This is a genomic window from Dactylosporangium sp. NPDC051484 (assembly GCF_040689395.1).
Classification (GTDB): Bacteria; Actinomycetota; Actinomycetes; order Mycobacteriales; family Micromonosporaceae; genus Dactylosporangium.
In genome coordinates, this window is sequence record NZ_JBFAZX010000006.1 from 112,230 (window position 1) to 168,252 (window position 56,023).

A 56,023-nucleotide genomic window follows, 5' to 3' on the forward strand; every position below is an offset into this window, starting at 1 on the left:
TCGACCGTCTCGCCGTCCGCGCCGGCGTGCAGCGAGTGCATGTGGTACGCCGCGGCCAGCTCGGCGTCGGGGACCGGCTCGCCGGTGGCGCTGATCCGCTCGTACAGGCGGAAGAGCCACATCCGGCCCTCCCGCATCAGGCCGCGCTCGCGCCACCACTGATCCAGGGAGCCGGCCAGCTCCAGGCCCTGGCGAGCGCTGCCCCTGGTCACCGTCCAGTGCAGGGCGGCGCGCAGCTCGTCGGCGAGCGGGTCGAGGGTGTAGAGCGACAGCGTGACCGGGCGGCCCTCGGCGTCGAGGTAGGCGTCGTGGGCGGCCTGCTGACACCAGGCCACGTGCCGCTCTCGCGCCGACTCCTCCTCACCGGCCTCGACGAGCAGGCGGGCGGCGTAGGCGCGGATCGGGTCGAGCATGCGGTAGGTGGCGCTGGTCGCGCCGGCCTCGGCCTGCAGCAGGGACTTGTCGACCAGGGTGGCCAGCGGGTCGAGGGGGTCGCCGTCGTGCAGCCACTCGATCGCCGGCAGGTCGACGGGGCTGGCGAAGACCGACAGCCAGCGCAGGAGGCGGGCGGAGCGCAGGTCGAGGGTGCGATACGACCAGCCGACCGCGGCCTGCATCGTGCGGTGCCGCGCCGAGGAGTCGGACAGGTCCGGGAGGTCCGGCGAGAGGGCCTGCGAGCCGGCGTCCAGCGTGCCGAGCACGTCGCCGATGCGGTCGGCCAGCTGCGCGGCGGACAGCAGGCGCAGGCGGGCCGCGGCCAGCTCCAGGGCCAGCGGCAGGCCCTCGAGCGCCGAGGCGACCCGGGTGAGGTGGGCGATGTCGCCGGGCTCGACGGGACGGCCGCCGCGAGCGGCGGAGGCGCGGTCGACGAGCAGGGCCACGGCGTCGCTGAAGCCGCCGCCGCTGGCCGCCTCGACCGACAGCGGCGGAATGCGCCAGACGACCTCGCCGGCGTGGCCGAGCGGCTCGCGGCTGGTGGCGAGCACGGCGACATCGGGGCCGGCGGCGAGCAAGCGGGCGACGAGCCGGCGCGCCGCCGGCAGCTGGGCGTCGGAGGTGTCGAGCAGGACGAGCAGGCGGCGGTCGCGAACGTGATCGGCGACGGTCTGCCCGACGGGGCGGCCCGGCTCGGGGCGCAGGCCCAGGGCGGCGGCGACGGTGGCGTCGACAAGGTCGCCGGTCGCGACGGTGCTGAGGTCGGCGAACCAGACGCCGTCGCGGAACCGCTCGACGATCTCGCCGGCGGCCTCGACGGCGACCCGGGTCTTCCCGGCGCCGCCCGCGCCGACGACGGTGACCAGGCGGTGCCGGCCGATCAGGTCGCGCACGGCGGCGCGCTCCGCGGCGCGGCCGATGAAGCGGGTCGTCTGCACGGGCAGGTTGTGGGCCGGCGCGTCGATCGTGCGCGGGCGCGGGAACTGCCGGTCGAGGCCGGGGGCGACGAGCTGGAAGATCCGCTCGAAGCCGTCGAACCCGCGCAGCCGGTGCAGGCCGAGGTCGAGCAGCCACGCGTCGTCGTCCAGCAGCACCCCGGCCACGCCGATGCGGGCGGCGGTGGCCGCGGAGCAGAGCACCTGCCCGCCGTGCGCGGCAGCCGCGACGCGGGCGGCGCGGTGCACCTCGGGTGAGGTGTACTCACCCCCGTAGGGCTCGGCGAAGCCTGTGTGCAGGCCCATCCGGACCTTGGGGCGCGCCTCGGGGCTGGGCCAGTCGTGGGCGGCGAGCTCGCGCTGGGCCTCGGCACACGCGTTGAGGGCGGCGGCCGCGTCGGCGAAGGCCACGAAGAGCGAATCACCCTCGGTGAAAAGTTCCACACCGTCCGCTTTGGACAGTGCGCGGCGGATCACCTCCCGGTGCTCGTGGAGCACCGGCCGGTATCCCGCACCGAGCATCTGGGCCAAGCGGGTCGAGCCCTCGATGTCAGTGAAGAGGAAAGTCACCAGCCCACTGGGCAGGTGCGTCCGCCCCGACACGTGAAACCTCCGCCTCCTTTTTCAGGCGTGCCCCATATTTCCCCACCCCGGCGGCGCGCGCATCGTAGAAACGGTCCCCACCGGCAACCCTCAAGGTCGACCCCGGACCGTCGTCCGAGGCGATCCGTGCTGGTCAACAACGATGGAGGGCGAAGCTTGAGTGGGTTTCGCGTGACCTAATGACAACGCTGCGGTAGCGGTTGTGGCACAACGGGGCACAACACCAAAGCCGCTTTGGCAATGTAATGCGAAACCGATCGGTAACAATGTTTCAACAGCCGCACGCGCCGCCGCAACAACCACCACCGGCGCCACTCGCGACATCACTCCGCGGGGCGTTGAGCGCGGAGCCGCCGACGGCGATCGTGGACAGCAGCTTGACGGTGTCGTCGTGGCCCGCCGGACAGGCGGTCTTCACGTTGGCTTCACTCATCGGGCGTTGCACCTCGAAGGTGTCCCCACAGGCGCGGCAGCGATACTCGTAGCGTGGCATTCCCACAGGTTATGCCACCGTGACACGCGTCCGGGAATTCAGGAATACTCGACCCGTGGCAAGCAACGACGAGCCGCCGGAGGCGGAGCGAGCGACCACAGTGGACACTCCACCGGCATCCGCCGTCCGGCCCCCGGTCCCCGGGCAGTCCGGCGAGCGCTGGATCCCGGTGGAGATCACTGCGCCAGAGCCGGACAAAGACCCGAAACCGCCGCACAAGCCGCGCCACGCCGCGCCGGAGCCGGGCGACGCGCCCGGGTCGCCGCGACCGCCGCTCGGGGCCGCGTCCGGGCCACCACGACCGCCCGTGGGCGACGTGCTCGAGTCGCGGCGGCGACCGCTGGACGCGCGGCGGGAGCGGTTCGCGCGCATCCGCGCCCGCCCAGGGTTCCGGTTCCTGCTTCCCGGCGCGCTCATCGCGATCGTGCTGACCGCGGCCGGAGTCGCCGGCGCCGTTGTGATCCCGGGCGCGTCCAGGACGACGGCCGATGCCTCGCGGTCGGTCCCGCCGCCCGAGGGCACCAACGGCACGCGTGGCGCGCCGGGCCTCACCGGGGCACCCGCCACCGGCGAGGCGCCGCAGCCCGAGACGCCGTCGGGCTCGTCCACCTACAGCCCGCCGCCCGGCACCCGCGAGCGCCCCGCCGACGTGTACGGGGCATGGGCCGGCACCCGCGCGGTCCGGCTGGGCATCCCGGTGGTGGCGCTGCAGGCGTACGGGTACGCCGAGGCGGTCACCGCCCGCGCCAACCCGAGGTGCCACCTGACATGGACCACGCTGGCCGGCATCGGCAAGGTCGAGTCCGACCACGGCCGCGCCAACGGCTCGGTCCTGCAGGACGACGGCCGCTCCGTGCCGCCGATCGTCGGCCCGCCGCTGGACGGGCAGAACGGCCGCCAGGCGATCGCCGACACCGACCAGGGCGCGCTCGACGGCGACCGCACCTGGGACCGCGCCGTCGGGCCGATGCAGTTCCTGCCGGCCACTTGGCGGGCGTACGGCCAGGACGCCGACAACGACGGCGTGATCGACATCAACAACATCAACGACGCCGCCCTGACCGCCGCCGCGTATCTGTGCGCCAACAACCGCGACCTGTCCACGTTGGACGGCTGGAACTCGGCCATCCACGCCTATAACGTGCCCGAGGAGTACCGCGCCGCCGTATTCAACGCCACCAACGACTACGGCCGCCGGGACCGGCAGGGCTGAGCGGCAGAGCACCCACGAGTAGATCAATGCCACGCTCTGCGCCCTGGTACTTCCGCTCAGCCACAAACAGGGGCAGGCTTAGGACGTGAAGGTGCGCGAGTGGGACCCGGGGACCGCGCCCGCGGCCGAGATCGATGCGGTGCTGCGGGCGCTCAACGACATCGTCGCCGTCGATGTGCCCGAGGACCCGCCGTGGCGCGAGAACATGTTCCGGGAGTGCCTCGCCGTCACCATGCCGGGCGAGCGGCGCACGTCGTGGCTGGCGACCTCGGAATCGGGTGAGATCCTCGGCCACGCCAGCCTGCTGGCGCTGGAGGAGATCGGCGTGCTCGAGCTGTCGGTCGTCCCGGGCGCTCGGCGCGGCCACGTCGGCACCACGCTGCTGGCCTCCGTCGCCCGCCGGGCCGCCGAGGAGGGTTTCGAGTCTGTCGGCGTCGAGGTCATCGGCGGCACCCCGAGCGTGAAGTTCTTCGAGTCGCACGGATTCGAGTGCGCGTTCATCGAGATGCGCAACCTGCTCGACCTGGCCGGCGTGGACTGGCTGCGGCTGGGCGAGATGGCGGCCGGCATCAGCGCCGGTTACCGCATCGAGTACTACCCGGGCGGCCCGCCGCCCGAGCTCTACGCGGCCTACGCGGCGGCGAAGGAGGCCGCCCGCGCCGCCGTGGTCGAGGACCTCGATCTGCGGCCGAGCTCCTACGACTCCGAGCGGCTCGCGGCGAGCCTGCGCACGCTGCACGCGCGCGGCCTGAAGCCGTACATCGTGCTCGCCGTGCACGAGCAGTCGGAGACGATCGCCGGGCTCACCGAGGTCGTCGTGCCCGCGCAGCGCCCGACCCGCGCCGACCAGTACGACACCATCGAGGTGCCCAGCCATCGCGGCTACGGCATCAGCCGCGCGATCAAGGCGCGGATGCTGTTCGAGCTGCGCGCCGCCGAGCCGAACCTGCTGGACGTGCAAACCTGGAACGCGCTGGAGAACGAGCCGCTGCTACAGGTCAACGCGGAGCTGGGATTCAAGCCCGACCGAGAGTGGCGCGAATACGAGGCCGATGTGATCGACCTCCTGCGCCGCCTGAAGGCCTGACGGTCAGCTCGGCGCCCAGGGGCCCTGCACGAACTTGCCGTCGGACGTGAACGGGTAGGCGTTGGGCCGGCAGCCGTTCAGCGCGATCGTCTGCGTCTGCATGATCGGCGCGGCCTGGCCCGAGCCGGGGCACTTCATGTGGTCGAAGCCGAGGAAGTGGCCCATCTCGTGCAGGACGGTCATCGAGTGGAAGTCGATGCCGGCAGGGAAGCCGTCGATGCCCTTGAGCCAGCGGCGCAGGTTGAGCAGGATGGTCTTGCCGTATCGGCAGGAATAGATGCCCTGGGTGTTGACCCCGACCGCCCTGCACAGCTTGTCGACGGTCCCGGGAGTGGCCAGGCGCAGCACAACGTCGTAGTCGCCGCCGCTGACGCGCTGGAACTTCCAGGTCGCGTCGCTGATCTTGTTGGGCGAGTAGGTGACCGGGTGCTCGCCGGACATCGTCCAGCCCTGCGGCGAGGCGATCGCCCGGTCGACCTCGGCGGCGAGCGCCGAGGTTGACCAGACCCGGTTGCTGCCCCACTGGATGCCGTTCTCCATCTCGACGCGATACTTCACCAGCGTCGCCGCGCCGGCCGACCCGACCACGTCGGTGCCCCCGCCGGCCACGGTGAACGTGCCGCTGCCGAGGTTGGGCACGCCATCGTTGCTGTTCACCGGCTTGGCGCCGCCGGTGTCGCCGCCCGGGTTGACCCGTTTCACCGACGCCGACGCCGAGGGCTTGAGGCTGGGCTTCTTCGACGGGGAGGGGGACCCGGACGGGGACGGGGCCCGGGTGAGCTCGCTGCCGCCCTCGAGCTTGGCGGCCGGGAACGGGTCGGTGCTCGACGCCGCGTCGAGCCCCGGCGGCGACGACGCTGCGCGCGGGTCACAGCCGACCAGGCCGGTCAGCAGCGCGCCGACCAGCATCATCTTCGCCACACGTGTCGCCAGCACCCGGCCGAGCCTAGGCGAAATTCGCAACTCCCGCTGCCCTCGATGGCATTGCTCACCGGCGGGCAACCGCATGGCAGGGCAAGAATTCTTCGCACAGGGCGACAAACCTGAACGAGCCGCCACGTCGCACCTTCGCCAAACCGACCGGCGCGACCGCACCGACGGCGTGGCGGGCGGCAGCTCGGCTACACCCTCGCCGGCCTGCGCGCGCCCGCCGACACCCCGGGCGAGCCGGCGCCGGGCCGTGCGGGCATCCTAAGAGGGGCCTAGCGCGCGCTACGCGCGTGCAAAGGCACCAATTCAGATCTTGCGCAGCCAGCGAGCCGCGTCACTCGCCCAGTACGTCAGGATCAGCTGGGCGCCGGCCCGGCGGATCGAGGTCAGCGTCTCCAGCACGACCCGCTCGCGGTCCAGCCAGCCGTTGGCCACGGCCGCCTCGACCATCGCGTATTCGCCCGAGACCTGGTAGGCGGCCACCGGCACGTCGACCATCTCGGCGACGCGGGCGAGCACGTCGAGATACGGCAGCGCGGGCTTGACCATGATCATGTCCGCGCCCTCCTCGACGTCGAGGGCGACCTCGCGCAGGGCCTCGCGCAGGTTGGCCGGGTCCTGCTGGTAGGTCTTGCGGTCGCCGGCCAGGGTGGACTCGACGGCCTCGCGGAACGGGCCGTAGAAGGCGCTGGCGTACTTAGCGGCGTAGGCCAGCAGCGATATCTCGGTGTAGCCGGCCCGGTCCAGCGCCGAGCGCACGACGCCGACCTGGCCGTCCATCATCCCGGACGGGCCGAGCACGTGGGCACCGGCCTCGGCCTGCGCCAGCGCCATCAGCTCGTACTGCCGCAGCGTGGCGTCGTTGTCGACGGCCCCGTCGGGGGTCAGCACGCCGCAGTGCCCGTGCGAGGTGAACTCGTCCAGGCACAGATCGGACATGACCACGGTCGAGTCGCCGACCTCGGAGATCACGTCGCGGATGGCGACGTTGAGGATCCCGTCGGGGTCGATGCCGCCGGAGCCGGTCTCGTCGCGCGTCTCCGGCACGCCGAAGAGCATGAGCCCCCCGACGCCCTCGGCGACCGCCTCGGCGGCGGCCTTGCGCAGCGACTCGCGGGAGTGCTGCACGACGCCGGGGAGGGAACTGATCGGCCGCGGCTCGGTCAGCCCCTCCTTCACGAACATCGGCAGGATCAGGTTGGACGGCTGCACGTGCGTCTCCGCCACGAGCCGGCGCATCGCGGGCGTGCGACGCAGCCGGCGCGGCCGGACCTCAGGGAACCCCACGGGATGACCCCCTACGAATCCTCTAGCGGAACCGCAGGGCGGTCGGTCCCTGCACCTTGGAGCCGCGGCGCTGCTTGGCAGGCATCGCGGCGAGCTTCTCGCGCAGCTCCACAGCGTAGCCCGCAAGCGCCTCGACCAGGTCGGGAACCGAGGCGTGCGGCGGCTGCACGTCGACGCGCAGGCCGAACTCCACGGCGGTGTCCGCCGTCTTCGGCCCGATCACCGCGACGACGGTGCGGGCGTGCGGCTTGCCGGCGATACCGACCAGGTTGCGCACGGTGGACGACGACGTGAAGAGCACCGCGTCGAAGCCGCCGGACTTGATCGCGTCGCGGATGTCGGCCGGCGGTGGCGCGGCGCGGACCGTGCGGTACGCCGTGACGTCGTCGACCTCCCAGCCGAGCTCGGTGAGGCCGGCGGCGAGGGTCTCGGTGGCGATGTCGGCGCGGGGCAGCAGCACTCGGCCGACCGGGTCGAGCACCTCGTCGTGCGGCGAGAACTCGGCCAGCAGGCCCTCGGAGGACTGTTCTCCGGACGGCAGCAGCTCGGGCACGATGCCGAAGCCGCGGACCGCCTCGGCGGTGGCCTCGCCGATGCAGGCGACCTTCACGCCACCGAAGTGGCGGGCGTCGAGGCCGTGCTCGCCGAACTTCTCCCAGACCGCGCGGACGGCGTTGACCGAGGTGAAGACGGTCCAGGCGTACCGGCCGTCGACCAAGCCCTTGATCGCGCGCTCCATCTGCGCCGGGGTGCGCGGCGGCTCGACGGCGATCGTCGGCACCTCGCATGGGATCGCGCCGTAGGCCCGCAGCCGCTCGCTCATCGCGCCGGCCTGCTCCTTGGTGCGCGGGACGAGCACCTTCCAGCCGTACAGCGGGCGGTTCTCCCACCAGCCGAGCTTCTCGCGGTGCGCGACGCCGGCGCCCAGGCACAGCACCACGCGGCCGGCGAAGCCGAGCGCGGCGGCGACCATGCTGTCGACGCTGGAGGCGGAGCTGTACTGCGTCTCGCCCGTGCCGTCGCCCGTGATCGAGACCGGCGTGGCCGGGTCGACCCCGGCGGCCAGCAGCCCGTCGCGGACGGCGGCGAGGTCGCCCGCGTCGACGGCGAGCGCGGAGGAGCCGCGGGCCACGGCGGTGGCGACGGCCTCGAAGTCGACGGACTGCACGTCGTCGACGTCGGCGGTCACGCGCACACCAGGCAGCGGCACGCCGGCGTAGGTGGCGACGCCGGCGGCCTGGCCGATGCCGGGCACGACCTCGAACGGCACCGCGGTGCGGGCGACGGCCTGCACCTCCTTGAGCACCGCCTCGTGCGCCAGCGGGTCGCCGCCGACGAGGTGGATCGCGCGCAGCCCGGAGCGGGCCGCGGACATCAGCACCTTGGCCACGTCGCCGGGCGCCCCCTCGGCCGGGCTGAACTGGGCCTCCGGGTCGGCCTCGGCGCGGATCGCGGCGAGCAGCGGCTCCGGTACGTTGCGGTCGTAGACGACGTGGTCGGCGGTCACCAGCGCCTCATGGGCGCGGCGCGTCAGCAGGCCGGGGTCGCCGGGGCCGGCCCCGACGAAGGCGATCCGGCCGGTGCCCTTACGGGTGCGGGTCATGCTGCACTCCCAGTGCGTTGTCGGCGCCTTCTTCGCGTAGGTCGCGGGCCAGGGCGCGGCCCACCTCCGCGGCGTCGGCGAGCGTTCCGGTGCGCGAGAGCCGGAGGGCGAAGCCGCCGTCCGGGCTGAACACCGCACCGCGCAGATAGATCTCCGGCCCCTCGTCGCCCTCGGCGACCTCGGCCAGCGCCGCGATCGGGGCGGAACAACCCGCCTCGAGCTCGGCCAACAGCGCCCGCTCGGCGGCGACCGCCGCGCGGGTGTATTCATCGTCGAGCGCGGCGAGCACCTCGCGCAGCTCGACATCGTCCTCACGGCACTCGACCGCCAGCGCGCCCTGCGCGGGTGCGGGCAGCATCAGCAGCGGATCAAGCACCTCGGTCGCCTCCCCGCCGCGGCCGAGCCTGGCCAGGCCCGCGTGCGCCAGCACGATGGCGTCGAACTCGCCCTCGGCCAGCTTCCGCAGACGGGTGTCTACGTTCCCCCGCAACGGTACCGCGGAAAGCCGCCGACCCAACGCGTTGATCTGGGCGATCCGGCGCAGCGCGCTGGTGCCGATGCGCGCGCCGTCGGGCAGCTCGTTGAGCATCAGCCCGTCGCGGGCGACCAGCGCGTCGCGCGGGTCCTGCCGCAGCGGGATGGCGGCCACCACGAGGCCCTCGGCCGGCGCGGTCGGCAGGTCCTTGTAGGAGTGGACGGCGAAGTCGATCTCCTTGTTGAGCAGCGCGTCGCGCAGGGCGGAGACGAAGACGCCCACGCCGAGCCGCTGGATCGGCTCGCTCGACCGGTCGCCGGCGGTGACGATCTCGATCAGTTCCACGTCGCGGCCGGTGCGCTCGCGCACGGCATCGGCGACGGTCTTCGACTGCGCCATCGCCAGCGCACTGCCCCGGGTCCCTAGTCTCAGCGTCACGGGTGCACCTCTCCAGCTGCGGCCGGGTTGATCTCCGAGGTCGGGATCTGCAGGTCGAACAGCTCACGTAGCGCCTGAGCATAGGCCTCGCCGCCCGGTCCGGCGGCCAGCTGGCGCACGCGAACGGTCGGCTGGTGAAGCAGGCGCTGGACGATCCGGTGAATGCTGTGCGCCACCTCGGCGCGCGCCTCGTCGCCGAGCTCCGGGCAGCGCTGCGCGAGCCGGCGCAGCTCGGCCTCGACGACCTCGTCGGCCCGGGCCCGCAGCGCGGCCACGGTCGGCGCCACGTCGGCACCGCGCAGCCAGGTCAGGAAGGCCTCGACCTCGGCGGCGACGATCTCCTCGCCGGCCCGCTCCTGCGCGTCCGCGGTGGTCGACAGCGACTCGGACAGCAGCTCGATGTCGACGAGCGTGACGCCGGCCAGCTCCCGGACCTCGGGCGCCACGTCGCGCGGCAGCGCCAGGTCGAGGACCAGCAGGTGCCGGTCGGCCCCGGCAGTCCCGACCGCTCCAGCGAGCAGCGGCGCGTCGAGCACCGGCTCCGGCGACGCGGTCGCGCTCACGACCACGTCGACGCGCTCCAGCAGCGACGGCAGCTCCGCGAACGGTACGGCCTCTGCCCCGTGCAGCTCCGCCAGGCGCTCGGCCTTGGCGTGACCGCGGTTGGTCACATACAGCGGAGCGGCCCCGGCCCGGCGCAGCGTCGCCAGCGACAGCGCGCCCATCGCGCCCGCCCCGATGACCAGCGCGGGACGCCCCTCGACCGGCGAGGTGGCGCCCTGCCCGTAGGCCAGCGCCGCACTCACCACGCTCTGCCCGGCACGGTCGATCTCGGTCTCGGCGTGCACCCGCTTGCCGACCCGCAGGGCCTGCTGCAGCAGCTCGTGCAGCAGCCGCCCGGCCGTGCCCTGCTCACCGGCGGCGCCGTAGGCGTCGCGGAGCTGGCCGAGGATCTGCGCCTCGCCCACGACCATCGAGTCGAGCCCGGCGGCCACGCGGAAGGCGTGCCGGACGGCGTCGACCTCGTAGTGGACATACAGCTGGGGAGCCAGGTCGCCCACGGCGAGCCCGGCCCGTTGGGCGAGCACGCCGCCGATGTCGGCGAGGCCGCCGTGGAACGCGGTGACGGCGGCGTAGATCTCCACGCGGTTGCAGGTCGAGAGCACCACGGCCTCGTCGACATACTGCAGCCCGACGAGCTCGGTGAGCACGTCAGGCAGCTCGCCAGGGCTCAGCGCGAGCCGCTCGAGCAGCGGAACCCCAGCCGTCCGGTGCGACATGCCCACGACCAGCAGATTCTGGTTATTGCTCACGACCCCACCGCCTCCCCGCCGAGCCGGTTGGCTCGTTGTAGGTCCTGGCCGACCCGTCCGGGCTCCTGCACCGCCGGCAGCGCCGTCAGGGCCGTCTTACGGTGCTCGTGGAAGGACAGGATCTGCAACTCGATGGCCAGATCGACCTTACGCACGTCCACGCCCTCGGGGACATTCAAGACGCACGGCGCGAAGTTCAAGACGCTGGTGACGCCGGCCGCCACGAGCCGATCCGCCACATTCTGCGCCGCGTGCGCGGGCGTGGCGATCACCGCGATGGAGATCGACTCTTCGTCCACCACCTCGGGCAGCTCGTCGATGTGCCGCACGACCAGGCCGTTGATGTGCTCCCCGACCCGGCCGAGGTCGGCGTCGAAGAGAGCCGCGATGCGGAACCCGCGATTGCCGAACCCGGCGTAGCCGGCCAGGGCGTGACCGAGATTACCCACGCCGACGAGCGCGACGGCTCGCCGATGCGTGAGGCCGAGCACCTGCTCGATCTGGTCGATCAGCAGCGTGACGTCGTAGCCGACGCCGCGGGTGCCGGTGCGGCCGAGGTGGGACAGGTCCTTGCGGAGCTTGGCGGAGTTGACGCCCGCGGCCGCGGCCAGACCCTCCGAGGAGACCGTGTCGTGCCCTTCCTCGGCGAGGTTGTGCAGGGCGCGCAGGTACTCCGGAAGCCTGGCGACGGTCGCCTCCGGAAGGTCCGGAAATTCCGGTCCATCCGTGGGGCCGGTGCGCTGCTGGCTCATGAGTCTCCGAGACGACGACGGTTTGCGAGGCCGCTCGCAACGGCGGTTACCGCCTGTGCTAACGGGGTTCGTCGTTGCAACAGAGTAGGCGCTTGTGAAGCCGTGCACAAATCGCGATCTTGAAGAGTCGACGCCCACCACGTAGAGGTCAGCGCCTGCCCGTGCGGATCGTGCGCCCGAGAATTGCCCCCGCGGCACGTGGTTCCCCCTTTCTCCGACGCGGCCGGCAGCAGACGGGCGCTGTGGCAAGTATCACCGCAATTCCGGCACGCAACACACCAACACGCCTTGCGTAGCGACGCTACATGTTTGTTCAGTAGGGTTGCCCCTACCATCAAGTGGCTGGACGGCGGGATGGGAGGCGGCGGGCGCCATGCCTAGCGTCGATGACATGACGACGAGCATCACCCCGCTGGGCCCGGGCCGGTTCTCCCGCATCTTCCGCCAGCTCGGGATCGACACGCAGTACGTGCTGCTCGGGTTCCCCCTCGCCATCATCACCCTGGTGCTGTGCGTGACCGGCTTCGCGCTCGGCGTGAGCCTGGTGGTGGCCGTCATCGGATTCCCCATCCTGTTCGCCGCGACGCTGCAAGCCCGCGGCTTCGCCACCCTCGAGCGCGCTCGCGCCGGCGTGGTGCTGCGCACACGGCTGCCGCACCCGTACTACAGGAAGGCCGAGCCCGGCGCCGGCTTCTGGCGCCGCACGTTCGTCCCCCTCACCGACGGCCAGTCCTGGCTGGACCTGCTGCACGGCATCCTCCGCTTCATCCCCAGCACGATCGCCTTCGTGTTCGTCGTGACCTGGTGGGCCGGCGCACTGGGCGGGCTCACCACGGTGCTGTGGGACTGGGCCATCCCGCGCTACCCGGAGAACAAGGACCTGCCGGAGCTGATGGGCATCGGCTCCGGCACCGAGCTGCGGGTCCTGTTCAACACCGGCATCGGCGTGGTCTTCGCCCTCACGCTGATGCCCGTCGTGCGCGGTGCCGCCCTGCTCGAGGCGTGGTTCGCCCGGGTGCTGCTCAGCGGCGTCAACGAGCTGCGCGAACGGGTCGCCGAGGCCGAGCGCGGCCGCGACCGCGCCCAGGCACAGACCACGGCCGCGGTCTCGGCCGAGGCGAGTGCCCTTCGCCGGCTGGAGCGCGACATCCACGACGGGCCGCAGCAGCGCCTGGTCCGCCTGGCCATGGACCTCGGCCGCGCCGACCTGCAGTTCGACAGCGATCCCGCGGCGGCCCGGGCGACGGTGGCCGAGGCGCTCGCCCAGACCCGCGAGACGCTGGAGGAACTGCGGGCACTGTCGCGCGGCATCGCCCCGCCGATCCTGGTCGACCGCGGCCTGCGCGCGGCGCTGACGGCGCTCGCCGCCCGCTCGATCGTCCCCGTCGACCTGGACCTGCCCGAGGTCGGCCGGCTGGCGAGCCACGTGGAGACGACCGCGTACTTCGTCGTCGCCGAGGCCCTCACCAACGTGGCCAAGCACAGCCACGCGAGCGAGTGCAAGGTGACGTTGCAGCGCTCGGCGTACGGCATGCTCGTCACGATCGAGGACGACGGCGTCGGCGGCGCGAGCCTGGCCAAGGGCCACGGCCTCACCGGCCTGGCCGACCGGGTGCGCGCGGCCGGCGGCGAGCTGACCGTGACCAGCCCCCTCGACGGAGGCACCAAGATCGTCGCCATCCTGCCTGTTTCCTGACTGTTCCTAGCTTGGCGGCGCCTTCGGCGCGGCGCTGCCGGGGGGTTCCCACCCCGGACCCCCCATGCCCGCTGCGCGGGCACCTTGTCGGGCGCTGCGCGCACTCGTCGGTCTGAGGCAGGGCGCCTCTGGTGTGGGCGCGCTGGCGGGTCGGCGGCTGGCCTACTATCGGCGACGTGCGGGTTGTCGTTGCGGATGATGCGGTACTCCTGCGCGAGGGTCTGGTGCGCCTGCTCACCGAGAGCGGCCACACGGTCCTCGCCGCCGTCGGGGACGGCCCGAGCCTCGTGGCGGCGGTCGTCGAGCACCGCCCCGACGTAGCCATCGTGGACGTACGGATGCCGCCCTCGCACACCGACGAGGGCCTGCGCGCCGCCGTCGAGGCCCGCGCCCGGGTGCCGAAGACGCCGATCCTCGTGCTGTCGCAGTACGTCGAGGTGTCCTACGCCGACGATCTCCTCGCCGATCGGGCGGGCGCCGTGGGGTACCTGTTGAAGGATCGCGTCTCGGAGGTCGCCGAGTTCCTCGACGCGATGCAGCGCGTGGCGGCCGGCGCCACCGTGCTCGACCCGGAGGTCGTCGGCCAGCTCCTGGTCCGCCGGCGCCGGGACGACCCGCTGCGCAGCCTGACCCCGCGCGAGCGCGAGGTCCTGGGCCTGATGGCGGAGGGCCGTTCCAACACGGCGATCGCCCGCAAGCTGGTCGTCACCGACGGCGCGGTGGAGAAGCACGTGAAGAACATCTTCACCAAGCTCGACCTGCCCCCGGACGACGAGCAGCACCGCCGCGTGCTGGCGGTCCTCGCGTATCTGCAGGGCTGAGCCGGCAAGGGCGCGATTCAGCGGGCCGACGCGAGGTTGACGGCCTCGACCAGGGAGTACGCCACCGGCAGACCGGTCGCCCGCAGGAGGGCGGTGTCGGTGAAGCCTCCGGCGTAGAGGACCGCGGACGCGCCCACCGATCGCGCCGCGTCGCCGTCGTCGACCGAGTCGCCGATCAGGATCACCTCGGCCGGGTCGAGGGACAGGGCCGTCAGGTGGCGCGCGAGAAACTCCGCCTTGCGATGACCGCCGACCGTGCCCGGCAGGCCGTCGACCCGGACCAGCCGGGCACCCAGGGCGCGCCGTTCCACCTCGACCAGCAGCTCGTCGTGGAAGAACATGGACAACAGCGACTGCGTGCCGGACCAGCTCCCCATCGCCTCAAGGGCGTCCGGGGCCAGCTGTACGTCGGCCATCCCCCGCCGGTAGGCGTCGTGGAACGCGTCGTCGAGCAGCTGGAACTCCGCCTGGTCGACCGGGCGTTCGAGAACGTGCGCGTAGTAGTCCAGGATCGGCCGGCGGAAGTCGCGGCGGTGCTCATCGGCGGTGATGACCGGGCCGCCGACGGTGGACAGACAGACGTTGGTGGCGTCGACGACGAGCTTCAGGTCGTCGAGGAGGGTCCCGTTCCAGTCCCAAACGAGGTGCTTCACCCGGGTGAGGATAGCCGCAGATCGTTACGCAGTCGCTCCTCCTCGACCCGCCAGTACCCGTGCTCCTTGCCGTCGAGCAGCAGCACCGGGATGCGAAACCCGTACTCCTCCTCGAGCTCGTCGTCGCCGGTGATGTCGATCTCGGTGAAGCCCTCGCCGGTCGCGGCGGCGACGCGCTCGAGCACGGCCTTGGCGTCCTCGCACAGGTGGCAGCCGGGGCGGGTGTACAGCACCAGTCTCATCGCAGGACCCCCTTGCGGACCTTGCCGGTGGCCGAGTGCGGCAGCTCCGGCACGAACTCGACGGCCGTCGGGCACTTGAACCGGGCGAGGTTGCCCTCGCAGTGCGCGATGAGCTCCTCGGCGGTCACCTGCGAGCCGGGCCGGCGCACAACGAGCGCCTTCACGGTCTGGCCGGTGTAGGGATGCGGTACCCCGAGCACCGCCGCCTCGAGCACTTCCTCGTGCGCTTCGAGCACGGACTCGACCTCGTGCGGATAGACGTTGAACCCGCTCACGAGGATCAGCTCCCCGAGCCGGTCCACCACGAACAGGTCGCCGTCCTCGTCGGCGTAGGCCACGTCGCCGGTGGCCCACCAACCGTCGACGTCCGGGGCCGAGGCGCCTTCAGGCCAGTACCCCTGGAAGAAATTGCGACCGCGCGCGACGATCTCGCCGGGATCCGTGGTGCCGTCCTCCTCGTCGGGCACCACGTCCTCGCCGTCGGCGTCGACCAGGCGCATCTGCACACCGGGGATCGGCCGGCCGATCGAGCCCGGCTTTGCCGACGGGCTCGCCAGGGTGCTGGTGAGCACCGGCGCGCCCTCCGTCAGCCCGTATCCCTGGTGTACCGGCCGGCCCGTGGTCTCGGCGAAGCGCCGCTCGGCGGCGGGGTCCAGCGGCGCCGCGCCGCACACGGCGAGCCGCACGCCCGACCAGGCCCGGGCCAGCCGCTCGCCCATGAGCGACCACGCGACGTACATCGGCGGCACCCCGATAACGCCGGTCACGCCGTACCGCTCGATCACCTCCAGCGAGTCGGCCGGGTCGAAGCGCTCGACGAGCACTCCGCACCCACCGTGGTAGGCGACCGCGCCGAGCCCGGAGTTCAGCCCGTACGCGTGGAAGAGCGGCACGGCCAGCAGCAGCACGTCGTCGCCGCTGACGGGCGGCGGATCGAGGCGCGCGAGCTGCTCGTGGTTGGCCAGCAGCGCGCGGTGAGGCAGCATGGCGCCCTTCGGCGCGCCCTCGGTCCCGGACGTGTACAGCAGCACCGCCAGGTCCTCACCCCCGCCGGTCGCGGGCGTCCGCGAGGGCACCGGACCGCCGGCGAGCAGGTCGCCGAGGTTTTCTCCGAGGGTGTACCGCACGGGCGGCGCCCCCTCACCGACCGCGCTCATCACCGGGCGGGTCCCGACCAGCACGGCGGCGCCGGAGTCGGTGAGCACGTGGCCGAGCTCGCGCGCCGTGAATGCCGGGTTGACCGGCACCGCGACCAGCCCGGCGCGCAGCACGCCGAAGAGGACGGCGGCGAACTCGGGCACGTTGGGCAGGGCGATCGCGACGCGCGGGCGGCCGTGCTCGTCGGCGGGCAGCCCGAGAGCGGCGAGGCCGGCGGCGACCGCGTCGACGCTCCGGTCGAGCTCGGCCCAGGTCAGCACGGCGTCGTGTGATCGCAGGGCGGGGCGCGTGCCGCCGGCGGTAGCGGCGCGCCGCACCAGGTCGGCGAAGTTCCAAACGTCCTGCACGGTCGCCGAGTCTTGCACAGCGCGCGGTGATCCAATTCAAGCCCCGAGGGTGAGGCGACAAAAACTGGAAATTCACCCGTCACCAATCACCCTGTCGCGTGGCATGGTGCCTCCTGCGGTCGGCGGGGGCCTGCGCAGCCCCGACACGCCGATTGAGTAATGGTCTATCCGCTCGTGTGCAATGCGCGCGCCGCGCATCGGTAATTTCGGCGTGGTTACGTCCCGCTTATCCGGTTTTCCGGCGTGTCGTGCGGCGTGTCGCGAACTGTGCGACGGACAGCATGTGCGCCGGACGGGCCCCGTTCCGTGGGATGAATGTCCCCTCACGCCAAGAGCCGCCCACACGCGGGTGACGCCGGACCCATTATCACCCAACGTTAACTCACCCCATTTACTCCGAGTTGACACCCCTCACCCCGAGGAGGCCGAAGTGCCCGTGATCGCACTGGCTACGGCATCTGTGATGGATTGCGAAGCATGAGCGGCTACCAGCACGTGTTCAACACCGAACACGCACTCGCCGGTGGGCTGTCGATGCTGCGTGACTCGATGCGCGACATGTTCACCACGGTGATTCGGGGCGAGGGAGGCGGCATCCCGCGCACCCGCGCGCGCCCACACACCAACGAGGCGCCGGCCCGCCCGGGCCCGGCCCCGAACTCGAGACCCACCGCCGGGATGAACGGCAAGCCCACCGGCAGCGCCGGCGCGAGCCTCCTCGGCGAGGAGACCGTGCAGATCCCGACCGTGATCCTCGGCGGCGGCACGGACACGCTGACCGACACCGGCTCGCGCGGGCCCGTCCCGCCGCAGCGGTCGCGCCCCGATCGGGGCGACCCGGCGTCGGAGGTGTGGGCGCTCATCGAGCGAGCCCAGGCCGGCGACGGTGCGGCATTCGGTCTGCTCTACGACCGGTACTTCGACACGGTCTTCCGTTTCGTGTACTTCCGGGTCGGCAACCGCCAGCTCGCCGAGGACCTGACCGCCGACACGTTCCTGCGCGCGCTCAAGCGCATCGGTAGCTTCACGTGGCAGGGCCGCGATCTCGGCGCCTGGCTGGTCACCATCGCCCGCAACCTCGTCGCCGACCACTTCAAATCCGGCCGGTACCGGCTGGAGGTCACCACCGGCGACGTGCTGGACGCCGACCGTCCCGACCGGGGGCCGGAGGGCAGCCCGGAGGCGGCGGTCATCGACCACATCACCAACGTGGACCTGCTCAAGGCCGTCAAGCAGCTCAACCCCGAGCAGCAGGAGTGCATCGTGCTGCGGTTCCTGCACGGCTTCTCCGTGGCGGAGACCGCACAGACCATGAACAAGAACGAGGGGGCCATCAAAGCGTTGCAGTACCGCGCCGTACGCGCGCTCGCTCGACTGCTGCCCGACGGATTCCAACCGTGACGGCTGTCACCTCTGGTTACTGGGCCCAGGCGGGCGCCGTAACCAGGTTCCGACCTGCGCCGTTGGTCCTGATGCGACCGTCGGCATGGCGCACGGCGGACGCGGTGGCCCACCATCCCGCTGCCCTGCCGCGCCTGACTGACGCGACCAGCGAAGGGGGTGCCTCAGGTGATCGGCTCCGTCTTCCACCGTCGACGCGCTGAGCGGTTCGCCCAGCTCGTCGACGACACCACAGGGGCCCGACGACACCGCGTGAGGTCCACGCCCGACGACTCCCTCACCGACCTGGTGTCGGTCCGCCGGCGGCTCGGCGAGCTGCCGGTCCGGGTAGAGGCGCAGCCAGAGTTCCGCGACGGTCTGCGGGCCATGCTCATGGCCACGATCGAGCGCGAGGGCATCGGGGCCACCGCGACGGAGCCCGAGCCCGAGCCGGTCCGCCAGGGGGGCCTGCGTGCGCTGCGTCGCCCGGCGGGTAGCCGCCCGGCCGTCAGCCGCCGGCTCCGCACCCGCGGCGCCATTGTCGTCGGCCTCGCCGCCGGCGCGCTGGCCGTGTCCGGAATGTCCGCCGCGAGCGACAACGCCGTCCCCGGCGACGCGCTGTACTTGGTGAAGCGGTCCAGCGAGAAGGCCCAGCTCGCGCTGACCGCCTCGGACATCAGCAAGGGCCAGCTGTACCTCGAGTTCGCCCGCACCCGGCTCGGCGAGGCCCAGGCGGTGAAGGACCCGGCGGGGCTCTCCTCGGTGCTGGACGACATGGACGGCGAGACCCTCAAGGGCGTACGCCTGCTGACGAGCACCTCAGTCGCCCGCGGGGACACCGCCGCGCTCGACGCGATCGACGGCTTCGTGACCGACCAGCGCGCGGCCGCCGAGAAGCTCAGGGCGTCGGCCGGCGGCGAGGCCCGGACCCGCGCGACCAAGTCGGTGACCCTGCTCGACGAGATCGACCGCCGCTCCAAGGCGCTGCGCCCGCTGGTCAAGTGCGGCCCGACCGCGGTCACGACGCCCGACACCCTCGGCCCCGCGCCGGTGGGCAACGCCTGCCGCCCCGTGAACAAGTCCGGCGGCACCGGGTCGTCCGGCCAGCCGCAGCCCGGCGCCCCGGTGACGAACCACCCCGGCCAGAACGGCGAGCGCCCGGCGACCACCGGCCCGTCCAGCGTCTCGGCTGACCCCTCCGCCACCGAGTCGGCCCCCACCGCCCCGAGTGCCAGCGCCCCCGCACCGCCCAGCCCAACCCCCACCAAATCGGCGAAGGGCGGCCTGCTCGACTGGCTGCTGCACTGATTCAACCCGGCGACACGTTCGCGACATGACAGGGCCTGGTGACCGTCACCAGGCCCTGTTGCTGTTCGATGCCGGTACCGTTGGCCAATCTGGATGGATCCTGTGCTGCGACAGCACGGCGTCACCGGCGGAGGGAGACAAACGTGCCGATCCGACCTTCAGGAGTGTTACGGCGCCGCCGAGCGAGCGCGAGCGGCCGCATCGTCGTCTCCGCCGCCGGGTGGGCGGCGACCGAGGTCGAAGCCGCCCTGGAAGTGCCGGCCGATCCGACCGGCGCGGCTTTCTTCGACGTCGACAACACGATGGTGCAGGGCGCGTCGATCTACTACTTCGCGCGCGGCCTGGCCAAGCGGAAGTACTTCACGAGCCGCGACCTGGTCCGCTTCGCCTACCAGCAGGCGCGCTTCCGCCTCCTGGCGTCCGAGCACGCCGGCACGGTGTCCAGCGCCAAGTCGACCGCCCTGGCCTTCATCGCGGGCTGGAAGGTCGAGGACATGGAGCGGCTCTGCGAGGAGATCTTCGACGAGCTCATGGCCGACCGCATCTGGTCGGGCACCCTGGCCCTGGCCCAGCTTCACCTGGACGCCGGACAGCGCGTGTGGCTCGTCACCGCGGCCCCCGTCGAGCTCGGCCGGATCATGGCCGCCCGGCTGGGCCTCACCGGCGCGATCGGCACCGTGGCGGAGGTCTCCGACGGCGTCTACACCGGCCGCCTCGTCGGCGACCTCATGCACGGCCCAGAGAAGGCGTCGGCCATCACCACCCTCGCGCTGGCGGAGGGCCTGGACCTGACCCGCTGCGCCGCGTACAGCGACTCGATCAACGACGCTCCCATGCTCTCCACCGTCGGCTACGCGGTGGCGGTCAACCCCGACTCGGCCCTGCGTCGCGAGGCCCGCAAGCGCGGCTGGGAGATCCGCGACTTCCGCACTGGCCGCAAGGCCGTGAAGATCGCGGTTCCGGCGGCCCTGGCGACGGGCGTGGTGATCGGCGGCGTGGCGACGTTCACCGCGATGCGCAAGCGCCGCCGTCGCACTCGGTCCACCTGACAACCCGCACCGGCCACCCGGCCCCACCGAACGGTCAGGTGGAGAAGGCGTCCGGGCGACGGTCCAGCAGCTTGTACAGCGTCTGCTGGATCGTCTCGCGCACCTGGTCGGCGAGGTTGAAGACCACCATCGGGTCGTCGGCCGATTCGATGTAGTCGTCGGTCGGGATCGGTTCGCCGAACTCGATCAGCCACTTGCTCGGCAGCGGGACCAGGCCAAGCGGGCCCAGCCACGGAAACGTGGGGGTGATCGGGAAGTACGGGGCGCCCAGGAGCCGGGCCAGGGGCCGGATGTTGCCGATGAGCGGGTAGATCTCCTCGGCGCCGACGATCGAGACCGGCACGATCGGGGTGCCGGTCCGCAGGGCCGCGGAGACGAAGCCGCCCCGGCCGAAGCGCTGGAGCTTGTACCGGTCGGCGAACGGCTTGCCGATGCCCTTGAACCCCTCCGGAAAGACGCCGACGAGTTCGCCCTCCGAGAGCAGGCGCTCCGCGTCGGGGTTGCAGGCCAGCGTCGCGCCGGACTTGCGGGCCAGCTCCGACATGAACGGCATGCGGAAGACCAGGTCGGCGCCGAGCAGGCGGAGGTGGCGCCGGGAGGCCGTCTCGTCGTGCACGGCGACGGTGAGCATGAGCGCGTCGAGCGCGACCGTGCCCGAGTGGTTGGCCACGACCAGCGCGGCGCCCTCCTTCGGCAGGTGCTCGGAACCGAAGACCTCGGTGCGGAACCACTGCTTGTACAACGGACGCAGCATCGGCAGGAAGACGCTGTCAGTCAGGTGGCGGTCGAAGCCGAACCCGTCGATCTCGTAGTCGCCGGTCAGCCGCTCGCGCAGGAAGGCGAGCGCACCGGCGACCCGGTCGTCCCACACATCAGGGAGACCAGGGTCACTCATGGCCACTCTCCAACGCGGCACGTGCCGCACGCGTCCTGCGGAAGCCGTCGAGCAGCGCCTGCTCGACGGAGCGAATCGTATCCGCGGGAAGCAGTTCGCCCGCGCGGCGGCTGCGCACGAACTCGCCGAATGCCTCGGCGGTCGTCCGCGGCACGAAGCCGAACTCGCGGATGAGCTTCGAGGTGTCCACGACCCGGCCGTGCACGAACAGGTCGAGCTGGTCCAGCGTGACGCCGGCCCGGCCGAGGCCGGCCAGCGCGTTGAGGCCCGGCTCGAGAATCGGCATGGTGACCCGGCCGGCGCGGCGCACCGCCTGGGACAGCGTCAGCGTGCCTGACCCGGCCACGTTGAACGTGCCTGGATGGTGCTCCGTGACCGAGCGCTCGAGCACCACAAACGCATCGTCGACGTGCAGGAACTGCAGCCGCGGGTCGCGGCCGAACACGGTGGGCACGATCGGCTGGGCGAAGTATCTCGTCAGCCGGGTGTCCACGGCGGAGCCGATGAACGGAGCGAAGCGCAGCACCGTGGCCGCCACGTCGGGGCGCCGCCGACGGAAGCCGCGGACGTAGCCCTCGATGTCGAGCACGTCCTTGGCGAACCCGCCTCGGGGCACCTCGCGCGGCTCGGTGTCCTCGGTGAAGATCGCCGGATCGCGGAAGGAGGCCCCGTATGCCGCCGTCGAGGAGCGCACGATCAGCTTGCGCAGCCTGGGCGCCTGCTGGCAGGCGGCCAGGAGCTGCATTGAGCCGATGACGTTGAGCTCCTTCATCGCCGCGCGGCCGCCGTGCTGGTCGGTCGCGGTGGCGACGGCGAGATGAGCGATCGCCTCCACGCGGGCGTCGACCATCACCCGCAGCACCCCCGGGGTGCGCAGGTCGAGCTGTCGCACGTCGATCTTGTCGCCGGCGGCGGACAGCACCTCGGCGAACTCGCCGGCCGGTGCCGCCGAGTCGACAGCGACGACGCGGTCGACGCGCGGATCAGCGGCGAGCCGGGCGGCCAAGTGCGCGCCGAGATAGCGGCTCACCCCGGTCACCAGCACGACGCTGGGCGGCGCGGTCACGCGGCTCCGATCGCAGGGACCACAGCGGGACTCGTCCCCCGCACGCCACGAAGTCCGGTCGCAATGGCACGGCCCGTCGACCGCAGGCACGCCGCAGCGGGCGTTGCGGCGGCCCAGCCCCGATAGAAAGAGGGGCCGGCCGCCGGGTGACGAGCTGGAACGCTACTTGCCGAGACGACGACGCTGGACGCGGGTCTTGCGCAGCAGCTTGCGGTGCTTCTTCTTGGCCATACGCTTGCGCCGCTTCTTGACCACCGAGCCCATACGAGCATCTCCTCGATACAGCGGAACGCGTGCCATCCCTGGCACGCCGAAGACATGGTTAGCCGTTCAAGGGTAGCCGTACCGTTTCTAGTTCGGAAAACGGCCCCGCTATGCGGTCTCACGGAACGCTTCGCGGAGGTACGCGTCGACCGCGTGCTCGGGAACCCGGAACGACCTTCCCACACGGACCGCGGTGAGGTCACCGGCGTGGACGAGGCGGTAGACAGTCATCTTCGACACCCGCATCAGCGTGGCCACCTCGGCCACGGTAAGGAACCTGACCTCGCCCAGCCGGCCTTCGGTGGTGTGTGGCGTGCTCGACATCGCAACCTCCGACCAGCGTGCTCGCCCTACGCTCGGTTCAGCTAACCCGGACCAAGCGTTACTCAATCAGCGTGTTACCAGTACGGTAACGGTACTGCTGTGACTTGCACCCCCGGTTCGTCGGAATCTTTCCCGCAGACTTGATCATTCCGTCCCCAGGGCCACTGCCGCCGTTCGCGGGGGGCGCCGGGTCAGACTCGGCCCCGGACGTTTCGCACGCAGTCCGCCTCGACGTCGTCCCAGCTCACCCCGAACGCCTTGGGCGCGGCGTCGCCGAGCGCGAGGCCCTGGCGGGCGGCGTAGTCGAAGAAGTCCATCAGCCGGTCCTCGCCGAAGCGGTCGGCGAGGCGCTGCAGGGACAGGTACGCCACGCCGTAGCGGCCGCTCACGTCGACGGTGCTCGACCCGCCGGGCGGGTCGTCCATGGCGATCTCGCCCTTCCAGCGCCCGCTGCGCACGTAGCCGCGCACGGCGCCCGCCCCGTCGAACGGCTTGCCGCCCCCCTTGACCCGCACATACTCCGCGATGCCCTCGACCAGCCACCACGTGTGCTCGTACGCCTTCTCGACCCCGGCCAGCGTCACGACGTGCGTGAACTCGTGGCGCAGCACGTCGAGGGTCTGCTTGGCGTCCACCCGCGCGGCGTTGAGCACGATCTCGGTCACGCTCGCCGTCAACGGCAGCGCGAAGCCGGCGACCCAGGGCTCCTGCTTGATGCCGTACCAGGCGGACCACTCGTCGGGCCCGGCGAGGTAGACGACGTACCGCGCGGGCGGCTCCCCCCAGCGGGCGAAGGTGTCGGCGAGCGCGGCGGCCTTCTCCGCGGCGGCGAGCATCGACGGCAGCCGGGAGGCGTACTTCGCGGTCGTCGACATCACGACCCGGGCCCCGACCGCGCTGCGCAGCTCGCTGACCTCCCACGGGCGCGGCCCGAGGTCCTTGGCGACGCCGAACTCCAGCAGCGTCGGCGACCGGCCGGAGACGTTCCACCGCGTGGTGGTCTGCAGAGCCATCGGGTCGCAGGTGGGGACGACGAAGCAGTAGTTCACCAGGACCTTCACCGTCGCGGTGCCCCCGGCCTCTGTCTTCGGCCGGCCCTCGGGCACCGGATGCCAGAGCTTGACCCGCAACTGTCGCAACGAGCCGAACCGCCGGGCCAGATCCTCGCGCAGCACGGCCGCGGACGGGTCCACGACGGCGAGGAACGCGTCCTCGTCTCCCGCCAGCAGCGCGGCGCCCTGGTCCTCGAGGGCCAGCCGGATCTTGCCGGCGACGGTGGCCGGCGCCGACCGGCGGCTCGCGCCCGGGCTCGCCGAGTGCGCGGCCGCGGGGTTGGCGGCGTCCCCCGGGCCGCCCGCGCCGTGGCCGCCGTCGCCGGACAGCTCCTGCCCGACCGTGACGGTGGTGCGGTCGCTACGGACCGTGGTGTAAGCGATGGCGGCCGGCGGCGCGAGCAGCAGCAGGGCGAGCGCGGCGATCAGAAGGACACGGAAGAACGTCCCGCCGCTCGGGGAAGGCGGCATGGGCGGCTGGCTCTCGACGGCATCCGAGTTGCCCGCGTGTCGCCGCCCATCCCCATCCATCACCGCCGGAACCTACGCGACCCGGTCGAGCCGCCGCCTCGCCCGTACGGGCTGTTCCAGACTGGCTCTTGCGTCGTCAGGCGCGCGAGCGCAGGGCCCTGGCCAGGAATCCGACGTTCGCCGGGCGCTCCGCGAGGCGGCGCATCATGTACGCGTACCACTCGGTGCCGTACGGCAGGTAGACGCGCACGGTGTAGCCCAGCTGGGCGAGTCGCAGCTGTTCCTCGGGGCGCACGCCGTAGAGCATCTGGAACTCGAACTCGTCGGGGCTGCGCTCGAACCACTTGGCACGGTCCTCGCCGATGGCCACCAGACGGGGGTCGTGGGTGGCGACCATCGGATACCCGCCGCCGGACATGAGCACGTTGAGGCAACGCACGTACGACTTGTCGACGTCCAGGCGGCTCTGGTACGCCACCGACTCGGGCTCCTTGTAGGCCCCCTTGCACAGCCGGACCCGCGAGCCCTCGGCCGCGAGTTCCCGGCAGTCGGCCTCGGTCCGGCGCAGGTACGACTGGAGCACCGCGCCCGTGGTCGGGAACTCGCCGCGCAGCCTGGCCAGCACCTCCAGGGTCGAGTCGGTGGTGGTGTGGTCCTCGGCATCCAGGGTGACCGTGGTGCCCGCCTCGCTGGCCTTGGCACAGATCGCGCGGGCGTGCTCATACGCGATCTTCTCGTTGAAGACCTGGCCGAGCGCGGACAGCTTCACGCTGACCTCGGCCGCGGGGGTCAGCTCGGCGGCGTGCAGGGCGTCGAGCAGCTTCAGGTACTCGTCCCGGGTCGCCTCGGCCTGGTGCGGGTTGGTGGTGTCCTCCCCCAGGTAGTCGATCGTGACGCCGAGGCCGTCCGCGGCCAGTTCGCGGGTGCGCTGTAGCGCGTCGTCCGCGTGCTCCCCGGCGATGAAACGACGCACGATGCTGCGGCTCACCGGGGCGGTTTCAACGAGCCGTTCGACCCTGTTGGAGTGGGCGGCGGCGAGGATGACCGATCTGAGCATGAGCCGAGCGTAGACAGAACCGCAGACGTCCGGTGACGCCTGGTCGCCACTATGGCATTTCTTGACTACCTTGGTCGGGTGGACTTCGACGCGTATGCGCGGACCGCCGTCGACATCGTCAACGCGCCGCTCGAAAGCATGCAGGACCTCACCGCCCTCTTCGGCGAGGACAGTTGGCAGACCTCGGAAGCGACGGAACGCGATCTGATCGCCCTCCGGCGCGCCCGCAAACGACTCCGGGATGTGTTCGAGCACGGCTCCTCCGGCCGGGACATGGCCGCGGTCGCCGAGCTCAACGCGCTGCTCGAGGCATATCCGATGCAGCCGCGCATCTCCGGTCACGACACCCACGACTGGCACATGCACGTGACCGGCCGAGGCTCGTCGATGAGCTCGGAGCTGCTCGCCGGGGCCGCGTGGGGCCTGGCCGTGTGGCTGTGCGAGCACGGCAGCACGCGCTTCGGCGTCTGCGCCGACGAGCGCTGCGGCAACGTCTACCTGGACACCTCCTCGAACTGCTGCCGCCGCTTCTGCTCGGAGCGCTGCGCCACCCGGTCGCACGTGGCGGCGCACCGGGCTCGCAAGCGCGCCGCCGAGACGGGCGCCGCGCTGGCCGCGGCCCAGATCCCGGTGGATGACTCCGATCGGGCGGTCGTCACCGCATAACTGCTGGAAAACACCCCGGAGCTGGTAAGTTCGGCATATCTTGCGTCATGTGGTTCGCTTTACCGCGCGTCCGATAAGTCGGACACGCGGGGTTGGGCGATGCGGGGCTGGCGACTTTGGTTGGCCGGCCCCCGACACCGGGTAGGTCACCGGATCACAACGCCCTACGAAGGAGAAACAGCACCATGGCCCAGGGAACCGTGAAGTGGTTCAACGCTGAAAAGGGCTTCGGCTTCATCAGCGTGGACGGCGGCGACGACGTCTTCGTCCACTTCTCCGCGATCGTCTCCGACGGCTATCGCAGCCTCGAAGAGAACCAGCGCGTCGAGTTCGAGATCAAGCAGGGTCCCAAGGGCCCCCAGGCCGAGTCCGTCCGCAAGATCTGATCGTCGACTTTCGGCGGCCCCGGCTCGCGCGCTTCACTCGCGGCCGGGGCCGCGCGCTCAGCCGACCGGGGACGGCGTTGCCAGGTGCTGCCGCGCGAATCGCAGCGCCTCCGCCAGATCGGCCTCCCGATCGCCCCGGCTGCCGGCCCGCCGCGTCCCCACCTCGACCGCCACCGAGCCGGTGAAACCGCGGGAGTCCAGCGACGCCAGCAGCTGGGCGCACGGCTGCGTGCCGCGACCCGGCACCAGGTGCTCGTCGCGACCCTTGCCGGTGCCGTCGCCCAGGTGGACGTGGGACAGGTTGCCGGCCATCGTGTCGGCCAGCGCGATGGCGTCCGTCCGGGACGCGGCGCAGTGCGACAGGTCGAGCGTGTAAGCGTCGAACCCGGTCAGCGTCGGATCCCAGCCCGGAGCGTATGGCACGAACTCGCGGCCCGCGCCGCGCAGCGGAAACATGTTCTCCACCGCGAAGCGGATGCCCGGAAACTGCCGGCCCAGGCGCAGGAGACCGGACTGGAAGGTGCGTGCGTACTCACGCTGCCAGGCGAACGGCGGGTGGACGACGACGATCGGCGCGCCCAAGGCGTCGGCGAGCTCGGCGGCCCGGCGCAGCCGCTCCCACGGGTCGGGGCTCCACACCCGCTGAGTGACCATGAGGCAGGGCGCGTGCACGGACAGCACCGGCACGCCGTAGTGCTGGGAGAGCCCGACGAGCGCACCCGTGTCCTGACTCACCGCGTCGGCCCAGACCATGACCTCGACGCCGTCGTAGCCGAGCGCGGCGGCCATTTCGAAGCCGGCCGCGGTGGGCTCGGGAAAGACGGAGGACGTGGACAGCAGAACCGGCACTTGACGACTCACACCACCAGGCTAGCCCCATCCAGGTAGCGTCTCTTGTCGATCAACTTGACTCCAGCACTTCCAGCCGGCGAAGAATCACCCCTTCGCGCAGGGCCCAGGGGCAGATCTGGACCTCGTCGATGCCGAGTGTCCGCATGGTCACCTCGGCCACGACGGCGCCGGCCAGGATCTGGTGCGCCCGGCCCGGGCTGACGCCGTCGATCTCGGCGAGCGCGGCCGACGGCATCCGCCGGATGAAGGACAGGACCTGATGGAGGCCGGTACGGCTGAGCCGCCGCGGCACCCGCGGACCGGCGCCCGACGGCGCGGCCCCGGCGAGGCGCGCCAGAGTGCGGAAGGTCTTCGAGGTGGCGACCGGGCGATCCCATCCGCTGTCCATGAGGCGTTTGGCGGTCTTGGCCACCTCCGCCTCGGCGTATTCCCGCAGCGCATCGACCGACGCCGGTGTGGCCGGGTCGCCGTTCAGCCGCTCGCGGGTCAGCCGGCCGGCGCCCAGCGGCACCGACATCGCCACGTCCGGCTCCTCGTCGATACCCGCCGCCAGTTCCAGGGACCCGCCGCCGATGTCCATCACGAGCAGCCGGCCGGCCGACCAGCCGAACCAGCGGCGCACTGCCAGAAACGTCATGATGGCCTCGGCCTCGCCGGAGAGCACCTGCAGGTCGACGCCGGTCTCCTCGCGCACGCGCTTGAGCACGCGGGCCGAGTTCTTCGCGTCGCGCACCGCGGACGTGGCGAACGCGAGCAGGTCGTCGGTCTCCAGCTTGACGGCGGCGTCGCGGGCCTGCGCCACGGCGGCGATCAGGCTGTCCGCGCCGGCCTTGCTGAGGTCGCCGTCCTTGCCGATGCGCTCGGCGAGGCGCAGCTCGGCCTTCTGCGAGTGGGCCGGCCAGGGGTGTGCGCCGTGGTGCGCGTCGACCAGAAGGAGATGGACCGTATTGGAGCCCACATCGAGCACGCCGAGCCGCATGCCGGTAACCGTAGCTGTGTGGGGTTTCGGCACCGTGCGCAGGACGGCGTACGCTTCGTCAGATGGACATCCACGTCGAGGTCGAAGACCCGGACGACCCGCGCGGCCTCGAGGTCGACCTCGATTTCCCGCGGGAATGGATCGAGTTCGCCGACCCGGCGGACGCCGATCACCTCATCCGCGCCGACCTTACCTGGCTGCTGTCCAACTGGACGTGTGTCTACGGCCGCGGCTGCCACGGCATCATCGAGGGCCGCGAGGAGGAGGGCTGCTGCTCGCACGGCGCCTTCTTCACCGACGAGGACGACCAGGAGCGCGTGCGCGCCGCCGTGAAGAAGCTGACCCCGGAGACCTGGCAGTACTACCGGCGGGGCTTCAAGCGGTACACCGAAACGGACACCATCGACGGCAAGAACAAGGCCCTGCGCACCGCGACCCGCCCGGGCGGCGGCTGCGTCTTCCAGAACGACCCCGGCTTCCCGGGCGGCGGCGGCTGCGCACTGCACGGCCAGGCGCTGCGCGACGGCGTGCACCCGCTGGACTACAAGCCGGACGTCTGCTGGCAGCTGCCGGTCCGCCGCGACCAGGACTGGCGCAAGCGCCCCGACGGCACCAAGCTGCTGGTCTCCACCCTCGGCGAGTTCGACCGCCGCGGCTGGGGCGAGGGCGGCCACGACCTGCACTGGTGGTGCACCTCGTCGCCGGAGGCGCACGTCGGCTCGCAGCGGCTCTACCAGGAGTATGAACCGGAGCTGACGGCGCTAATCGGCAAGGCGGCATACGCCCGGCTGGCCGAGCTGTGCGCGGCGCGCGCCGCCCAGGGCATGATCGCCCAGCACCCGGCCACGACGGCGGCGCTGAAACTCATCCCCATCCGGCCCGTCTGAGCCGGAGCTGGAGCGGCGCGCCCGGGCCACCGGGAGTAGCCGACTGCCACGCGATCCGCGGTCACGTCCTGCGCCGCGAGATGCGGGAGCGCAGGCGTAACCGCGAATCGGTGGCGAACGCCGGCTGAGGCGGCCTGACGACCGCCCGGACTCACGGCTCGAACTTGTAGCCCAGGCCGCGCACGGTGACGATGTACCGCGGCGCCGAGGGCTCCGGCTCGATCTTCGAGCGCAGCCGCTTGACGTGCACGTCGAGGGTCTTGGTGTCGCCCACGTAGTCGGCGCCCCACACGCGGTCGATCAGCTGGCCGCGGGTCAGCACCCGGCCGGCGTTGCGCAGCAGCAGCTCGAGCAGCTCGAACTCCTTCAGCGGCAGCTGGACGGCGTCGCCTGCGACGGTCACGACGTGCCGGTCGACGTCCATGCGGACCGGGCCGGCCGACAGCGTCGGCGGGGCCAGCTCACCGACGGCGTCGACCTGGCGGCGCAGCACCGCGCGGATGCGGGCCACCAGCTCGCGCGGCGAATACGGCTTGGTGACGTAGTCGTCGGCGCCGATCTCCAGGCCGACCACCTTGTCGATCTCGCTGTCCCGCGCGGTGATCATGATGATCGGCACGTTGGACTTCTGCCGCATCTGCCGGCACACCTCGGTGCCCGACATCTCGGGGAGCATCAGGTCGAGCAGAACGATGTCCGCGCCGGTGCGGTCGAACTCCGTCAAGGCCTCGGTGCCGGTCGCCGCGATGGAGACCTCGAAGCCCTCGCGACGGAGCATGTACGACAACGGGTCAGAGATCGACTCTTCGTCCTCGACCACGAGTACGCGCGCCAACGTGCTGTCCTTTCGTAGCTGCCGGGAAGCACCATGGCGCTGCGAACCGCGGGCTGGAGATTGCTGTTGCATAACGATCATGGGACTCCTCCGATCTCAACTGACGGCGGTAGCGACAACGCGGCCTCCGTCGGACGCGAAGGCAGCCGCAACGTGAACGTCGAGCCAACTCCTACGGCGCTGGTCACCGTGACGCGGCCACCGTGGTTGGTCGAGATGTGTTTGACGATCGCGAGGCCCAGCCCCGTGCCGCCGGTCGCCCGGGAGCGCGCCCGATCGGCGCGGTAGAACCGCTCGAAGATGCGGTCGATGTCACGCGGCTCGATGCCGATGCCCTGGTCGGCGACGCCGATCTCCACGAAGCCGTTGTCCTCGCTCGTGGTGACCGTGACCGTGGTCCGCTCCGGCGAGTACGCGATGGCGTTCTCCACCAGATTGACCACCGCGGTCACGAGCTGGTTCTCGTTGCCGTAGACGGTCAGTCCGCGCGTGCCCTGGAAGCTCAGCTCGATCTCCTTGGCCGAGGCGGGGGTCTTGGCCCGGTCCAGCACCTCGACGGCGATCTTGTCGACGTCGACCGGCTCCGGCTCGGGCAGCGGCTCCGCGCCCTGCAGCCGGGACAGCTCCAGCAGCTCGGAGACGAGCCTGCCGAGCCGCGACGACTCGTGCTTGATCCGCTCAGCGAAGCGGATGGCGGCGGCCGGGTCCTTGTCGGTGGCGTCCAGCAGGGCCTCGGCGAGCAGTTGCAGCGCGCCGACGGGGGTCTTGAGCTCATGGCTCACGTTGGCGACGAAGTCACGGCGCACGCGGGCGACCCGGTGGGCCTCGGTGACGTCGGCCGCCTCGATCGCGACCCGCCCGCCATCGAGCGCGACCGCGCGGACGTTGACCCCGAGGGGCTCGCCGTGCGTGAGGCGGGGCAGGTCTAGCTCGACGACGCGGGTGATGCCCGTGCGACGGACCTGGCCGGCGAGGGTGCGCACGATCGTGTGCGCCTCGTCGGCGGGGGCGGGGCCCTGGCGCTGACGGACGAGGCCCATCTCACGCGCCGCCGCGTTGGCGAGCACGGGTTTATCGGCCTCGTCGAGCACGAGCACCCCGACTTGCAGCGCGTCGAGGACGTCGGTCATCGCCGGACCGTCGGCCTTCGACTGCCGAAACTTCCAATCCACGATCCGATGGTAGGAGACGGTCTACTGCATCCAGCGCGCACAGAGGCACGAAACGGGCTCACGACGTCCAGTGTTCACCCTGCTGGCGGCCGTTGTTCATCGGTACGTCCGGCTTCGGGCCCTACGGTGTCGTACAAAACGATGGGAGCACTATGCGCGACGAATATCGGGCCGATCTTCTGCAGGTCAACAAGCTGCTGGTGTGGATGGCCGACGCGGTGCGCTCGGCGATGCGCCGCGCGACCAATGCCCTGCTCAACGCCGACCAGACGGACGCGGAAGAGGTCATCGCCCGCGACGCCGAGGTCAACGCGCTCTACCGGCTGGTCGAGGACAAGGTGTACGACTTGTGCGCCCGCCAGGCCCCGGTCGCCTCCGACCTGCGGGTCGTGCTGACCGCCCTGCACCTGGCCACCGACCTGGAGCGGATGGGCGACCTGGCCGAGCATGTCGCGAAGACCGCGCTGCGCCGCCACCCGGCGCGGGCCGTGCCGGAGCCGCTGGTCGAGACGTTCGAGCAGATGGGCACGGTCGCCGACCGCATCGCCGGCAAGATCTCCAGCGCCATCTCCAACCTCGACGTGGTCGCCGCCGGCCAGCTCGAGCGCGACGACGATGCGATGGACAAGCTGCACAAGGACCTGTTCGAGATCATGTTTGGGCCGAAGTGGACCGAGGACACCGAGGCCGCCGTTGACTCGGCACTGCTCGGGCGCTTCTACGAGCGGTACGCCGACCACGCCGTCAACGCCGGCCGGCACGTGGTGTTCCTCGTCACCGGCGAGAACCTGGACGGCCGCGAGGAGTGAGCAGAAAGGGGAGGGGCCGCGGCCCCTCCCCTTTCGTCGTGCCTTCGTCGTGCGGAGGGCCTACCGGCCCTGGTTGGCCACCGCCGCGGCGGCCTCCTTGGCCGCCTCCGGGTCCAGGTACGTGCCGCCGGCCGTGATCGGCTTGAGCGAGGCGTCCAGGTCGAAGCGCAGCGGGATGCCCGTCGGGATGTTGAGCTTGGCGATCGCCTCGTCGGAGATGCCGTCGAGGTGCTTCACGAGCGCGCGCAGCGAGTTGCCGTGCGCCGCGACCAGCACCGTCTTGCCGTCGAGCAGCTGCGGCACGATCCGGTCGTACCAGTACGGCAGCATCCGCGCGACGACGTCCTTCAGGCACTCGGTCTTCGGCCGCAGCTCCGGCGGCAGCGTGGCGTAGCGCGGGTCGCCCGCCTGCGACCACTCGTCGTCGTCGGCGATGGGCGGCGGGGGCGTGTCGTACGAGCGGCGCCAGAGCATGAACTGCTCCTCGCCGTACTCCTCCAGGGTCTGCTTCTTGTTCTTGCCCTGCAGGGCGCCGTAGTGCCGCTCGTTGAGCCGCCAGCTGCGCTGGACGGGAATCCAGTGCCGGTCGGCGGTGTGCAAGGCGATCTCGCTGGTACGGATGGCACGGCGCAGCACTGACGTGTGCACCACATCCGGCAGGAGACCGGACTCACGGATCAGCTCGCCGCCCCGACGGGCCTCGGCCTCTCCTTGGGCGCTGAGGTCCACGTCGACCCAGCCGGTGAACAGGTTCTTGGCGTTCCACTCGCTCTCACCGTGCCGCAAGAGCACCAGTGTCCCGACTTCGCTCATGTCCTCATCCTCCCGCACCGAATCACTTCGACATCACACGGCTCCGGCTGTAAGGCAGCGAAACCATGGCGGACATTACGGGGAAGCGTCGGATGCCGAGTTCCGGGTGATGTGGACCGCGCGCGGGCGCGGGAACGGCGGGCGGCCGCCCAGGCCGTCGCGGCCCAGAAGAACGCCCTGGCTAAGATCCAAACTGTAAGGAGCGTTTACTAACGGGGGAGCTGACACGTGCGCAACTGGTTCCGGTCCACGATCGGCGGGCTCCCCAGGCTCTACTGGTACCTCTGGACCGGCATGCTGATCAACCGCGTCGGCGGCTTCGTCGCGCTGGTCCTCTCGCTCTACCTCACCTCCGACCGCAACGTCGCCCTGCCCGTCGCCGGTCTGGTGGTCGGCGTGTACGGCATCGGCGGCATCGCGGGCGTGCTGCTCGGCGGCGTGCTGGCCGACCGGTGGGGCCGCCGCCCGACGCTGCTGCTCGCTCACTTCGGCGCCGTGGCCGTGCTCGTGGGCCTCACGTTCGCCCGGCCCATCCCGGCCATCGCCGTGCTGGCGGCACTGCTCGGCCTCATGCACTCGATGCCCGGCCCGGCCTTCGTCGCCGCCATCGTCGACGTAACCCCGACCGACGACCGCAGCCGCGCGTTCAATCTGCAGTTCTGGGCGTTCAACCTGGGCATGGCGGTCGCGTCGGTGCTGGCCGGGGCGCTCGCCGAGGTGAGCTTCACGCTGCTGTTCGCCGTGGACGCGAGCGCCACACTGCTGACGGCGCTGTTGATCCTGTGGAAGGTGCGCGAGACTCGGCCGACGCCGCCGGCCCGGCCGGCGCGACGGACCGCGCAGAAGTCCTCGGGCGGCCTGCACACGGCGCTGACCGACCGGGCGTACATGCTCTTCGTCGGGCTGTCGCTGCTGCTGGCGATCCTGTCCATGCAGACCTCGACGATCCTGCCGCTGGCGATCACCGGCGACGGGCTGCGGCCGTCGGTCTACGGGGCGGTCGTCGCCTACGCCGCGCTGCTCATCGTCATCGGCCAGCTGTTCGTGCCGCGGTTGATCGACCGCTGGCGCAAGGGCACCTCGCTCGCGATCGCCAACGTCTTCCTCGGCCTGGGCTTCGCCGCGGTCTCCCTCGCCGACGGCGTGCTCGGCTACCTCGTCGCGGCGACCGTGTGGACCGTCGGCTCGATGATCGCCGCCCCGCCGAACGCCGCCGTCATCGCGGAGCTGTCCCCGGCCGAGCTGCGTGGCCGGTACCAGAGCGTGTTCTACCTGACCTTCCCGGCGGCGAGCTTCATCGCGCCCGCGGCCGGCGGGGTGAGCCTGCAGTACCTCGGTGACTGGCACTGGATCGTCTGCGGCGCCCTCGGCCTGGTGGCCGCGGCCGGTCACCTGTTGATCCAGCCCGCGCGCGAGCGCCGGGTGGCGCAGCAACTGGAGGCGGAAAGGTTTGCGGTACCCGTCGCCGGGTAATGCGCCCGTTCCTGCAGGAGGTGCCGGACGGGAGGAGGCGGGAGTTGGACGGCTTGTCCGCGACCCTGGAGCCCACGCCGCCGGACACGGTCGTCATCCGGCTCGCCGGCGAACTGGACCTCGCCACGCGGGAGCAGGTGACCGAGGCCGTTCGCGCCGTGCTCCCCACCTTCCGCCCCGACTCCCTGGTCCTGGACCTGCATGAGGTGACGCTGCTGGACTCGGCGGGCATCGGCGCCCTGGTGAGTTGCTGGAAGCTCGCCAACGGCGCGGGCTGCACGCTGCGGCTGCGCAACCCGCGCCCACTCGCGTATGCCCAGCTCGAGCTCACCGGCCTGCTGGACGTGTTCGCGCTGCCACGCGCCTGAGCCGCACGCTTCGCATGCGAGAAGAAATCGTTGGCCTTGGCCTCTTCGGCCTCACACCGGCGGCAGCGGGTGACGTGCACCCCCAGTCCACGACACCCGCCCTGCTGCGATCCGAAGACCGCGCGTGCCGCCGGTTGGCGATGACGCGCCCCGCCCGGACACGTCACCGCAAGCGGGCCTTTCGGCCCGGAACACCCCCGCCGTTCCCCAACTACAGGAATCGCCGGATCCGAAGTCGACGGTACGCGGCGGCCGAATCGAGCGACAAGTAAACGCACTGTCAGCTCGCTCACACAATTGAAACAATCGAAATCAATCGAAATATTGGAATCTCAGCCGCAGCTCAGCCGGGACGACGTTCCGTCGCGGCGCACGAAGACTCGGGACGTTTGCTCATCGTTGTCGATTCCGTAACCATTCTCGAGCCTGATCTTCTCCACGATCGTCGCGGACGCGACAGGCCGGCGGGCCGAGAACCACTAAACGGGTCTATTCACGAAGTCCGTGAAGGCCCGGAGGTTGTCCAGCGGCTCGCCGCGCTTGACGCGCCACTCCCACTCGCGGCGAATCGCCGAGCCGAAGCCGATCTCCAGCATCGGGTCGAAGCTCTCGTCGGCATACGTGAGCACCGCACCGAGCAGCCGGTCGAGCTCCTCCTCCGTCACGGCGTGCAGCGGCAGCCTTCCTACCAGGTAGACGTCCCCGGTGGTGTCGACGCTGAACGCGACGCCGTACATGCGGGCGTTGCGCTGCAGCAGCCACTCCCACAGGGCCTCGCGGTTCTCGTCGGGGTGGCGCATGACGAAGGCCTCGACGCGCAGCGCGTGGTCACCGACGATCAGGTTGCAGTTGGTCTTCTGCTTGTGGGTGCCAGGCAGCGTCACGACGTACGAGTGCTCACCGGTGCGGTCCCAGGCCAGCTCGCCCTCCGTCGCGACGCGCTCGATGAGCGCGCAGACCTCGGACCTGTTCGTCATGCCGCGACCGCCTCCCGGTGGAACTCCAGCGCGTCGCGGTAGGCGGCCAGCAGGCCGCTCGCGGTGTGCGCCCACGAGAACTCCCGGGCGTGCCGCACCGCGCCGAGCGACAGCGCCGCACGCCGGGCCGGCTCGGCCAGCAGCGGCCCGAGCACGGACGCCCAGTCCGCCGGCTGGTGCGAGCCGACCAGGAGCCCCGACACGCCATCGCGGACCGCGGTCACCAGCCCGCCGACGGTCGCCGCGACGACCGGCGTGCCGCACGCCTGCGCCTCGATCGCGACCAGACCGAACGACTCGTTGAAGCTGGGCACCGCGACGATGTCCACCGCGCGGAACAGGTCGGCGAGCGCGTCGCGCGGCTGGGGCGGCAGGAAGCGCACGATGTCGGCGATGCCCAGGTGACTGGCGAGCTCCATGAGGGCGGTGGGCCGGTCCAGACCCGAGCCGCTGGGCCCGCCGCAGATCACCACGAGCAGCTTCGGGTCACTGGCGCGCAGCTCGGCGGCGGCGCGCAGCAGGATGTCGGGCGCCTTGAGCGGCTGGATGCGCCCCGCGAACGCGACGATGTGCGCGTCGGCGGGCAGGCCGAAGTGCTCCCGGGCAGCGAGCTTGCGGTGCGGCCGGGGCGCGAACCGCTCGAGGTCCACGCCCGGCGGGACGACGGACACCTTGCGCGGGTCGGCGCGGTACAGCTCGATCAGGTCGTCGGCCTCGGCCGGCGTATTGGTGACCAGGCCGTCGGCGGCGGCCACGACCTGCTCCTCGCCGATCACGCGGGCCATCGGCTCGGGCTTGTCCCCCTCGGCGAGGAGCTGGTTCTTAACCTTGGCCAGGGTGTGCGCGGTGTGCACCAGCGGCACGCCCCAGCGGTCCTTCGCGAGCCAGCCGACCTGCCCGGAGAGCCAGTAGTGCGAGTGGACCAGGTCATACCAGCCGTAGGGCCGGGCGGCCTCGGCGCGCAGCACGCCGCCGGTGAACGCGCACAGCTGCGCCGGCAGGTCCTCCTTCGCCAGCCCCTCGAACGGTCCGGCGATGATGTGGCGCACCACGACCCCGGGTGCCATCTCCACGACGGGGGGCAGCTCGCTGGTGGTGGCCCGGGTGAAGATCTCGACCTCGACGCCGGCCCGGGCGAGCCGCTCGGCCACCTCGACGATGTACACGTTCATCCCGCCGGCGTCGCCGGTGCCCGGCTGGTCCAGCGGCGAGGTGTGCACCGACAGCGTCGCGACGCGTCTGGGAAGGGAACGGCGGGAGTGCGGGGTGTGACCGTGCAGCGAGTCGACCCGCGCCACGTCGTGCTCCTGTCTGTTGCCGGGTGGTTACATCTTCCCAACCATCCATGTTCCCCCGTGGGTGGGCGTCTACCCACCGTTGCGTTGGTCACTGCGTTCCGGGCAACTTCGTGCAGGATGGCCACATGTCTACTCGAATCGCCGTGGTCACCGGCGCCTCCAGCGGTATCGGCGCCGCGACCGCCCGCCGTCTCGACGTCGAGGGCTTCCACGTGGTCGCCGTCGCCCGTCGTGAGGACCGGCTCAAGGACCTGGTGGGCACCCTCGCCTCCGCGACCGCCGTCGTCGCCGACGTGACCTCCGACGCGTCGGTCGCCGCCCTCGCCGACACCGTCGCCCTCCTGGCCGCCGAGCGTAACGGCATCGTCGAACTGCTGGTCAACAACGCGGGCGGGGCCATCGGCGCGGAGACGGTGGAGAACGCCGACCTGTCAGACTGGCAGTGGATGTTCGACGTCAACGTGCTCGGCACGGTCCGGGTCACCAAGGCCCTGCTGCCGCTGCTCGAGCACTCCGGCCGGGCCACGGTCGTGGTGCTGAGCTCGACCGCGGGCCTGGTCGTCTACGAGGGCGGCGGCGGATACACGGCGGCCAAGCACGCCCAGACCGCGGTCGCCGAGACGCTGCGCCTGGAGCTCAACGGCCGCCCGATCCGGGTCGTCGAGATCGACCCCGGCATGGTCCGGACCGACGAGTTCGCCCTCAAGCGCTTCGAGGGCGACGCGGAGAAGGCCGCGGCGGTGTATGCGGGCGTCGCCGAGCCGCTCGTCGCCGAGGACATCGCCGACTGCATCGCCTGGACGGCGACCCGGCCGCACCACGTCAACATCGACCGGCTCGTGGTCCGCCCGCTGGCCCAGGCCGCGCAGCACAAGGTCCACCGGGTCCTCTGAAGGCTGCCATGAGACCGGTCGGGGCCATCACACGCGGTACGACGAACCCCAACCGTCTGCGCCGGATCGACAACTGGATCGCCGCGACGCTCGGCGGGGTGCTCCGCCGGGCGCCGGACCCGCTCGTGGTCGACCTCGGCTACGGTGCCTCGCCGATCACCACGATCGAGCTGCGGGCGCGCCTCGGCGTCCCGGTCGTCGGCCTGGAGATCGACCCGGAACGCGTGGCGGCCGCGCAGCCGTACGCGACCCCGGACCTGCGGTTCCGCCTCGGCGGCTTCGAGCTGGCCGGCCTGCGCCCGACGCTGGTGCGCGCGTTCAACGTGCTGCGCCAGTACGACGAGGCCGACGTGCCCGCGGCCTGGGCGGCGATGACCGCGACGGGCGCCCTGCTGGTCGAGGGCACCTGCGACGAGCTGGGCCGGCTGGCCGCGTGGGTGCTTGTCTCCCCCGCCGGCCCGCGCACCCTGACCCTGGCGAGCCGCCTCGCCAACTTGGACAATCCGGGCACGCTCGCCGAACGCCTCCCGAAGTGCCTGATCCACCACAACGTCCCCGGGGAGCGCATCCACGCCCTGCTGGCCGCGCTGGACACCGGTTGGCGGGCGGCGGCACCGCTGTCCGTCTTCGGCCCGCGCCAGCGCTGGCGCCGCGCGGTGGAGTCGGCCCGGGAGGCGGGCTGGCCGGTGCTCGACCGCCCGTCACGCTGGCGACTGGGCGAGATCACGGTGCCCTACGCGGCCGTCGCCCCGTGACGAGCCGCGGAAACGCGGCTTCTGGCGTGCCGGCCTAGGGTCCGTTTCATAACTGGGGTGGGAGCGAGGCGGAGTCCAGATTTCGTCTGCGTGCGGCCCGCGGAAGCCAGGCTACCGGTGTTGTAACCGGGCTTTCGCGGGACGTGCGCAGGCGGAATCTGGGCCCGCCGCAGCCCCGCCTCAGTTATGAAACGGACCCTAGAGCGCGCAGTTCACCAGGACCGGCTCCGGGTGCAGTTCGACGCCGAAGCGCGCCGACACGCCCGCGCGGATCTCGCGGGCCAGGTCCAGCAGGGCCGCCGTCGTGCCGGTGCCGCGGTTGGTCAGGGCCAGGGTGTGCTTGCCGGACAGCGCCACCCCGCGCGCCGGGTCGCCGTGGCCCTTGGCGAAACCGGCCCGCTCGATGAGCCACGCCGCACTGAGCTTCACCGCGTCGCCCGCGGGCCACGACGGCGGGGTGCCGAACTCGGCCGCCAGCTCGCGCACCCGCTCGAAGTCCGCGGCCGGGACGACCGGGTTGGTGAAGAAGGAGCCGACCGAGTACGTGTCCGGGTCCGCCGGGTCGAGGACCATGCCCTTGCCGGCGCGAAGCTTCAGCACCGCCGACCGCACCTCCTCAAGCGGCGCCGTCTCGCCCTGCGCCACCCCGAGCGCGCGGGCCAGCTCCGCGTACGCGATCGGCGTCGAGCGCCCGGAGAGGGCCAGCCGGAACGTCACCGCCAGCACCACGAACCGGGCGTTGTGCTTGAAGACGCTCGTGCGGTAGGCGAACCCGCACGCCGCGGCCGGCAGGGTGACGATCTCGTCGCGCTCGCGGTCGTAGGCGCGAACCTCGGCGATGGTCTCGGCGACCTCCTGGCCGTAGGCGCCGACATTCTGGATCGGGGTGGCGCCGGCCGAGCCCGGAATGCCCGACAGCGACTCGATGCCGGACCACCCGTTCGACACCGCGGTCGCGACGACGTCGTCCCACGGGTGACCGGCGGCAACCGTCAGGGTTACCACGCCGTCGTGAATCTCCTCGCGCATCCCGCGCTGGCGCAGCAGGACGACGGTGCCGGGAAAGCCCCCGTCGGCGACGACGACGTTGCTGCCGCCAGCGAGGATCAGCTGGTCGCCCCCGCAGCGCAGGGCCGCGAGGGTCTCGGCCTCGGTGGTGGCCTCGATCAGGCGACCGGCCGGGCCGCCGAGGCGCAGGGTCGTGAACGCGGCGAGCGCGGCGGGTTCGGGCACCGCACCAGACTAAGCGGTGCCCTAATCTTGTTGCCTATGAGCAAGCCTCAGCTCACCAAGGACATTTGGCTGGCCGCCCTTCGCGCGGAGGGCGACGCGTTTCGCGCCGTCCTCAACGGCGGCACGCCGCTCGACGCCCCGGTGCCGAGCTGTCCGGGCTGGAGCCTTGGCGATCTCGCGTGGCATTTGAGTTTGGTGTACTCGTATGTCACCGGCCACGTCGCCCGCGGGCTGCTCGACAAGCCCGAGCCCCGGCGCACCGACCCGCTGCCGGAGGGGGTCGACGCGGCGACGGCGTGGACCGACGCGTTCACCGAGCTCGTGGCGACGCTCGACGCCGTCGAGCCGGAGCTGCCCGCCTGGAACTTCGCGCCCCAGGCGAAGAAGGCATCCTTCTGGCACCGCCGCATGGCGCACGAGACGGTGATCCACCGCTGGGACGCCCAGATGGCCGGCGGCCTCGCCGGGCCGATCGAGGCGCGGCTCGCCAGCGACAACGTCACCGAGGTGCTCGACACCTGGCTGCCCGCCGGCCGACGCGGCGGACCCGTCGACCGGGCCGGCATGATCGCGCTGCACGCGACGGACAGCGATCAGGTGTGGTATGTCCGGCTGCGCGGCGCCGGCATCGCCCTGCTCGACACCGACACGCTGCTCGACTCCGACGACCATCACGAGCGCGCCACCGCCAGTGGCTCGGCCAGCGACCTGGCCCTGGCGCTGTGGGGCCGCGTCCCGTTCGACACGCTCCTGGTCAGTGGCGACGCCACGCTCCTGCGCGGCCTGCTCGCCTGATCACCCGCGCGCCTGCCGGATGCGCTCGGCGCGGCGGCGCGTCTGCTCGTCGAAGAGCACGAGGAGTACGACTCCCGGAAATCGCTCTTCCTCGAAGGCCGCGAGGGCCTGGGCGATCGCGTCGTCCACCGGCCAGGCGAACGCGCCCGATGAGATCAGCGGAAACGCGATCGACTCGGCGCCCAGCTCCGCGGCGAGGCGCAGTGAGTTGACGTAGCACGCGCGCAGCGTCGGCGCCCGGTTCTCGTCGGCGCGGTAGACCGGCCCGACGGTGTGGATGACCCAGCGGGCGGGCAGGTCACCCGCGGTCGTGGCGACGGCGCGGCCGGCGGGCAAGCCCTTCGGATACGTGGTCTCACGCAACGCGCGGCACTCGGCCAGGATCGCGGGGCCGCCGCGGTGGTGGATCGCGCCGTCCACGCCCCCGCCGCCGAGCAGGGTGGAGTTCGCGGCGTTGACGATCGCGTCCACGCGCTGCTGGGTGATGTCACCGCGTAACAGCGTGAGGCGCACTCGCCGGCTCCTCCCCGATGTGCAGGCCGAACGCCCGGCGGGTCAGCAGCGTGCCGCCGACGACCGCGGCCGGCACCACGATGATCGCCGCCAGCGGCACCAGCAGCATCAGGAAGACCGGGATGCCGAAGCCGAGCGCCATCGGGCGGTGGGCGCGCAGGATCCTGCGCCGGTCCCGCAGGCGCAGGCCCCGGCGGTTGAACGGGATGCCGGTCAGCTCGACGGCGATGAGCCAGCCGCCGCCGATCGCGTTGAGCACCGGCACGACGGTCTGCCCGACGACCGGCACGAACCCGAGCAGGAACAACGGGATCGCCAGTGCGATGCCGAGCGCGATCAGCCGGATGGAGTCCACGAGGCTGGGCCAGAGCGTGCGATACCACGGCAGGTCCACCACCCCGGGCGTCCCGCCCAGCCCGTCCTCGATCCGCTCGGAGATGGCCTCGTAGAACGGGTCGCCGATCAGCAGCGTGATCGCCGTGAACGTGAGCGCCGAGATCAGCGCGGCCACCACCAGAATGCCGGCCCCGGCGCCGAACTCGACGAGCCTGCGCCACCCGGCGGACCAGTCGTCGGCGAACCACGTCACCGCCGACGCGATCTCATCGATGTAGCTGATCAGGAACACCCATCCGACGGCGAACAGCGCGCACGTGACGACGGCCGGGATCGCGCCGAGCAGCAGCAGCTTCGGATTGCTCCCGTATCGCGCGAAGCCCCGCCCCAGCAGCCGCAGCCCGGCCAGGAACTCGGACCCCGCCGATCTCACCTGTCCCACGGCAAGGCAGCCTACGCGAAAAGCCCGCCGTCGCCCCCGGACGGCAACGCCAGGCCATTGCGGTAGGCGTACGCGATCGTGACGCTGCCGAAAAGGCTACGACGCGGCGAGGCGGTGTAGGGCGCCGCGGACGACCTCGGGCTTGGTGGTGTACCAGAACGGGGGGAGCGACTTGCGCAGGAACGGCCCGTAGCTCGTGGCGTGCTCCAGGCGCGAGTCGAGGACCGCGACCACGCCCTTGTCGCCGCGGGACCGGATCAGCCGGCCCACGCCCTGAGCCAGCCGCACGGCGGCGATCGGCACGCTCACCGCGGCGAAGCCGGAGCCGCCGGTCGCCTGGACGGCATCGGAGCGGGCCGCGGACAGCGGCTCGTCGGGGCGCGGGAACGGCAGCCGGTCGATGATGACGAGCTGGCAGGCGTCGCCGGGCACGTCGACGCCCTGCCACAGCGACATGACCCCGAGCAGGCAGCTGTTGCGGTCCTGGCGGAACTTGCGGACCAGGATCGGCAGCGACTCCTCGCCCTGCAGCAGGATCGTGATGCCGGGCGTGCGGGCGCGTAGCACCTCGGCGGCGCGCTCGGCCGCCTTGCGCGAGGAGAACAGGCCGAGCGCCCGCCCGCCGAGTGCCTGCACGAGCTCGACCATCTCGTTGGCGGCGGCCTCGGAAAGGCCCGACGTCTGCGGCCTCGGCAGGTGTGCCGCGACATACAGGATGCCCTGCCGCGCATAGTCGAACGGCGAGCCGACGTCCAGCGAGCTCCACGCGAGGCCGGCCGTGTCGCGCGCCTCGTCGGCCCGCACGACCGCCTCGCGCGCCTCCTCGGCCGGCGTCGCCGTGGCCCCCTTGCCGGGCCCGTCTGGCCGCTCGACCGCGACGGGCAGGCCGAGCGAGCGGGCCACGGTGTCGAACTGGCCGCCGAGGGCCAGGGTCGCCGAGGTCGCCACGACCGTGCGCTCGCTGAACAGGCTGGTGCTCAGCGTGCCGGCGACGGTGAGCGGGGCGATGACGACGGCGCGCCGGCCGCGGTCGTCGCGCTCGATCCAGGCGACATCGTGCTCGGCGTTGGCGATCATCCGCTGGGCGATCTTCGTCAGGTCGGCGACCATGGTGCGCGCCTGCTGCTTGCGGACCGGGTCGGCGTCGTCGGCCCGGACCTCGCCGATCACCTCGACGGCCTTGCGCCCGCCCGCGTCGAGCAGGGTCAGGGCCTCGGCGAGCACGTTGGGCAGGTCGCCCACGACCCGGCCGGCGGGCACCTCGGCGAGCGCGACGGTGAGCACGTCGCCGGCCTCCATGAGCCGGTCGGCGACGTCGTCGTCGACATACGGCCGGCACCGCCGGGCGGCCCGCTCCAGCAGCTCCGGGGTCAGCTCGGCCTGCGACGCGGAGCTGACCCGGTCGGCGAGCTCGTGGGCCTCGTCGACGACGAGCAGCTCGTGCGGCGGGATGATCTGCCGGCCGGTGAGCATGTCGACGGCGAGCAGGCTGTGGTTGGTGACCACGATGTCGGCCTCGCGGGCCCGGGCGCGGCTGGCCTCGGCGAAGCACTCGGCGCCATACGGGCAGCGCTGCGCGCCGACGCACTCGCGGGCCGGCATCGACACCAGCTTCCAGGCCGAGTCGTCGACGCCGGGGTCGAGCTCGTCGCGGTCGCCGGTCTCGGTCTCCATCGCCCAGTCGCGCAGCCGGTCGATCTGCTTGCCGAGCCGGCCGGCCTCGCCGAGCCACTTGGTCGGCTTGGTCTCCCCGATGTCGAACAACCCGTCGTCGGGCTCCTCCACGGAGGTGCCCTCCAGCCGGGCCAGGCAGACGTAGTGGTGGCGCCCCTTGAGCACCGCGAAGGTCGGCCGGCGGCGCAGCAGCGGCTCGACCGCGTCGGCGAGGCGGGGCAGGTCGTGGTCGACGAGCTGGGACTGCAGCGCCAGCGTCGCGGTGGAGACCACCACCGGCCCCTCGACGAGCAGCGACGGCACGAGATACGCCAACGACTTGCCGGTGCCGGTGCCCGCCTGGACCAGCAGGTGCTCCCCCTTCTCCGCCGCGTCCGAGATCGCCTGCGCCATCGCCTGCTGGCCGGGGCGCTCGGCGCCGTCCGGCACCGCGCCGACGGCGGCGGCGAGGACGTCGGTCACTTCCGGTCGGGCGCGGCGGGTCTGCGGGGAGGCTGTCACGTCCGAGCACGCTACCCCCTGCGTACGACAGAATCCGGCGGCCACACCCCCGATCGGTACGGTGGGCGCATGAAGCGCGTGCGCGTGGTGTACCGCAAGTTCGACGGCTCCCTGCACTGGAACTACGACACCGGCCTGCTCGGCGAGGACGAGCACGGAATCTGGCTGGGCGCCCCGACCGGCACCCCCGTGCATCGCGGAACAGTCCGGACGGGTCCGGTCGAGGCGCCCCATGTGCTGCTCTTCCCGCGACAGGCCTGGTGGACGGCATGCTTCAACGCCGTGCCGCACCGCACCGAGATCTACTGCGACATCACGACGGTGCCGCACTGGCCGAGCGAGACCGAGGTCACGGCGATCGACCTAGACCTTGACGTGCGCCGGCGCCGCGGCGGCGCGGTCGAGCTGCTCGACGAGGACGAGTTCGCGGTGCACCAGGTCAGATACGCCTACCCGGCCGACGTCATCGCGCAGGCGCAGGCCAGCGCCGACTGGCTGCTGTCGGCCGTCGGCGACCGCCGGGAGCCGTTCGGCTCGGCGTACCACCAATGGCTACGGCAGGTCGCCTGACTACTCCGGGTTGAGCGGGTGCTCGAAAACGCGTCGCTCACGTGCGATTCAGCCAGCGTGTGAAATGCGTGACGCCTTCTGGCGCGAACTGCGCGCCGCGGAGGTCGACGTGATCGGCAGTCGCCATCGGGGGCGCCCGCCAGGTTTCTGCGCCGCCGGTCCGGCGCACCTACAAGCACCGCGCGGCACCGGTCCGGTATGCAACCGGTATGCACCGAAAAGGGCTCCCGGCATTACATGAACCACAAGTGAACACAGAATGAATCGCAGGTTGGCACCGGACCGCGGTGCGGCAAAGCGATGTGCAGGGTCTTAGCATTCTCGGTCTAGAGTCCCCCCGCACCCCTTCATGACGTTTCGAGGTCCACTGTGCGCTTCAGGCTGCGTCCTAGCGACGATTCGTTCTACGAGCTCTTCAGCCGCGCGGCGCAGAACCTCGTCAAGGGCACCGACCTGCTGTCGGAGCTGGCCGTGCCGGGCGTCGACGTGCAGTCGGTGAGCGAGCGGCTGGTCGAGGTCGAGCACGACAGCGACGCGATCACGCACGAGCTCTACAAGAAGATCAACTCCAGCTTCATCACGCCCTTCGACCGCGAGGACATCTACCGCCTCGGCTCGCTGCTGGACGACGTGATGGACCACCTGGAGGCGGTCGGCAGCCTGCTCTACCTGTACGGCCTCACGAAACTGCCGGCGCTGCCCCGCGAGATCCACGAGATCGTCAAGGTGCTCGACCAGCAGTCCCGGCTCACCGCCGAAGCGATGCCCCGGCTCAGGTCGATGAAGGACCTCGAGCAGTACTGGGTGGAGTGCAACCGCCTCGAGAACGAGGGCGACAGCGCCTACCGGATGGCGCTCGTGCGGCTGTTCTCCGGGGAGTACGACGCGCTGACCGTCCTGAAGATGAAGGAGGTCGTCGACGAGCTCGAGGCGGCCTGCGACGCGTTCGAACACGTGGCGAACACGGTCGAGACCATCGTGGTCAAGGAGTCGTAGTCATCAGCGCAGAGTTCGTCGCGGTCGTCGCCGTCATCATCGTGGCGCTGATCTTCGACTACACCAACGGCTTCCACGACGCCGCGAACGCCATCGCCACCTCGGTCTCCACCCGCGCGCTCAGCCCCCGGGCCGGGCTGCTCATGGCGGCGATCGGCAACTTCATCGGCGCCCACCTCGGCGGCCACGTCGCCAAGACGGTCGGCGGTGGGATCATCGACCCGCCGACCGGCATGAGCGGGCTCGGCATCGTCTTCGCGGGCGTCGCCGGCGGCATCGCCTGGAACCTCATCACGTGGTACTTCGGGCTGCCCTCGTCCTCCTCGCACGCGCTCTTCGGCGGCCTCGTCGGCGCGTCGCTGTGCGCCGCCTGGTTCGGCGTGGACGCCAAGGTGCTGTGGACCGGCATCGTGGAGAAGGTCATCGTGCCGATGGTCGCCTCGCCGCTGATCGGTTTCGTCCTGGGCGGACTGCTCATGCTGGCCGTCATGTGGACGTTCCGGCGCGGCAACCCGCGGCGGCTCTCCCGCGGCTTCCGCCGGGCGCAGACCGTCTCCGCCGCGGCGATGGCGGTCGGGCACGGCATGCAGGACGCCGCGAAGACGATGGGCATCATCGTGCTGGCGCTGTTCGTCGGCGGCTACCAGAGCACCAAGACCGACATCCCCGAGTGGGTGTTCCTGGCCTGCTCCACGGTGCTGGCCCTGGGCACGTACTCCGGCGGCTGGCGCATCATCCGCACCCTGGGCCGCAAGGTGATCGACCTCGACCCGCCGCAGGGCTTCGCCGCCGAGACGGTCGCCGCGGGCGTGCTGTTCACCACCTCGCAGCTGGGCCTGCCGATCTCGACCACGCACAGCATCACCTCGGCCATCATGGGCGTCGGCGCGACGAAGCGGCTCTCCGCGGTGCGGTGGCAGGTGGCCGGCAACATCCTCATCGCGTGGGTGCTGACCTTCCCGGCCGCCGCCCTGATCGCGATGCTGATCTACCTGCCGGCCCGCCCGCTGTTCTCCTGAGCTCCTACCCGTGGCCGTACCGGTCCCGGTGCGCCAGCCCCATCTCGGCCCGCAGCCCGTTCTCCGTGAGCTCCAGCGGGTGGAGCGGGTCGATGCGGTTGGGCGTGTCCGGGTCGCCGTCGTCGTCGATCGGCAGCCCTGCGGCCTGGCGCTCGTAGTTGGGCACGGGCGAGCCGCCGCTTCGATCGGTCCCGTTCGCCCCGTTGTAGGGCTCGCGGTTGAACGTCTCGTAGTCGTAGTCGTAGGCGTGCGCCATCTCGTGGTAGAGCACCACCACGGGTGGCGTGCCGTTCAGCAGGCTGTCGTACGACGGGTTGTACTCGATGCGGACCATGCCGTGCGCCGACTGCGCGTGGCCGTTGGCCTCGGCGGTCGGCGAGATCCGCAGCGGGACGCCGCTGTCGCGCAGGTCGGCGAGCATCGCCCGGCCGTCCGGCGAGGCGGCCAGCAGCTCGAGGTCGGCGCGCACCCGCTCCTGGTAGGCCGCGTCGCCCCCGATCGCGACGAAGCCGGTCAGGTCGCCACCGGCCTCCGCCGCGGTCATCCGCTCGACGCCGACGGCCGCGTCCTGCGGCTGGCCATACAGCGTGTCCGCGCCGGCGCCGCCGTCGATCGTGTCGCGGCCCTCGCCGGAATACAGCACGTCGTCGCCCGCCCCACCGGTCATGACGTCGTCGCCCTGGCCACCCGAGAGCACATCGGCGCCCTCGCCGCCGTCGAGGCGGTCGGTGCCCTCGCCGCCCTCCAGGTAATCCGCGCCCTCGCCGCCGTGCAGGGTGTCGGAGCCGCCGAGGCCGTAGAGCGTGTCGTCGCCGCGGCCGCCGTCGAGCAGGTCGTCGCCGGCGCCACCGTCGAGGTAGTCGCGGCCGTCGCCACCGAACAGCAGGTCGTCGCCCGAGCCGCCCTCGTCGGCCTCGTCGCCAAGGCTGCCCCAGAGCCGGTCGTCGCCCTCGCCCAGGTCGGCCCGCTCCCTGGCGTCGAGGCGTTGCCCCGCGAGCGCCAGCGGCCCGAGGCTGACCCGGTCGTTGCCGGCCCCGGCGCGGACCACGTCGGCACCCGCGCCGGCGATCAGCACATCGTCACCGGCCCCGCCGGAGAGCACGTCGTTGCCGGCGCCGGCGAGGACTGTCACGCCCTCGTCGCCGTCGACCCGCACGGTGTCGTCGCCGTCGCCGGTGCGCAGCACGAGCCGGGCACCGGGCGGAATCGCCAGGCGCTGCCCGCCGACGATCACGTATCCCCCGGCCACCACCACGTCGTCGGCGCCCGCGCCGGTCTGGACCACGAACAGCCCGCCGACGAGCCGCGCGTCGACGCCGCCGGCCGGCGCGGGCGGGACCCACCCGGCGAGCAGCCCGGTCATGACCGGGATCCAGTTGGCGGCCAGCAGCACCCAGTCGGCGCGCGCCCGGCCGAGCGCCGCCTCCCGGTCCGCGAGACCCCGCTCGACGTCGCCGCGCACCGCGGCCGCCTCGGCGACCGCCGCCCGGACGGCGCCGGCCTGGGCCGCGTCCACCGGGCGGAACGTCACCGCACCGCCGCCGCGCCGGTGCGCGACGGCGCCGGCCACCCGCTCCCAGGCGTGGTCGAGCTGGTCCTGCCCGCCGCGCAGCAGGGCCGCCGCGCCGTCGAGCGCCACCGCGGTGTCGTCCGCGGCCCGCTCTAGCCGCTCCAGACTGTCGGCGAACCGGTTGTAGTGCCCTCGGTAGTCGTCGGCCGTCGCGCCCTCCCACTCGCCGCCGACGACCGGCGCCGCCGCCCGGTCCAGCGTGTCGCGGGCCGCCCGCGCGTCGGCGCCGACCGCCCGCCACGCCAGCGCCGCCCGGGCCAGCGCCTCGGGCCGCGCGGCCAGGTCCCACACGTCGTCGACCACGAGCGGGCCGACCGTGAGGCCGGCTAGGACCGTCTCCACGGGTGGGCCGCCTCCCCTCCCCGCCGTCACACCGGCGCCCGGAGCGAACCGCCCATGCGCTGGCTCGCCCGCCGGTCGGCCTCGCGGTAGGCGAAGGCCGCCTGCAGCAGCCGGTCGGCGTCGCTCTCCAGGATCTGCACGTGCGCATACACGGCGTCCTGCGCCTCGGTCTCCAGCTCCCCGGCGACCCTCGCGGGGCCGGCCGAGGCCGGGGTGTTGCCGAAGGCGTCCGCGGGCAGAGACAGGTCGTGCAAGCCGGTGCGGTAGTGCGAACCGGCCTCGTCGGCGGCCGTGAGGCAGGCATCGGCCAGCCTGATCAGCGCGTCGGGGTCGACCCGGAGTTCCTGAGCCATACGGCGCACAGTAACGGCGCCGGGACGCCCGGTCCGCCCCGTTCAGTCCTCAGCTCGAATAGTCAAGTCCGATAATTCCGGAAATATCATCAAGAAGCCGCAGAATGTCGAGCGTCTCGGACAGCGGCACCAACGGGCTCTCGATCAGGCCCTCGCGCAGGCACCGGTGCACCTCCTCGGCCTCGAACTGGTAGCCGCGCCCCTCGTACGCCAGGTCGAACTCCTCGGCCTCCTCGCCCCGCCAGAGCGTGAACCCGTGCGGGTGGAAGAAGTCCCGCCGCACCTCGATGCGCCCGAGCGTGCCGGTGATCGTGCCGCGGCGGGCGCTGTCGCCGAGCAGCGAGCAGGTGAGCGCCGCGACCGCGCCGCCGTCGTAGCCGAACAGCATGCCGGTGTTCTCGTCCACGCCGCCGTCGCTCATCCGGGCCCACGCCTGGACCGTGCTCGGCGCGCCGAGGAACAGGTGCGCGAACGTGACCGGGTAGATACCCACGTCGTAGAGCGCGCCACCGCCGAGCCGCCGGTCGCGCAGCCGCGAGGTCTCCGGGAACGGGCCCTGGATGCCGAAGTCGGCGTGCACCGACACCGGCTCGCCGATCGCGCCGTCGCGGACCAGCTCGACCATGCGGCGGATCGCCGGGATGCAGCGCATCCACATGGCCTCCATGAGGAACACCCCGCCGGCCCGCGCCGTCTCGGCCATCTCCTCGGCCTCGCTCACGGCGAGCGTGAACGGCTTCTCGCACAGTGTCGCCTTGCCGGCCCGCAGCGCGAGCATGGCGGCCTCGTAGTGCGCGCTGTGCGGGGTGGCGATGTAGATCGCGTCGACGTCCGGGTCCTCGACCAGGGCCCGCCACGAGCCGTGGGCCCGGGCGGCGCCGTGTGCCGCCGCGAACCTCTCCGCCGATTCGCCGCTGCGGGATCCGACCGCCGCCAGCTGCGCGTCCGGCAGCAGCCGGAGATCCTCGGCGAACGTGGCGGCGATGGAGCCGGTCGACAGGATGCCCCAGCGGACACGATCACTCATGGCCGTAGCTTAGGCAGATGACAACGTTTGCGAACGACGGCCCGGGCGAGGCCCACCGGCGCCCCGCCGGCGTGTCGGACAAGACGGTTGAGGCGCTCGGCAAGCTCAGCGAGGCGCTGGAGACCGTCGAGCGTGCCCGCGGCCGCCTCTACGACCTGCACCAGCTCATCGGCCACGCCGACCTGATGCTCGACGACGCCGTGTCGCTGCTGCGCGAGGCCGGCCATCCCGACCTCGCCGAGCGCGTCGAGTCGGAGCTGATCGGCCGCAACGTGGTCGACGGCCGCTGGACGTTCCAGCTGGTCGAGGAGTTCGACGACGGGTACTACGCGCTGTTTCGGGAGCTCGACCGAACCGCGCGCGAGCGGCTCGCCGGCGGGCGGCGGCACCTGTACGAGGCGCAGATGAAGGAGCGCCGCCGCACCCACGGCCGCCCCGGCCATGAGGCCACCCCGTAACGTGGGCTCATGGTCGAGTTTCAGCTGCCGCCCGAGATGGCGCAGCACGCCCTGCGCTTCGCCGAGCAGGGCGGCGTGCCCGTCGAGCCGCGCCTGGCCAGCACCGTGGTGCTGCTGCGGGAGCCGTTCGAGGCATACCTGATCCGCCGGGCGTCGACGATGGCGTTCGCCGCGTCGATGTATGCCTTCCCCGGCGGCAGCGTCGACCCGCGCGACGCGGCGTTTCAACCGGGCTGGGCCGGGCCGTCGCCGGCGCGGTGGGCGGCGCGGCTGCGCCTCGACGAGCCGGTCGCGCGCTCGGTGGTGTGCGCGGCCGTGCGCGAGGTGTTCGAGGAGTCCGGTGTGCTGCTGGCCGGCCCCGACGCGAGCACCGTGGTCGGCGACGTCAGCGGCCCGGACTGGGAGGAGGCGCGACTGGCGCTGATCGCTCGGGAACTGGGCTTCGCCGAGTTCCTCGGCGGCCGCGGGCTGGTGCTGCGCAGCGACCTGCTGGTGCCGTGGTCGCGCTGGATCACGCCGGAGTTCGAGCCGCGACGCTTCGACACGTACTTCTTCCTCGCCCTGCTGCCCAGGGGCCAGGTGCCCCGGGACGTGAGCGGCGAGGCCGACGACACCGTGTGGTGCCCGCCGGCCGAGGCCGCCGACGGCCGCTACGCGATGATGACGCCGACGCTGTCCACGCTGCGGGATCTCGCGAAGGCCGGCGGCATCGACGGCGTCCTGGCGGCGGCGCCGACCCGTGACCCGGCCGACGCCATCCGCCCCATCGCCGGTCAGCCGAAGCGGCCCGTGATGTAGTCCTCGGTCTTCTTCACCGACGGGTTGGTGAAGATCTTCGCGGTGTCGTCGTACTCGATGAGCCGGCCCGGCTCCCCGGTCTTGTCGATCGAGAAGAACCCGGTGCGGTCCGACACCCGAGCCGCCTGCTGCATGTTGTGGGTGACGATCACGATCGTGAACTGGTTCTTCAGCTCGGTGATCAGGTCCTCGATCGCCAGGGTCGAGATCGGGTCGAGCGCCGAGCAGGGCTCGTCCATGAGCACGACCTGCGGCTCGACCGCGATCGTCCGGGCGATGCACAGCCGCTGCTGCTGACCGCCGGACAGGCCCGCGCCGGGGCGGCCCAGCCGGTCCTTGACCTCGTTCCAGAGATTGGCGCTGCGCAGCGCCTTCTCCGCGACCTCCTCCAGCACCGACTTCTTGCGCACGCCGTTGAGGCGCAGGCCGGCGACGACGTTCTCGAAGATCGACATCGTCGGGAAGGGGTTGGGCCGCTGGAACACCATGCCGATCATCCGGCGCACGGCCGTGACGTCGACGTCACGGTCGTAGATGTTCTGCCCGTCGATGAGGAGCTGACCCTCGATCCGCGCGTTCGGCAGGACCTCGTGCATCCGGTTGATGGACCGCAGGAAGGTGGACTTACCGCAGCCCGAAGGCCCGATCAGGGCGGTGACCGACTTGGGCTCGATCGTCATCGACACGGAGTCGATCGCCTTGAACGATCCGTAGTACGAGGTGACGCCGTGGGCTTCGATCCGTTTTGCCATGGGGCGCTCCATTGATTATCGGGCGAGCTTGTTGCGGCGGGCCAGCAGTTTCGCCGCGACGGTGAGTACCAGGACGAGCACGACCAGGGTGAGGGCCGCCGTCCAGGCACGCCCAGGAGCGAACTCGGAGGCGACGCCGGCCTGCTCGAAGATGAACAGGGACAGCGAGGACTGGTTGCCGCTGAAGACGTTGAAGTTGATGGAGCTGAGCCCGCCGGCGACGAGCAGGACCGGCGCGGTCTCCCCCGCCGCACGCGCCACCGCGAGCATGACACCGGTGACGATGCCTGGCAGCGCGGTCGGGAGCACGATCCTCGTGATCGTCTTCCACTTCGGCACGCCGAGGGCATACGAACCCTCGCGCAGTGCCCCGGGCACCAGCCGCAGCATCTCCTCGGTGGAGCGCACCACGGTCGGCAGCATGAGCACGCTGAGCGACAGCGCCGCGGCGAAGCCGGAATAGGCCGCCTTGCCGTTGTTCCACAGCGGGGTGACTGTGAACACCCAGAACGACAGGACGAAGAGGCCGGCGACGATCGACGGGATGCCGGTCATGACGTCGACGAAGAAGCGGATCGCGTTGGCCAGGAAGCCGCGGCCGTACTCCACGATGTAGATCGCGCCGAGGACGCCCAGCGGCACCGTGATGAGCGTGGCGATGCCCGCCTGCTCGAGGGTGCCGATGATGGCGTGGTAGGCGCCACCCTTCTCGTCGAAGGCGCCGATGTTGTTCATCGACGTCTGGAAGAAGTTCACGTCCAGGCGCTTGCTGCCCTTGCTCAGCAGCGTCCAGACGACCGAGAGCAGCGGGAGCAGTGCCAGGATGAACGCGCCGTAGATCAGCACGCTCGCCATGCGGTTGCGCGCCGAGCGGGTGCCCTCCACGACGCTCGCCGCGATGCCCATGAAGGCCACGAAGAGGATCGCGGCGACGACGCCGGTCAGCACCCAGCCGCCGGCGCCGGTCAGCTTGATCAGTACCGACGACACGGCCACCGCCGCCACGACGGCCGCCCAGGGCGCCCACGTCGGCAGCGACTTGGCCCGCAGCTGGCGCGCGTCGGTTACGCCCAGCCGGACGGGGGTTTCGACGGCCATTACGCAGCGCCTCCGACGAACTCGCGGCGCCGGTAGACGATCGCGCGTGCGCCCATGTTGACGATCAGGGTGATCACGAACAGCACCAGACCGGACGCGATGAGCGCGCCGCGGCCGACGTCGTTGGCCTCACCGAACCGGTTGGCGATGTTCGAGGCGATCGTGATGCCGCCGGGGCCGAGGAAGTCCCAGTTGATGGCGAAGACGCTGCCCAGCGTGAGGGCGAGGGCGATGGTCTCGCCGAGGGCCCGGCCGAGGCCGAGCATGACGGAGGCGATGATGCCGGCGCGCCCATACGGCAGGACGGAAGTGCGGATCATCTCCCACTTGGTGGAGCCCAGCGCGAGCGCGGCCTCCTGATTCTCCGGCGGGGTCTGCAGGAAGACCTCACGGGACAGGGACGTGACGATCGGCAGGATCATGATCGCCAGGACGACCGAGCCGAGCAGTACCGACTTGCCATACGGCCCGTCGCTGCCGAAGATCGGCAGCCAGCCGAACACGTCGTGCAGCCACTTCGACAGATCCGTGATCGGCTCGTAGAAGTAGTCGCGGCCCCAGAGGCCGAACACGACGCTGGGCACGGCGGCGAGCAGGTCGATGATGAAGCCGAGCGTGGTGGCCACCCGCCGGTGCGCGTAGTGCGACAGGCACAGCGCGATGCCCAGTGCCACCGGCACCGAGAGCAGCAGCGCCAGTGCCGCCGTCAGGATCGTGCCGAACACCGTGGCGGCGATGCCGAACTTCGGCTCGTCACCGTCGGTGAACCACTCCTTGTACGTGAAGAAGTTGACCGTGTCCTTGTTGATGGCGGGGATGGCCTTGACGACCAGGAAGACGGCGATCGCCGCGATGATGACGAGCACCATCGAGCCGGCGGCCGTCGCGGTTCCGCGGAAGAACATGTCACCGCTGAACCGCTTGCGCGGCGGAAGACCGCCACCTCCGCCGGGCGAACCGGCGGAGGTGGCGGGCAGAGTCTGCTGGCTCAACGAGTCTTCCCGTCAGGCCAGGTTCTTGATCGAGGACTCCACCTTGGCACGGACCGTCTCCGGCAGCGGGGCGTAGCCCAGCTTCTCCAGCGAGGCCTGGCCGGCGGTGCTGACCGTGTAGCCGAGGAAGCCCTTCAGCAGCGGGAGCTTGTCGGCGGCGGTGCCCTTGCTGCAGACGATCTCGTAGGTCACCAGGACGATCGGGTAGGCCCCGGCCTCCTTGGTGGCGTAGTCGATCGAAAGCTTCAGGTCGTCGCCGGTGCCGGTGACCTTGGCGCCCGCGACGGTCTTGCCGGCCGCCTCGGCGGTCAGCGCGGTGTACTCACCGGCGCCGTTGAAGATCTTGGCCGTGCTGAGGCTGTTGGCCTTGGCGAACGACCACTCGACGTAGCCGATCGAGTTCGCGGACTTCTTCACGGCTCCGGCGATGCCGTCGGAGCCCTTCTCGGCCTGGCCGCCCTGGGCCTTCCACACCTTGTCCTTGCCGGCGGTCCACGCGCTGGGGGCGGCCGCGGTCAGGTAACCGGTGAAGTTGTCCGTGGTGCCGGAGGAGTCCGAGCGGTGCACGGCGAGGATCGGGGCCGACGGGAGCGTCGCGCTCGGGTTGTCCGCCTTGATGGCGTCGTCGTTCCAGGTCTTGATGGCGCCGCTGAAGATCTTCGCCAGGGTGTCCGGCTTGAGCTGCAGGTCCTTGACGCCCTCGACGTTGTACGCGACCGCGATCGGGCCGGTCACCATCGGCAGGTTGAGCGCCGGGGCGCCACCGCAGCGGCCGGCCGCCTTGGTGCTCTCCTCGCCGTCCTTCAGCGCCGAGTCGGAGCCGGCGAAGTCGGCGGTGCCGCCGGAGAAGGCGGTGATGCCGGCGCCGGAGCCGGTGCCCTGGTAGTCAATCTTGGCGCTCGAACACTGCTGCTGGTACGACTTGATCCACTCGTCCATCGCGTTCTTCTGCGCGGACGAGCCCTGAGCGGTAAGCGAGCCACCCACGCACGTCAGGCCGGCGGCGCTCGTGCCGCTCGCGGCGTCCGACGCCGGGGTCGAGGGTTCGTTGTTGTCCGAGCCGCACGCGGCGAGCGCGAGCGTCGCGGTGAGCGCGATGCCGGCGATGAGGCCGTGCCGCTTGAGGTTCACTGCGGTCCCTTCGTCGGGGATATACCGACTTCCGTTGCCTGGGGAGGTGGCGGAAGGCCGACGCAGGTCGTCGACTGACAGGGACGCTAAAAGCGGCAGGTAACCACGCCTCTGGAGGTGGGTGAACGCAGGGTGAACAGGTTCTGGGCTGCAAATGACGGCTGATCGGAGGAGAGTTGGCCATTGGGTGAACCGCCCAAGGTGAGGCATGATGCCCGTTTTGCGGCATGATCACGCCCACCGTTCGTGATCAGTCCCCTACAGCGTGCGCTGGAACGAGACGTCGTTGGACCAGCGGACGAACCCGAGGCGCTGATACAGCGCCAGAGCCCGGGTGTTGCTCTCGTCGACATACAGCATGACCTGCGCAAGCCCCCGGTCACGCAGGTGCCGCAGCCCGGCGAGGGTCAGCGCCCGGCCGAGGCCGCCGCCGTTCGCGTCCGGGGCGACCCCGAGAACGTACACCTCGCCGATCGGCTCAGGGACATGCGCCTCCTCGCCCTCGCCCGGGTGCGGGGCCTCCTCCCCGTGCACCTTGGTCCAGTGGAAGCCGAGCAGCCGGCCGTCGTCCGCCTCGGCGAGCAGGAACCCGGCGGCCTCGAACCACGGCTCGCCCATCCGCATGCGCAGATCGTCCAGCGTCCACTTGCCCTGCTCCGGATGCTCGGCGAAGGCCGCGGCGTTGAGCGCCAGCCAGGCCTCGTCGTCCGCACCGGGCCGGAACGCGCGCAGGTGCGCCCCGGCGGGCAGCGCGACCTCGTCCAGCGGCGGGAGCAGCGAGCGGCGCAGCTGCAGCAGCACCCGGACGCGGTCGAAGCCGAGCCGGATGGCCAGCGCCGAGGCCGACGGGTGGTCGCCGTGCGCCCACAGCCGCAGCCGGCCGTCGTTGCGCTCGTCGGCGACGGCCATGGCC

General features: G+C 71.6%; 57 protein-coding genes (2 of these 57 only partly in view). 21 read left to right on the forward strand and 36 right to left on the reverse strand.

The genetic code is table 11. From position 1 onward, the window contains the following. Both AB0367_RS13415 and AB0367_RS13420 read right to left on the reverse strand, forming a co-directional pair. A protein-coding gene (locus AB0367_RS13415; RefSeq protein ID WP_366226547.1) for an adenylate/guanylate cyclase domain-containing protein crosses the window boundary here: on the reverse strand, positions 1 to 1,973 show its 5' portion. The gene continues 724 nt to the left of window position 1, outside the view; only the first 1,973 of its 2,697 coding nucleotides appear in the window; it begins with the start codon at positions 1,971 to 1,973; its stop codon lies beyond the left edge, outside the window. Positions 1,974 to 2,244: 271 nt separating this feature from the next. After that, complete coding sequence (locus tag AB0367_RS13420; RefSeq protein ID WP_366226548.1) at positions 2,245 to 2,466, reverse strand: zinc ribbon domain-containing protein; 222 nt, start codon at positions 2,464 to 2,466, stop codon at positions 2,245 to 2,247. A 55-nt stretch (positions 2,467 to 2,521) separates the two neighbouring features. Here AB0367_RS13420 and AB0367_RS13425 point away from each other — a divergent pair, with 55 nt between their 5' ends. Beyond that, positions 2,522 to 3,679 (forward strand): lytic murein transglycosylase, encoded by a 1,158-nt coding sequence (locus AB0367_RS13425; RefSeq protein ID WP_366226549.1) that lies wholly within the window; start codon positions 2,522 to 2,524, stop codon positions 3,677 to 3,679. A gap of 85 nt (positions 3,680 to 3,764) precedes the next feature. Further along, a complete protein-coding gene (locus AB0367_RS13430) occupies positions 3,765 to 4,766 on the forward strand; it encodes a GNAT family N-acetyltransferase (protein ID WP_366226550.1) in 1,002 nt (333 codons plus the stop codon). A gap of 3 nt (positions 4,767 to 4,769) precedes the next feature. Here the strand turns inward: AB0367_RS13430 and AB0367_RS13435 are convergent, their stop codons facing one another. The 6 genes from AB0367_RS13435 to AB0367_RS13460 all read right to left on the reverse strand — a co-directional run bounded on the left by AB0367_RS13435 (position 4,770) and on the right by AB0367_RS13460 (position 11,564). Next, positions 4,770 to 5,702: a DUF3152 domain-containing protein gene (locus AB0367_RS13435; protein WP_366226551.1), complete on the reverse strand. Its 933-nt coding sequence runs from the start codon at positions 5,700 to 5,702 to the stop codon at positions 4,770 to 4,772. Positions 5,703 to 6,002: 300 nt separating this feature from the next. After that, positions 6,003 to 6,983, reverse strand: a complete 981-nt coding sequence (gene hemB, locus AB0367_RS13440; RefSeq protein ID WP_366226552.1) for a porphobilinogen synthase — start codon at positions 6,981 to 6,983, stop codon at positions 6,003 to 6,005. Between the two features lie 22 nt (positions 6,984 to 7,005). Further along, positions 7,006 to 8,586: a uroporphyrinogen-III synthase gene (locus AB0367_RS13445; protein WP_366226553.1), complete on the reverse strand. Its 1,581-nt coding sequence runs from the start codon at positions 8,584 to 8,586 to the stop codon at positions 7,006 to 7,008. Beyond that, positions 8,570 to 9,499 carry a hydroxymethylbilane synthase gene (hemC, locus tag AB0367_RS13450; protein WP_366226554.1) on the reverse strand — a complete coding sequence of 310 codons (930 nt, stop codon included), beginning with the start codon at positions 9,497 to 9,499 and terminating at the stop codon, positions 8,570 to 8,572. Before hemC ends, AB0367_RS13445 begins: the two co-directional genes overlap by 17 nt. After that, positions 9,496 to 10,812, reverse strand: coding sequence for a glutamyl-tRNA reductase (locus AB0367_RS13455; RefSeq protein WP_366226555.1), 1,317 nt, complete (start codon positions 10,810 to 10,812; stop codon positions 9,496 to 9,498). Before AB0367_RS13455 ends, hemC begins: the two co-directional genes overlap by 4 nt. After that, entirely contained in the window at positions 10,809 to 11,564 is a 756-nt protein-coding gene (locus AB0367_RS13460) for a redox-sensing transcriptional repressor Rex (protein WP_366226556.1), read from the reverse strand. Before AB0367_RS13460 ends, AB0367_RS13455 begins: the two co-directional genes overlap by 4 nt. Before the next feature lie 391 nt (positions 11,565 to 11,955). Between AB0367_RS13460 and AB0367_RS13465 the strand changes: the two genes are divergently transcribed. Together AB0367_RS13465 and AB0367_RS13470 are read left to right on the forward strand one after the other, a co-directional pair. Further along, positions 11,956 to 13,260 (forward strand): sensor domain-containing protein, encoded by a 1,305-nt coding sequence (locus tag AB0367_RS13465; RefSeq protein WP_366226557.1) that lies wholly within the window; start codon positions 11,956 to 11,958, stop codon positions 13,258 to 13,260. A gap of 176 nt (positions 13,261 to 13,436) precedes the next feature. Then, on the forward strand, positions 13,437 to 14,081 hold the full coding sequence (locus AB0367_RS13470; protein WP_366226558.1) for a response regulator transcription factor: 645 nt from the start codon (positions 13,437 to 13,439) through the stop codon (positions 14,079 to 14,081). Positions 14,082 to 14,098: 17 nt separating this feature from the next. Here the strand turns inward: AB0367_RS13470 and AB0367_RS13475 are convergent, their stop codons facing one another. From AB0367_RS13475 to AB0367_RS13485, 3 genes are read right to left on the reverse strand one after another with little or no spacing between them, the layout of a single operon-like run. After that, the gene (locus AB0367_RS13475; protein WP_366226559.1) at positions 14,099 to 14,734 is read right to left on the reverse strand and encodes an HAD hydrolase-like protein; all 636 of its coding nucleotides are present in this window, start codon (positions 14,732 to 14,734) and stop codon (positions 14,099 to 14,101) included. Continuing rightward, positions 14,731 to 14,976, reverse strand: coding sequence for a glutaredoxin family protein (locus AB0367_RS13480; RefSeq protein ID WP_366226560.1), 246 nt, complete (start codon positions 14,974 to 14,976; stop codon positions 14,731 to 14,733). The genes AB0367_RS13475 and AB0367_RS13480 overlap by 4 nt, the downstream gene beginning before the upstream one ends. Beyond that, positions 14,973 to 16,481 carry an AMP-binding protein gene (locus tag AB0367_RS13485; RefSeq protein WP_366226561.1) on the reverse strand — a complete coding sequence of 503 codons (1,509 nt, stop codon included), beginning with the start codon at positions 16,479 to 16,481 and terminating at the stop codon, positions 14,973 to 14,975. The genes AB0367_RS13480 and AB0367_RS13485 overlap by 4 nt, the downstream gene beginning before the upstream one ends. Before the next feature lie 558 nt (positions 16,482 to 17,039). Here AB0367_RS13485 and AB0367_RS13490 point away from each other — a divergent pair. The 3 genes from AB0367_RS13490 (at position 17,040) to AB0367_RS13500 (ending at position 20,218) form a co-directional block, all read left to right on the forward strand. Beyond that, positions 17,040 to 17,882 carry a sigma-70 family RNA polymerase sigma factor gene (locus AB0367_RS13490; protein WP_366226795.1) on the forward strand — a complete coding sequence of 281 codons (843 nt, stop codon included), beginning with the start codon at positions 17,040 to 17,042 and terminating at the stop codon, positions 17,880 to 17,882. Positions 17,883 to 18,134: 252 nt separating this feature from the next. After that, a complete protein-coding gene (locus AB0367_RS13495; RefSeq protein ID WP_366226562.1) occupies positions 18,135 to 19,169 on the forward strand; it encodes a DUF5667 domain-containing protein in 1,035 nt (344 codons plus the stop codon). A gap of 248 nt (positions 19,170 to 19,417) precedes the next feature. Continuing rightward, on the forward strand, positions 19,418 to 20,218 hold the full coding sequence (locus AB0367_RS13500) for an HAD-IB family hydrolase (RefSeq protein WP_366226796.1): 801 nt from the start codon (positions 19,418 to 19,420) through the stop codon (positions 20,216 to 20,218). A 34-nt stretch (positions 20,219 to 20,252) separates the two neighbouring features. Here AB0367_RS13500 and AB0367_RS13505 read toward each other — a convergent pair whose 3' ends face one another. The 6 genes from AB0367_RS13505 to AB0367_RS13530 form a co-directional block, all read right to left on the reverse strand. After that, entirely contained in the window at positions 20,253 to 21,194 is a 942-nt protein-coding gene (locus tag AB0367_RS13505) for a lysophospholipid acyltransferase family protein (protein ID WP_366226797.1), read from the reverse strand. Next, positions 21,106 to 22,179 carry an NAD-dependent epimerase/dehydratase family protein gene (locus tag AB0367_RS13510; RefSeq protein WP_366226563.1) on the reverse strand — a complete coding sequence of 358 codons (1,074 nt, stop codon included), beginning with the start codon at positions 22,177 to 22,179 and terminating at the stop codon, positions 21,106 to 21,108. The genes AB0367_RS13505 and AB0367_RS13510 overlap by 89 nt, the downstream gene beginning before the upstream one ends. Positions 22,180 to 22,341: 162 nt before the next feature. Then, complete coding sequence (locus AB0367_RS13515; RefSeq protein WP_007465623.1) at positions 22,342 to 22,443, reverse strand: AURKAIP1/COX24 domain-containing protein; 102 nt, start codon at positions 22,441 to 22,443, stop codon at positions 22,342 to 22,344. Positions 22,444 to 22,551: 108 nt separating this feature from the next. Beyond that, entirely contained in the window at positions 22,552 to 22,767 is a 216-nt protein-coding gene (locus tag AB0367_RS13520; protein ID WP_033363444.1) for a helix-turn-helix domain-containing protein, read from the reverse strand. A 191-nt stretch (positions 22,768 to 22,958) separates the two neighbouring features. Continuing rightward, the gene (locus AB0367_RS13525) at positions 22,959 to 24,350 is read right to left on the reverse strand and encodes a basic secretory protein-like protein (protein WP_366226798.1); all 1,392 of its coding nucleotides are present in this window, start codon (positions 24,348 to 24,350) and stop codon (positions 22,959 to 22,961) included. A 76-nt stretch (positions 24,351 to 24,426) separates the two neighbouring features. Beyond that, positions 24,427 to 25,347 (reverse strand): proline dehydrogenase family protein, encoded by a 921-nt coding sequence (locus AB0367_RS13530; RefSeq protein WP_366226564.1) that lies wholly within the window; start codon positions 25,345 to 25,347, stop codon positions 24,427 to 24,429. A 78-nt stretch (positions 25,348 to 25,425) separates the two neighbouring features. Here AB0367_RS13530 and AB0367_RS13535 point away from each other — a divergent pair, with 78 nt between their 5' ends. Beyond that, positions 25,426 to 26,013: a CGNR zinc finger domain-containing protein gene (locus AB0367_RS13535; RefSeq protein WP_366226565.1), complete on the forward strand. Its 588-nt coding sequence runs from the start codon at positions 25,426 to 25,428 to the stop codon at positions 26,011 to 26,013. A 185-nt stretch (positions 26,014 to 26,198) separates the two neighbouring features. After that, the gene (locus tag AB0367_RS13540) at positions 26,199 to 26,399 is read left to right on the forward strand and encodes a cold-shock protein (protein ID WP_366226566.1); all 201 of its coding nucleotides are present in this window, start codon (positions 26,199 to 26,201) and stop codon (positions 26,397 to 26,399) included. 57 nt (positions 26,400 to 26,456) lie between these two features. Here AB0367_RS13540 and AB0367_RS13545 read toward each other — a convergent pair whose 3' ends face one another. Both AB0367_RS13545 and AB0367_RS13550 read right to left on the reverse strand, forming a co-directional pair. Next, positions 26,457 to 27,260 (reverse strand): sugar phosphate isomerase/epimerase family protein, encoded by an 804-nt coding sequence (locus AB0367_RS13545; RefSeq protein WP_366226567.1) that lies wholly within the window; start codon positions 27,258 to 27,260, stop codon positions 26,457 to 26,459. 40 nt (positions 27,261 to 27,300) lie between these two features. Continuing rightward, the gene (locus AB0367_RS13550; protein ID WP_366226568.1) at positions 27,301 to 28,230 is read right to left on the reverse strand and encodes a Ppx/GppA phosphatase family protein; all 930 of its coding nucleotides are present in this window, start codon (positions 28,228 to 28,230) and stop codon (positions 27,301 to 27,303) included. Positions 28,231 to 28,292: 62 nt separating this feature from the next. Here AB0367_RS13550 and AB0367_RS13555 point away from each other — a divergent pair, with 62 nt between their 5' ends. Further along, a complete protein-coding gene (locus tag AB0367_RS13555) occupies positions 28,293 to 29,117 on the forward strand; it encodes a hypothetical protein (RefSeq protein ID WP_366226569.1) in 825 nt (274 codons plus the stop codon). 151 nt (positions 29,118 to 29,268) lie between these two features. On the opposite strand, the gene AB0367_RS13560 is transcribed toward AB0367_RS13555, so the two are convergent. Further along, positions 29,269 to 29,952: a response regulator transcription factor gene (locus tag AB0367_RS13560; protein ID WP_345123903.1), complete on the reverse strand. Its 684-nt coding sequence runs from the start codon at positions 29,950 to 29,952 to the stop codon at positions 29,269 to 29,271. 77 nt (positions 29,953 to 30,029) lie between these two features. Continuing rightward, complete coding sequence (locus AB0367_RS13565) at positions 30,030 to 31,082, reverse strand: ATP-binding protein (RefSeq protein ID WP_366226799.1); 1,053 nt, start codon at positions 31,080 to 31,082, stop codon at positions 30,030 to 30,032. 194 nt (positions 31,083 to 31,276) lie between these two features. Between AB0367_RS13565 and phoU the strand changes: the two genes are divergently transcribed. Next, on the forward strand, positions 31,277 to 31,933 hold the full coding sequence (gene phoU / locus AB0367_RS13570) for a phosphate signaling complex protein PhoU (RefSeq protein WP_366226571.1): 657 nt from the start codon (positions 31,277 to 31,279) through the stop codon (positions 31,931 to 31,933). A 60-nt stretch (positions 31,934 to 31,993) separates the two neighbouring features. Here the strand turns inward: phoU and AB0367_RS13575 are convergent, their stop codons facing one another. Next, positions 31,994 to 32,746 carry a phosphoglyceromutase gene (locus tag AB0367_RS13575; protein ID WP_366226572.1) on the reverse strand — a complete coding sequence of 251 codons (753 nt, stop codon included), beginning with the start codon at positions 32,744 to 32,746 and terminating at the stop codon, positions 31,994 to 31,996. A 228-nt stretch (positions 32,747 to 32,974) separates the two neighbouring features. Here AB0367_RS13575 and AB0367_RS13580 point away from each other — a divergent pair, with 228 nt between their 5' ends. Next, positions 32,975 to 34,219 (forward strand): MFS transporter, encoded by a 1,245-nt coding sequence (locus AB0367_RS13580; RefSeq protein WP_366226573.1) that lies wholly within the window; start codon positions 32,975 to 32,977, stop codon positions 34,217 to 34,219. Positions 34,220 to 34,263: 44 nt separating this feature from the next. After that, positions 34,264 to 34,587, forward strand: coding sequence for an STAS domain-containing protein (locus AB0367_RS13585; protein WP_366226574.1), 324 nt, complete (start codon positions 34,264 to 34,266; stop codon positions 34,585 to 34,587). A gap of 479 nt (positions 34,588 to 35,066) precedes the next feature. On the opposite strand, the gene AB0367_RS13590 is transcribed toward AB0367_RS13585, so the two are convergent. Further along, positions 35,067 to 35,564, reverse strand: a complete 498-nt coding sequence (locus AB0367_RS13590; protein ID WP_366226575.1) for a YbjN domain-containing protein — start codon at positions 35,562 to 35,564, stop codon at positions 35,067 to 35,069. Continuing rightward, positions 35,561 to 36,862, reverse strand: a complete 1,302-nt coding sequence (mshA, locus tag AB0367_RS13595; protein ID WP_366226576.1) for a D-inositol-3-phosphate glycosyltransferase — start codon at positions 36,860 to 36,862, stop codon at positions 35,561 to 35,563. The genes AB0367_RS13590 and mshA overlap by 4 nt, the downstream gene beginning before the upstream one ends. A 125-nt stretch (positions 36,863 to 36,987) precedes the next feature. Here mshA and AB0367_RS13600 point away from each other — a divergent pair, with 125 nt between their 5' ends. Together AB0367_RS13600 and AB0367_RS13605 are read left to right on the forward strand one after the other, a co-directional pair. Continuing rightward, positions 36,988 to 37,755: an SDR family oxidoreductase gene (locus AB0367_RS13600; RefSeq protein ID WP_366226577.1), complete on the forward strand. Its 768-nt coding sequence runs from the start codon at positions 36,988 to 36,990 to the stop codon at positions 37,753 to 37,755. Positions 37,756 to 37,763: 8 nt separating this feature from the next. Next, a complete protein-coding gene (locus tag AB0367_RS13605) occupies positions 37,764 to 38,510 on the forward strand; it encodes a class I SAM-dependent methyltransferase (RefSeq protein ID WP_366226578.1) in 747 nt (248 codons plus the stop codon). A 198-nt stretch (positions 38,511 to 38,708) separates the two neighbouring features. Here the strand turns inward: AB0367_RS13605 and AB0367_RS13610 are convergent, their stop codons facing one another. After that, the gene (locus AB0367_RS13610; protein ID WP_366226579.1) at positions 38,709 to 39,743 is read right to left on the reverse strand and encodes a UDP-N-acetylmuramate dehydrogenase; all 1,035 of its coding nucleotides are present in this window, start codon (positions 39,741 to 39,743) and stop codon (positions 38,709 to 38,711) included. A gap of 36 nt (positions 39,744 to 39,779) precedes the next feature. Here AB0367_RS13610 and AB0367_RS13615 point away from each other — a divergent pair, with 36 nt between their 5' ends. Further along, a complete protein-coding gene (locus AB0367_RS13615; protein WP_366226580.1) occupies positions 39,780 to 40,538 on the forward strand; it encodes a maleylpyruvate isomerase family mycothiol-dependent enzyme in 759 nt (252 codons plus the stop codon). On the opposite strand, the gene AB0367_RS13620 is transcribed toward AB0367_RS13615, so the two are convergent. From AB0367_RS13620 to AB0367_RS13630, 3 genes are all read right to left on the reverse strand, one after another. Then, positions 40,539 to 41,051, reverse strand: coding sequence for an O-acetyl-ADP-ribose deacetylase (locus tag AB0367_RS13620; RefSeq protein WP_366226581.1), 513 nt, complete (start codon positions 41,049 to 41,051; stop codon positions 40,539 to 40,541). After that, entirely contained in the window at positions 41,026 to 41,829 is an 804-nt protein-coding gene (locus AB0367_RS13625; RefSeq protein ID WP_366226582.1) for an EI24 domain-containing protein, read from the reverse strand. The genes AB0367_RS13620 and AB0367_RS13625 overlap by 26 nt, the downstream gene beginning before the upstream one ends. A gap of 96 nt (positions 41,830 to 41,925) precedes the next feature. After that, entirely contained in the window at positions 41,926 to 43,896 is a 1,971-nt protein-coding gene (locus AB0367_RS13630; protein ID WP_366226800.1) for an ATP-dependent DNA helicase, read from the reverse strand. Between the two features lie 177 nt (positions 43,897 to 44,073). On the opposite strand from AB0367_RS13630, the gene AB0367_RS13635 reads away from it, so the two are divergent. From AB0367_RS13635 to AB0367_RS13645, 3 genes are all read left to right on the forward strand, one after another. After that, a complete protein-coding gene (locus AB0367_RS13635) occupies positions 44,074 to 44,574 on the forward strand; it encodes a DUF402 domain-containing protein (protein WP_366226583.1) in 501 nt (166 codons plus the stop codon). 369 nt (positions 44,575 to 44,943) lie between these two features. Beyond that, positions 44,944 to 45,570, forward strand: a complete 627-nt coding sequence (locus AB0367_RS13640) for a DUF47 family protein (RefSeq protein ID WP_366226584.1) — start codon at positions 44,944 to 44,946, stop codon at positions 45,568 to 45,570. A gap of 2 nt (positions 45,571 to 45,572) precedes the next feature. Then, positions 45,573 to 46,589 carry an inorganic phosphate transporter gene (locus tag AB0367_RS13645; protein WP_366226801.1) on the forward strand — a complete coding sequence of 339 codons (1,017 nt, stop codon included), beginning with the start codon at positions 45,573 to 45,575 and terminating at the stop codon, positions 46,587 to 46,589. Between the two features lie 4 nt (positions 46,590 to 46,593). Here the strand turns inward: AB0367_RS13645 and AB0367_RS13650 are convergent, their stop codons facing one another. Genes AB0367_RS13650 through AB0367_RS13660 form a run of 3 tightly spaced genes read right to left on the reverse strand, consistent with a single transcriptional unit; the run spans position 46,594 to position 49,881 of the window. Next, on the reverse strand, positions 46,594 to 48,501 hold the full coding sequence (locus AB0367_RS13650) for a M91 family zinc metallopeptidase (RefSeq protein WP_366226585.1): 1,908 nt from the start codon (positions 48,499 to 48,501) through the stop codon (positions 46,594 to 46,596). Positions 48,502 to 48,527: 26 nt separating this feature from the next. Then, a complete protein-coding gene (locus tag AB0367_RS13655; RefSeq protein WP_366226586.1) occupies positions 48,528 to 48,854 on the reverse strand; it encodes a hypothetical protein in 327 nt (108 codons plus the stop codon). 49 nt (positions 48,855 to 48,903) lie between these two features. Further along, entirely contained in the window at positions 48,904 to 49,881 is a 978-nt protein-coding gene (locus tag AB0367_RS13660; RefSeq protein WP_366226587.1) for a Gfo/Idh/MocA family oxidoreductase, read from the reverse strand. Between the two features lie 17 nt (positions 49,882 to 49,898). Here AB0367_RS13660 and AB0367_RS13665 point away from each other — a divergent pair, with 17 nt between their 5' ends. Both AB0367_RS13665 and AB0367_RS13670 read left to right on the forward strand, forming a co-directional pair. After that, positions 49,899 to 50,339 (forward strand): hypothetical protein, encoded by a 441-nt coding sequence (locus AB0367_RS13665; protein ID WP_366226588.1) that lies wholly within the window; start codon positions 49,899 to 49,901, stop codon positions 50,337 to 50,339. 9 nt (positions 50,340 to 50,348) lie between these two features. Continuing rightward, the gene (locus AB0367_RS13670) at positions 50,349 to 51,137 is read left to right on the forward strand and encodes an NUDIX hydrolase (RefSeq protein WP_366226589.1); all 789 of its coding nucleotides are present in this window, start codon (positions 50,349 to 50,351) and stop codon (positions 51,135 to 51,137) included. Here the strand turns inward: AB0367_RS13670 and pstB are convergent. The 5 genes from pstB to mshD all read right to left on the reverse strand — a co-directional run. Beyond that, positions 51,113 to 51,889 carry a phosphate ABC transporter ATP-binding protein PstB gene (gene pstB / locus AB0367_RS13675; protein ID WP_350612292.1) on the reverse strand — a complete coding sequence of 259 codons (777 nt, stop codon included), beginning with the start codon at positions 51,887 to 51,889 and terminating at the stop codon, positions 51,113 to 51,115. The genes AB0367_RS13670 and pstB overlap by 25 nt on opposite strands. A 15-nt stretch (positions 51,890 to 51,904) precedes the next feature. After that, a complete protein-coding gene (pstA, locus tag AB0367_RS13680) occupies positions 51,905 to 52,987 on the reverse strand; it encodes a phosphate ABC transporter permease PstA (RefSeq protein WP_366226590.1) in 1,083 nt (360 codons plus the stop codon). Continuing rightward, complete coding sequence (gene pstC, locus AB0367_RS13685; protein WP_366226803.1) at positions 52,987 to 53,892, reverse strand: phosphate ABC transporter permease subunit PstC; 906 nt, start codon at positions 53,890 to 53,892, stop codon at positions 52,987 to 52,989. Before pstC ends, pstA begins: the two co-directional genes overlap by 1 nt. Positions 53,893 to 53,991: 99 nt before the next feature. Further along, the gene (gene pstS, locus AB0367_RS13690; protein ID WP_366226591.1) at positions 53,992 to 55,110 is read right to left on the reverse strand and encodes a phosphate ABC transporter substrate-binding protein PstS; all 1,119 of its coding nucleotides are present in this window, start codon (positions 55,108 to 55,110) and stop codon (positions 53,992 to 53,994) included. Positions 55,111 to 55,368: 258 nt separating this feature from the next. Then, on the reverse strand, positions 55,369 to 56,023 hold the 3' portion of the coding sequence (gene mshD, locus AB0367_RS13695; protein ID WP_366226804.1) for a mycothiol synthase. Its footprint extends 305 nt past the window's final position; only the last 655 of its 960 coding nucleotides appear in the window; the start codon falls outside the window, past its right edge; its stop codon occupies positions 55,369 to 55,371.

Coding starts and splice junctions, on each gene's coding strand:
- AB0367_RS13420 (WP_366226548.1), bottom strand. CDS start 2,466: ATGCCACGCTACGAGTATCGCTGCCGCGCCTGTGGGGACACCTTCGAG.
- AB0367_RS13445 (WP_366226553.1), bottom strand. CDS start 8,586: ATGACCCGCACCCGTAAGGGCACCGGCCGGATCGCCTTCGTCGGGGCC.
- AB0367_RS13460 (WP_366226556.1), bottom strand. CDS start 11,564: ATGAGCCAGCAGCGCACCGGCCCCACGGATGGACCGGAATTTCCGGAC.
- AB0367_RS13465 (WP_366226557.1), top strand. CDS start 11,956: ATGACGACGAGCATCACCCCGCTGGGCCCGGGCCGGTTCTCCCGCATC.
- AB0367_RS13480 (WP_366226560.1), bottom strand. CDS start 14,976: ATGAGACTGGTGCTGTACACCCGCCCCGGCTGCCACCTGTGCGAGGAC.
- AB0367_RS13490 (WP_366226795.1), top strand. CDS start 17,040: ATGTTCACCACGGTGATTCGGGGCGAGGGAGGCGGCATCCCGCGCACC.
- AB0367_RS13515 (WP_007465623.1), bottom strand. CDS start 22,443: ATGGGCTCGGTGGTCAAGAAGCGGCGCAAGCGTATGGCCAAGAAGAAG.
- AB0367_RS13520 (WP_033363444.1), bottom strand. CDS start 22,767: ATGTCGAGCACGCCACACACCACCGAAGGCCGGCTGGGCGAGGTCAGG.
- AB0367_RS13525 (WP_366226798.1), bottom strand. CDS start 24,350: ATGGATGGGGATGGGCGGCGACACGCGGGCAACTCGGATGCCGTCGAG.
- AB0367_RS13530 (WP_366226564.1), bottom strand. CDS start 25,347: ATGCTCAGATCGGTCATCCTCGCCGCCGCCCACTCCAACAGGGTCGAA.
- AB0367_RS13540 (WP_366226566.1), top strand. CDS start 26,199: ATGGCCCAGGGAACCGTGAAGTGGTTCAACGCTGAAAAGGGCTTCGGC.
- AB0367_RS13550 (WP_366226568.1), bottom strand. CDS start 28,230: ATGCGGCTCGGCGTGCTCGATGTGGGCTCCAATACGGTCCATCTCCTT.
- AB0367_RS13555 (WP_366226569.1), top strand. CDS start 28,293: ATGGACATCCACGTCGAGGTCGAAGACCCGGACGACCCGCGCGGCCTC.
- AB0367_RS13565 (WP_366226799.1), bottom strand. CDS start 31,082: ATGACCGACGTCCTCGACGCGCTGCAAGTCGGGGTGCTCGTGCTCGAC.
- phoU (WP_366226571.1), top strand. CDS start 31,277: ATGCGCGACGAATATCGGGCCGATCTTCTGCAGGTCAACAAGCTGCTG.
- AB0367_RS13575 (WP_366226572.1), bottom strand. CDS start 32,746: ATGAGCGAAGTCGGGACACTGGTGCTCTTGCGGCACGGTGAGAGCGAG.
- AB0367_RS13590 (WP_366226575.1), bottom strand. CDS start 35,564: ATGACGAACAGGTCCGAGGTCTGCGCGCTCATCGAGCGCGTCGCGACG.
- AB0367_RS13600 (WP_366226577.1), top strand. CDS start 36,988: ATGTCTACTCGAATCGCCGTGGTCACCGGCGCCTCCAGCGGTATCGGC.
- AB0367_RS13605 (WP_366226578.1), top strand. CDS start 37,764: ATGAGACCGGTCGGGGCCATCACACGCGGTACGACGAACCCCAACCGT.
- AB0367_RS13615 (WP_366226580.1), top strand. CDS start 39,780: ATGAGCAAGCCTCAGCTCACCAAGGACATTTGGCTGGCCGCCCTTCGC.
- AB0367_RS13630 (WP_366226800.1), bottom strand. CDS start 43,896: ATGGCGCAGGCGATCTCGGACGCGGCGGAGAAGGGGGAGCACCTGCTG.
- AB0367_RS13635 (WP_366226583.1), top strand. CDS start 44,074: ATGAAGCGCGTGCGCGTGGTGTACCGCAAGTTCGACGGCTCCCTGCAC.
- AB0367_RS13655 (WP_366226586.1), bottom strand. CDS start 48,854: ATGGCTCAGGAACTCCGGGTCGACCCCGACGCGCTGATCAGGCTGGCC.
- AB0367_RS13660 (WP_366226587.1), bottom strand. CDS start 49,881: ATGAGTGATCGTGTCCGCTGGGGCATCCTGTCGACCGGCTCCATCGCC.
- AB0367_RS13665 (WP_366226588.1), top strand. CDS start 49,899: ATGACAACGTTTGCGAACGACGGCCCGGGCGAGGCCCACCGGCGCCCC.
- AB0367_RS13670 (WP_366226589.1), top strand. CDS start 50,349: ATGGTCGAGTTTCAGCTGCCGCCCGAGATGGCGCAGCACGCCCTGCGC.
- pstB (WP_350612292.1), bottom strand. CDS start 51,889: ATGGCAAAACGGATCGAAGCCCACGGCGTCACCTCGTACTACGGATCG.
- pstA (WP_366226590.1), bottom strand. CDS start 52,987: ATGGCCGTCGAAACCCCCGTCCGGCTGGGCGTAACCGACGCGCGCCAG.
- pstC (WP_366226803.1), bottom strand. CDS start 53,892: ATGTTCTTCCGCGGAACCGCGACGGCCGCCGGCTCGATGGTGCTCGTC.